The sequence below is a fragment of the Anoxybacillus sp. UARK-01 genome, from assembly GCF_002075365.1.
Classification (GTDB): Bacteria; Bacillota; Bacilli; order Bacillales; family Anoxybacillaceae; genus Anoxybacteroides; species Anoxybacteroides rupiense.
In genome coordinates this window covers 173015-230685 of the sequence record NZ_NASY01000042.1, presented here as the reverse complement: position 1 = coordinate 230685, position 57671 = coordinate 173015, and the positions used below count along the sequence as shown (strand labels likewise).

General features: G+C 43.0%; 53 protein-coding genes, 1 tRNA gene, 1 pseudogene, 1 riboswitch and 2 other annotated features (1 of these 58 cut by a window edge). Of the genes and pseudogenes, 3 read left to right on the top strand and 52 right to left on the bottom strand.

Annotated elements, in window-relative coordinates:
• Positions 1-472: 472 nt before the first annotated feature.
• The 11 genes from B6A27_RS10815 to B6A27_RS10765 all read right to left on the bottom strand — a co-directional run bounded on the left by B6A27_RS10815 (position 473) and on the right by B6A27_RS10765 (position 9128).
• Positions 473-546 (bottom strand) — tRNA-Arg (locus B6A27_RS10815).
• Between the two features lie 228 nt (positions 547-774).
• Positions 775-1284 (bottom strand): metallophosphoesterase family protein, encoded by a 510-nt coding sequence (locus tag B6A27_RS10810; RefSeq protein WP_044742959.1) that lies wholly within the window; start codon positions 1282-1284, stop codon positions 775-777.
• A gap of 4 nt (positions 1285-1288) precedes the next feature.
• Positions 1289-1891: an XTP/dITP diphosphatase gene (locus B6A27_RS10805; protein WP_080862154.1), complete on the bottom strand. Its 603-nt coding sequence runs from the start codon at positions 1889-1891 to the stop codon at positions 1289-1291.
• Positions 1891-2655 carry a ribonuclease PH gene (rph, locus tag B6A27_RS10800; RefSeq protein ID WP_080862107.1) on the bottom strand — a complete coding sequence of 255 codons (765 nt, stop codon included), beginning with the start codon at positions 2653-2655 and terminating at the stop codon, positions 1891-1893. Before rph ends, B6A27_RS10805 begins: the two co-directional genes overlap by 1 nt.
• Before the next feature lie 84 nt (positions 2656-2739).
• The gene (locus B6A27_RS10795) at positions 2740-3816 is read right to left on the bottom strand and encodes a GerMN domain-containing protein (protein WP_080862106.1); all 1077 of its coding nucleotides are present in this window, start codon (positions 3814-3816) and stop codon (positions 2740-2742) included.
• 99 nt (positions 3817-3915) lie between these two features.
• Positions 3916-4710, bottom strand: a complete 795-nt coding sequence (gene racE / locus B6A27_RS10790) for a glutamate racemase (protein ID WP_066146297.1) — start codon at positions 4708-4710, stop codon at positions 3916-3918.
• A 10-nt stretch (positions 4711-4720) separates the two neighbouring features.
• Positions 4721-5164: a MarR family winged helix-turn-helix transcriptional regulator gene (locus tag B6A27_RS10785; RefSeq protein ID WP_080862105.1), complete on the bottom strand. Its 444-nt coding sequence runs from the start codon at positions 5162-5164 to the stop codon at positions 4721-4723.
• Between the two features lie 168 nt (positions 5165-5332).
• Positions 5333-5557 carry a spore germination transcription factor GerE gene (gene gerE, locus B6A27_RS10780; protein ID WP_044742964.1) on the bottom strand — a complete coding sequence of 75 codons (225 nt, stop codon included), beginning with the start codon at positions 5555-5557 and terminating at the stop codon, positions 5333-5335.
• 408 nt (positions 5558-5965) lie between these two features.
• On the bottom strand, positions 5966-6727 hold the full coding sequence (gene sdhB / locus B6A27_RS10775; RefSeq protein WP_066146305.1) for a succinate dehydrogenase iron-sulfur subunit: 762 nt from the start codon (positions 6725-6727) through the stop codon (positions 5966-5968).
• Complete coding sequence (sdhA, locus tag B6A27_RS10770) at positions 6724-8484, bottom strand: succinate dehydrogenase flavoprotein subunit (RefSeq protein WP_044742966.1); 1761 nt, start codon at positions 8482-8484, stop codon at positions 6724-6726. The genes sdhB and sdhA overlap by 4 nt, the downstream gene beginning before the upstream one ends.
• Before the next feature lie 35 nt (positions 8485-8519).
• The gene (locus tag B6A27_RS10765; RefSeq protein ID WP_044742967.1) at positions 8520-9128 is read right to left on the bottom strand and encodes a succinate dehydrogenase cytochrome b558 subunit; all 609 of its coding nucleotides are present in this window, start codon (positions 9126-9128) and stop codon (positions 8520-8522) included.
• A gap of 274 nt (positions 9129-9402) precedes the next feature.
• Between B6A27_RS10765 and B6A27_RS10760 the strand changes: the two genes are divergently transcribed.
• Positions 9403-9858, top strand: a complete 456-nt coding sequence (locus B6A27_RS10760) for a YslB family protein (RefSeq protein ID WP_044742968.1) — start codon at positions 9403-9405, stop codon at positions 9856-9858.
• A gap of 401 nt (positions 9859-10259) precedes the next feature.
• Here B6A27_RS10760 and B6A27_RS10755 read toward each other — a convergent pair whose 3' ends face one another.
• The 24 genes from B6A27_RS10755 to zapA all read right to left on the bottom strand — a co-directional run bounded on the left by B6A27_RS10755 (position 10260) and on the right by zapA (position 37277).
• Positions 10260-11480 carry an aspartate kinase gene (locus tag B6A27_RS10755; protein WP_066146307.1) on the bottom strand — a complete coding sequence of 407 codons (1221 nt, stop codon included), beginning with the start codon at positions 11478-11480 and terminating at the stop codon, positions 10260-10262.
• 132 nt (positions 11481-11612) lie between these two features.
• Positions 11613-11791, bottom strand: a riboswitch (Lysine riboswitch).
• Between the two features lie 68 nt (positions 11792-11859).
• Entirely contained in the window at positions 11860-13632 is a 1773-nt protein-coding gene (gene uvrC, locus B6A27_RS10745; protein ID WP_080862104.1) for an excinuclease ABC subunit UvrC, read from the bottom strand.
• Positions 13633-13649: 17 nt separating this feature from the next.
• Positions 13650-15095, bottom strand: a complete 1446-nt coding sequence (locus B6A27_RS10740; RefSeq protein WP_080862103.1) for a nucleoporin-interacting protein — start codon at positions 15093-15095, stop codon at positions 13650-13652.
• 52 nt (positions 15096-15147) lie between these two features.
• The gene (locus B6A27_RS10735) at positions 15148-16071 is read right to left on the bottom strand and encodes an FTR1 family iron permease (protein WP_044742972.1); all 924 of its coding nucleotides are present in this window, start codon (positions 16069-16071) and stop codon (positions 15148-15150) included.
• A 23-nt stretch (positions 16072-16094) separates the two neighbouring features.
• Positions 16095-16856: a hypothetical protein gene (locus B6A27_RS10730; protein WP_080862102.1), complete on the bottom strand. Its 762-nt coding sequence runs from the start codon at positions 16854-16856 to the stop codon at positions 16095-16097.
• A gap of 438 nt (positions 16857-17294) precedes the next feature.
• A complete protein-coding gene (locus tag B6A27_RS10725) occupies positions 17295-18056 on the bottom strand; it encodes a glycosyltransferase family 2 protein (RefSeq protein WP_080862101.1) in 762 nt (253 codons plus the stop codon).
• On the bottom strand, positions 18016-19512 hold the full coding sequence (locus B6A27_RS10720) for an alkaline phosphatase family protein (protein ID WP_080862100.1): 1497 nt from the start codon (positions 19510-19512) through the stop codon (positions 18016-18018). The genes B6A27_RS10725 and B6A27_RS10720 overlap by 41 nt, the downstream gene beginning before the upstream one ends.
• Positions 19513-19650: 138 nt before the next feature.
• Entirely contained in the window at positions 19651-20595 is a 945-nt protein-coding gene (locus tag B6A27_RS10715; protein WP_080862099.1) for an NAD-dependent epimerase/dehydratase family protein, read from the bottom strand.
• A gap of 248 nt (positions 20596-20843) precedes the next feature.
• Positions 20844-21971 (bottom strand): FMNH2-dependent alkanesulfonate monooxygenase, encoded by a 1128-nt coding sequence (gene ssuD, locus B6A27_RS10710; protein ID WP_080862098.1) that lies wholly within the window; start codon positions 21969-21971, stop codon positions 20844-20846.
• 28 nt (positions 21972-21999) lie between these two features.
• Complete coding sequence (gene ssuE, locus B6A27_RS10705; protein ID WP_080862097.1) at positions 22000-22533, bottom strand: NADPH-dependent FMN reductase; 534 nt, start codon at positions 22531-22533, stop codon at positions 22000-22002.
• A 22-nt stretch (positions 22534-22555) separates the two neighbouring features.
• Complete coding sequence (locus B6A27_RS10700; RefSeq protein WP_066146330.1) at positions 22556-23395, bottom strand: ABC transporter permease; 840 nt, start codon at positions 23393-23395, stop codon at positions 22556-22558.
• On the bottom strand, positions 23388-24365 hold the full coding sequence (locus B6A27_RS10695; protein ID WP_369815482.1) for an aliphatic sulfonate ABC transporter substrate-binding protein: 978 nt from the start codon (positions 24363-24365) through the stop codon (positions 23388-23390). Before B6A27_RS10695 ends, B6A27_RS10700 begins: the two co-directional genes overlap by 8 nt.
• A 70-nt stretch (positions 24366-24435) precedes the next feature.
• Positions 24436-25179 carry an ABC transporter ATP-binding protein gene (locus B6A27_RS10690; protein WP_066146337.1) on the bottom strand — a complete coding sequence of 248 codons (744 nt, stop codon included), beginning with the start codon at positions 25177-25179 and terminating at the stop codon, positions 24436-24438.
• Between the two features lie 488 nt (positions 25180-25667).
• Entirely contained in the window at positions 25668-25982 is a 315-nt protein-coding gene (gene trxA, locus B6A27_RS10685) for a thioredoxin (RefSeq protein ID WP_044742977.1), read from the bottom strand.
• A gap of 221 nt (positions 25983-26203) precedes the next feature.
• Entirely contained in the window at positions 26204-27181 is a 978-nt protein-coding gene (locus B6A27_RS10680) for an electron transfer flavoprotein subunit alpha/FixB family protein (RefSeq protein ID WP_066146340.1), read from the bottom strand.
• Between the two features lie 302 nt (positions 27182-27483).
• Positions 27484-28257, bottom strand: a complete 774-nt coding sequence (locus B6A27_RS10675; RefSeq protein ID WP_080862096.1) for an electron transfer flavoprotein subunit beta/FixA family protein — start codon at positions 28255-28257, stop codon at positions 27484-27486.
• Positions 28258-28336: 79 nt separating this feature from the next.
• Positions 28337-29110: an enoyl-CoA hydratase gene (locus tag B6A27_RS10670; protein ID WP_080862095.1), complete on the bottom strand. Its 774-nt coding sequence runs from the start codon at positions 29108-29110 to the stop codon at positions 28337-28339.
• A gap of 24 nt (positions 29111-29134) precedes the next feature.
• Positions 29135-29719: a fatty acid metabolism transcriptional regulator FadR gene (locus tag B6A27_RS10665; RefSeq protein ID WP_080862094.1), complete on the bottom strand. Its 585-nt coding sequence runs from the start codon at positions 29717-29719 to the stop codon at positions 29135-29137.
• 87 nt (positions 29720-29806) lie between these two features.
• The gene (locus B6A27_RS10660; protein ID WP_080862093.1) at positions 29807-31495 is read right to left on the bottom strand and encodes an AMP-binding protein; all 1689 of its coding nucleotides are present in this window, start codon (positions 31493-31495) and stop codon (positions 29807-29809) included.
• A gap of 357 nt (positions 31496-31852) precedes the next feature.
• The gene (locus B6A27_RS10655; protein WP_044742983.1) at positions 31853-32260 is read right to left on the bottom strand and encodes a DUF350 domain-containing protein; all 408 of its coding nucleotides are present in this window, start codon (positions 32258-32260) and stop codon (positions 31853-31855) included.
• Positions 32261-32275: 15 nt separating this feature from the next.
• A complete protein-coding gene (locus B6A27_RS10650) occupies positions 32276-34630 on the bottom strand; it encodes an endonuclease MutS2 (RefSeq protein WP_139788112.1) in 2355 nt (784 codons plus the stop codon).
• 5 nt (positions 34631-34635) lie between these two features.
• Positions 34636-36372 carry a DNA polymerase/3'-5' exonuclease PolX gene (gene polX / locus B6A27_RS10645; RefSeq protein WP_080862092.1) on the bottom strand — a complete coding sequence of 579 codons (1737 nt, stop codon included), beginning with the start codon at positions 36370-36372 and terminating at the stop codon, positions 34636-34638.
• Between the two features lie 94 nt (positions 36373-36466).
• Positions 36467-37006, bottom strand: a complete 540-nt coding sequence (locus B6A27_RS10640) for a CvpA family protein (RefSeq protein WP_066146359.1) — start codon at positions 37004-37006, stop codon at positions 36467-36469.
• A gap of 4 nt (positions 37007-37010) precedes the next feature.
• Positions 37011-37277, bottom strand: a complete 267-nt coding sequence (gene zapA / locus B6A27_RS10635) for a cell division protein ZapA (protein ID WP_044742986.1) — start codon at positions 37275-37277, stop codon at positions 37011-37013.
• Between the two features lie 489 nt (positions 37278-37766).
• Between zapA and rnhC the strand changes: the two genes are divergently transcribed.
• Positions 37767-38690 carry a ribonuclease HIII gene (rnhC, locus tag B6A27_RS10630; RefSeq protein ID WP_080862091.1) on the top strand — a complete coding sequence of 308 codons (924 nt, stop codon included), beginning with the start codon at positions 37767-37769 and terminating at the stop codon, positions 38688-38690.
• 224 nt (positions 38691-38914) lie between these two features.
• On the opposite strand, the gene B6A27_RS10625 is transcribed toward rnhC, so the two are convergent.
• The 8 genes from B6A27_RS10625 to B6A27_RS10585 all read right to left on the bottom strand — a co-directional run bounded on the left by B6A27_RS10625 (position 38915) and on the right by B6A27_RS10585 (position 50387).
• Positions 38915-42040: an MMPL family transporter gene (locus B6A27_RS10625; RefSeq protein ID WP_080862090.1), complete on the bottom strand. Its 3126-nt coding sequence runs from the start codon at positions 42038-42040 to the stop codon at positions 38915-38917.
• Positions 42037-42489, bottom strand: coding sequence for a MarR family winged helix-turn-helix transcriptional regulator (locus B6A27_RS10620; protein ID WP_139788111.1), 453 nt, complete (start codon positions 42487-42489; stop codon positions 42037-42039). Before B6A27_RS10620 ends, B6A27_RS10625 begins: the two co-directional genes overlap by 4 nt.
• 532 nt (positions 42490-43021) lie before the next feature.
• Positions 43022-43969 (bottom strand): ABC transporter permease, encoded by a 948-nt coding sequence (locus B6A27_RS10615; RefSeq protein ID WP_080862089.1) that lies wholly within the window; start codon positions 43967-43969, stop codon positions 43022-43024.
• Positions 43962-44876 (bottom strand): ABC transporter ATP-binding protein, encoded by a 915-nt coding sequence (locus tag B6A27_RS10610; protein ID WP_080862088.1) that lies wholly within the window; start codon positions 44874-44876, stop codon positions 43962-43964. Before B6A27_RS10610 ends, B6A27_RS10615 begins: the two co-directional genes overlap by 8 nt.
• A gap of 561 nt (positions 44877-45437) precedes the next feature.
• Positions 45438-47852, bottom strand: coding sequence for a phenylalanine--tRNA ligase subunit beta (pheT, locus tag B6A27_RS10600; protein ID WP_080862087.1), 2415 nt, complete (start codon positions 47850-47852; stop codon positions 45438-45440).
• Between the two features lie 15 nt (positions 47853-47867).
• The gene (gene pheS / locus B6A27_RS10595) at positions 47868-48902 is read right to left on the bottom strand and encodes a phenylalanine--tRNA ligase subunit alpha (protein WP_044742992.1); all 1035 of its coding nucleotides are present in this window, start codon (positions 48900-48902) and stop codon (positions 47868-47870) included.
• A 43-nt stretch (positions 48903-48945) separates the two neighbouring features.
• Positions 48946-49180 (bottom strand) — a binding site (T-box leader).
• Between the two features lie 197 nt (positions 49181-49377).
• On the bottom strand, positions 49378-49584 hold the full coding sequence (locus B6A27_RS10590; protein ID WP_080862086.1) for a hypothetical protein: 207 nt from the start codon (positions 49582-49584) through the stop codon (positions 49378-49380).
• A 47-nt stretch (positions 49585-49631) separates the two neighbouring features.
• Positions 49632-50387, bottom strand: a complete 756-nt coding sequence (locus B6A27_RS10585; RefSeq protein ID WP_080862085.1) for a TrmH family RNA methyltransferase — start codon at positions 50385-50387, stop codon at positions 49632-49634.
• Positions 50388-50483: 96 nt separating this feature from the next.
• On the opposite strand from B6A27_RS10585, the gene sspI reads away from it, so the two are divergent.
• Positions 50484-50693 (top strand): small acid-soluble spore protein SspI, encoded by a 210-nt coding sequence (gene sspI, locus B6A27_RS10580; RefSeq protein WP_080862084.1) that lies wholly within the window; start codon positions 50484-50486, stop codon positions 50691-50693.
• Positions 50694-50932: 239 nt separating this feature from the next.
• On the opposite strand, the gene B6A27_RS10575 is transcribed toward sspI, so the two are convergent.
• From B6A27_RS10575 to thrS, 9 genes and pseudogenes are all read right to left on the bottom strand, one after another.
• Entirely contained in the window at positions 50933-51358 is a 426-nt protein-coding gene (locus B6A27_RS10575; RefSeq protein WP_080862083.1) for a hypothetical protein, read from the bottom strand.
• 21 nt (positions 51359-51379) lie between these two features.
• A pseudogene (locus B6A27_RS10570) lies at positions 51380-52166 on the bottom strand (class I SAM-dependent methyltransferase).
• Positions 52167-52297: 131 nt separating this feature from the next.
• Positions 52298-53383 (bottom strand): M42 family metallopeptidase, encoded by a 1086-nt coding sequence (locus B6A27_RS10565; protein ID WP_080862082.1) that lies wholly within the window; start codon positions 53381-53383, stop codon positions 52298-52300.
• Between the two features lie 68 nt (positions 53384-53451).
• On the bottom strand, positions 53452-53937 hold the full coding sequence (locus B6A27_RS10560; protein WP_044745970.1) for a dUTP diphosphatase: 486 nt from the start codon (positions 53935-53937) through the stop codon (positions 53452-53454).
• 14 nt (positions 53938-53951) lie between these two features.
• A complete protein-coding gene (locus B6A27_RS19385; RefSeq protein WP_369824166.1) occupies positions 53952-54452 on the bottom strand; it encodes a DUF1294 domain-containing protein in 501 nt (166 codons plus the stop codon).
• A 39-nt stretch (positions 54453-54491) separates the two neighbouring features.
• Positions 54492-54851 carry a 50S ribosomal protein L20 gene (gene rplT / locus B6A27_RS10550; protein WP_044745968.1) on the bottom strand — a complete coding sequence of 120 codons (360 nt, stop codon included), beginning with the start codon at positions 54849-54851 and terminating at the stop codon, positions 54492-54494.
• A gap of 38 nt (positions 54852-54889) precedes the next feature.
• On the bottom strand, positions 54890-55090 hold the full coding sequence (gene rpmI / locus B6A27_RS10545; RefSeq protein WP_044745967.1) for a 50S ribosomal protein L35: 201 nt from the start codon (positions 55088-55090) through the stop codon (positions 54890-54892).
• A gap of 22 nt (positions 55091-55112) precedes the next feature.
• On the bottom strand, positions 55113-55658 hold the full coding sequence (gene infC, locus B6A27_RS10540) for a translation initiation factor IF-3 (RefSeq protein WP_080862150.1): 546 nt from the start codon (positions 55656-55658) through the stop codon (positions 55113-55115).
• A 140-nt stretch (positions 55659-55798) separates the two neighbouring features.
• Positions 55799-55930: a sequence feature (ribosomal protein L20 leader region), on the bottom strand.
• Between the two features lie 123 nt (positions 55931-56053).
• Positions 56054-57671, bottom strand: the 3' portion of a protein-coding gene (thrS, locus tag B6A27_RS10535) for a threonine--tRNA ligase (RefSeq protein ID WP_080862081.1). The gene runs 314 nt beyond the window's last position; the window shows 1618 of its 1932 coding nt (coding positions 315-1932); the start codon falls outside the window, past its right edge — the gene reads right to left on this strand; it ends in the stop codon at positions 56054-56056.

Genomic DNA, 57671 nt, shown 5'->3' with positions numbered 1-57671 from the left:
ATTTATTTGAAAATTATAATAAGGGCAAAATAAGGAAGAGTCAATACTATTTTTTGAATATTTAGATTCGTTCGAATATTTGAATACGCTTACATTATGATTGTACCAAGCAATAGAAAGAAGGAAAATTTTTTTAAAATTCATGGCAAAAACGGGTTTTTAGTTCTTTTTTATGGAGTAAGAGGATAATATTCCAATTTTGTTATTGAAGTGCAGAAACAGTTTTCTGTCCATTCCTTAAGTCCTATTTTCACAGTCTTCGATCATGGGATACATACATGTGGATTTTCTAAAAAACAACGGTGGGAGAGGCTAGACACCTTCTACTTATGTTTCAGAGGCTTACTCATAAGCTATACTTACAGAGGAGGCTGAGCGTTTTATTATTTACAAGATTCCATAGCCACCATTCAAGCGTGATAGGCCGGCAAATTAAGAAAAAGCCCTTGCATATGCAAAGGCTTTTTCTTAGCGTCCCAGGAGAGACTCGAACTCCCGACCGACGGCTTAGAAGGCCGCTGCTCTATCCAACTGAGCTACTGGGACATCGTATATGAAATTAATAAGTCTACAATTTGCGTCTGCTTGGCTACCATAGCAGCGCCCACATGTTCTCTGTTCGCCTCGTCTTTTCTTTCACCTTATTCAGCCCTAGAAAGCCAATCCACACAACAAACAAGGTGCCGATTTGGCGACTCTTAAAGCCATTTTTTATTATACGAAAGGGAGTGGATAAAGTCAATAATATAAAAAAGAGCGGGAATGGTTTCCCGCTCAAAGGATGAATGATTGAGCCAAGGAAGGCACTTCTTGACCGTTCACGTCATAAAATTGAACGGTTGCTTGTCCATTCTTAATTTCAAGCAATGCATATGTTTTCTCCTTTCGCATCCTCGGCAAAAGAAGGCTTCCCGGATTAATAAACAAAAGATTGTTGACCATCTCCGCTCCAGCAATATGCGAATGGCCAAAGCAGACCACTTGAGCATTCGCTTCTTGAGCGCGGTAATAAAGATTCATCAGCGTCATTTTGACATTATATAGATGACCATGCGTAATAAAAAATCGCACGCCGTGAATTTCTTCGCTTCTTTCTTTTGGAAAGCCTTTGTCGAAATCACAATTGCCAGCAACCGAACGAAATTCTTGCAATTCGGCACAGTCGCTCGGCAATTCAGAATCCCCGCAATGAATGAACGCATCCACTTGGTTAGCGTGGCGCTGTTTGATCTCTGTTAGCTCTTTCGTCATTCCATGACTGTCACTGACAATGAGCACTCTCATTTTGTTACTCCCCGCTTATGATGGTATCCCATTTTTCATTTAATTTAGCCAGCGCATCAGCGCGGTGGCTTATTTTATTTTTTACTTCCTTTGGCAATTCGGCCATTGTTTTATTTTTTTCAGGAACATAAAAAATCGGATCATAGCCAAATCCGTTCTCACCTTTTGGCTCTTCTGCGATATAGCCTTCACATGTTCCTTCGACAATCGCCGTCGGCCTTCCAGGAATCGCAATCGCCAATGTGCAATGAAAACGCGCTGTTCTCTGTTCAAATGGAACTCCTTTTAATTCTTTTAATACTTTTGCTATATTCGCTTGATCATCTTTTTCTTCGCCGGCATAACGCGCCGAGTAAACACCAGGCCTGCCGTCGAGAGCATCAATGGACAGGCCCGAATCGTCAGCAATCACCATTTGCTGAAAGTACGCGGCCATTGCCTCAGCTTTTAATCGCGCGTTTTCTGCAAATGTATCTCCCGTTTCCTCGACATCTGGACAATTAGGAAAATCTAATAACGTTTTAACCTGCATTCCTTTTTCATTGAATAATGCTTCAAATTCTCTTGCTTTTCCAGCGTTTTTTGTTGCAATAATCACTTGTTTTATCATTTCTTCACACGTTCCTCTGCATCATATTGAATTTTTTCTGCTAGTGTTCCTAGCGCGTTCTTCTGAATCTCAATTAATTGGCGAATTCCTAATTCCGCTGCTTCTAGCATCTCTTGGAGCTCGGCTCGAGAAAATGTCGCTTCCTCTCCCGTTCCTTGAATTTCTACGAAACGCCCGGAACCGGTCATCACGACGTTCATATCAACATTGGCCTGCGAATCCTCCGCATAGTTCAAGTCAAGAATGATACCATGCTGCGGATCAATCCCCACAGATGTCGCCGCAAGAAAATCACGCACAGGAAATTCAGCCACTTTATTTTCTTCAAGTAATTTCGCAAAAGCGAGCACCATCGCAACAAAGGCGCCTGTTATTGCGGCTGTTCTTGTTCCTCCATCGGCCTGGATCACGTCACAGTCAATCCAAATCGTTTTTTCCCCCATTTTGTCTAAATCGACAACCGAACGAAGCGCTCTGCCAATCAGACGTTGAATTTCCATTGTTCTGCCCGATAATTTTCCCTTGCTGGATTCTCGGATATTGCGCTGTTCAGTTGCTCGCGGCAGCATCGCATATTCCGCTGTAATCCATCCTTTTCCGCCGCCTCTCATAAACGGCGGAACCTTATCATCGATGCTGGCCGTACAAATCACCTTTGTATCGCCGACAGCAATTAACACAGAGCCCTCCGCATGTTTAATAAAGTTTGTTTCAATATGTACTGGTCGAAGTTGCAAGCTTTCTCTTCCATCGCCTCTCATGAAAAAAGCCCCCTTAAAAGTACCAAAAATAAAATAGTAAAGAGGTAGTATATGACCTACCTCTTTTTATACCATATTATAACATTAAAAACTACCGGTGTTCACATTTTCTGGTCTTGTTACTGGTTCTGAAAGTGCTTTTCCATCTTCTTTAACAAGATCAGCTTTTCCATTCACTGTGATGGCCACACTTTCAATTCCTTTTTGTTCTGTTAATGATAGAACAAGAGAGTTCAGCACAGCTTCAGAAATCACATGTTTTTTATTGCTTCCATAAATCGCGTCGTTAAAGTTTAGCGTCACTTTGCCATCTTTATAAACTGGCTTGTCAATAAGCTGAACATCTGGCTGGAAGTCACTGACCAGTCCGCTGCCATATTTCGGACCTTTGATCAATTCATTAACGGCTGCGGCAATATCATCCTTTTGCTCGTTGGAGATGCGTCGTGTCACTGGCACGTAGTATGTCTGCTCCCCTTGCTGCTCTACAAAATAGACGACGATCGGGCGAGTGTTCGTAATATCGACAACATTGCTTGTATCGATATTGATGCCATCTTCGCGGCTGACCCCATCTTGAATCGGTGTTCCATCCACCGGCATAACTGTTTGATCGTGTCCATTAATACGTATTTTCACCTTTTTAACATTATCAAATTGCGTTAATGTCCATGTAATAGCTTGCAAAATTTTCTTTTCGTCTTCTGCCTTATAATGAGCAAATTCTGGCGAAAAATCAGCTACAATCGTTCCATCTTTTTGCAAATTAACGCTTAATACGCGGGTGTCAGCTGGCAATACTGCTCGAAACCCATTCGGCAGCATATCTTCTATAGGTCCTCCTTGTACTAAATACTCAAGGGCCTGTTTCGCAACGGCATCTGTTTTAGGCAATGAAAGGGTCTGAGGCACAACGAAACCATTTTTATCAATTAAATAAAGCTCGCGTTTGACTGTTTCTGTTGCCTGTGATTCTTTTGCCGTTCCGTTCGCCTTCTCTTTTGGCTGTTGCAACGATTCCCCGTTTTTCAAGTAGCTGACATCCTGCGGTGGATCAATTTCTTTTACTGCTTGATCCTTTCCAAATAATCCGCATCCGCTTAACAAAATCATGGAAGCTATAACCGGTGCAGCAAGTTTATACGTTCGCCGATTCAACATCACATAGTCCCTCCTAACAGTGGTTTGTACTATTATGTATACGAGCCGCTTAAAAAAATAGAATAAAAAAATCCTTCAGCTTACCGCTGAAGGATTTTTTTATAATTCAATCGTTTGGATATTATCAACAGGCTGTCCAAACAATCGTGATGCAATTTTTTGGAACATTTCCTTCGGACCAGTTGTCAAAAAGAGGTGATCGGCTATTTTTTCTCCTGTCTGCAACAGCTCGCTATGATGTAAAATCGTGCTCACTTCACGAGCCGTCTCATCGCCCGAACAAATCAGCTTCACTTTTTTCCCCATATATTCGTGAATAAGCGGACTTAACAACGGATAGTGCGTGCATCCTAAAATCAATACATCGATTCCGCTTGATTTCAAAGGCTTAAGCGATTCAGCCACAATCTGCTTCGCTTCTTCTCCTTCGAAAATCCCGCTTTCAACAAGTGGAACAAATTTTGGACAAGCCAAGCTTTCTACATGAACACGGTGATTAATGGACTTCAACGCCTTTTCATATGCGCGGCTTTTCACTGTTCCTATTGTGCCGATCACACCGATTTGCTCGTTCTTTGTCATTTTTAACGCTGCACGCGCCCCCGGATGCACTACTCCTAACACCGGGATATTCAATTCGTTGCGAATTTCTTCAAGCACAACGGCTGTCGCCGTGTTACATGCAATGACAAGCATTTTAATATCATATTGCAGCAAATAATTCGTCATTTCCCAAGTGAATCGACGAATTTCCTCTTCCGGTCGAGGACCGTATGGACACCTTGCTGTATCTCCTAGATAAATAATTCGTTCTTTTGGCAACTGCCGCATAATTTCCTTTGCGACCGTTAGTCCTCCAACTCCTGAATCGATAACTCCTATTGATCTTTCCAAGTGATTCGCCTCATTCTTTTTTCATTTCTTGATGCAATTTTTTTAAGCTTTCTTCTAAAAGAGCAACTTCCTCTGCTGAAAAGTTTTCCAGCACTAACGCCAAATCATGCTGACGTTTTTTGATGACTTCTCGAATAATGCGTTCGCCTTCATGAAGGAGATGAACGCGCACCACTCTGCGATCCTTTTGATCTTTCACTCTTGTTACTAGCTTGTTTTTTTCCATTCGATCAATTAAATCGGTTGTTGTGCTGCAGGCTAGCTCCATTTTATTCGATAGCTCGCCGATGGTCATATCTCCTTCTTCGAAAAGCAGCTGCAAGGCAATAAATTGCTGTCTTGTAATTGGATATCGAACTAAAACTTCTCTTCCTTTTCGTTTTAAAATCGCCGCAATATAACGGAGCGATTTTTCTAGCTCAGCAATAGCCTTTTCATCCATTTCAACTGGCATACAATCTCCCCTATAAGATTTATGCACATTTATATTGTTCATATTTCTTGATAAAATTGCAAGCAAAACAAGCCATATACATTTTACTACACTTTTCCGTATAATCAATAAAAAATTTGCCAACAATAATAAACCGGCTCCCTCGTTGCTAAGGGTAGCCGGTGTTACCTATAGTTCAAGTTCTCCCATTCTAAGCAACTCAATCACCGCTTGGGAGCGCCCCTTTACCCCAAGCTTTTGCATGGCGTTTGAGATATGGTTGCGAACCGTTTTTTCGCTAATAAACAGCTCACTAGCAATCTCTTTTGTTGTTTTATCTTGAACTAATAATTCAAATACTTCTCTTTCTCTTTTCGTAAGCAATGGCTTTGAGTGAAATGATTTGTCCTTCAATTAAGATAACCCTCCTTGCTTTAGACAGACCTGAACTACCGGATGGGTATTTATTCACCATATAGTATGTGGAATAACGGGTGACGGTGACAAAAATTCACATTACTTCTAGAAAAATAGGTATTTATAGAAAATGCGATGAAACAGCAGCCTGTATGGACATCATTTGATGCGTCAACATCCCTCTAAATGAGCGAGTGCTGAGCTGATTTCGATGATTGAGCAAGCGAACAATACCGCTTATTAACAAATAGATGTGTCCTATTATTCGGTACTTGGCCATATGTTGACGTAACCTAAGCAATTGACAAGTATCTTCAAACCGTTTATAGAATCTGCTTTTTCTTTCAATCTCTTTTTTCTCAAAAAAAATCCTCTTCATGGAAAACTCCATGAAGAGGATTTTTTTTACACTTCATCGCTTCCGAAAAAGCTGCGAAACGCTTGAACAGTTGTAGCGCGGTTTAACGCTGCAATGGAGGTGGTGAGCGGAATGCCTTTCGGGCAAGACTGCACGCAGTTTTGCGAGTTACCGCAGTTCGCTAGCCCTCCATCCCCCATAATGGCTTTAAGACGTTCCTCTTTATGCATGGCACCAGTTGGATGAGCGTTAAATAAACGCACTTGTGAAAGGGGTGCAGGACCGATAAAGTTTGATTTGCTGTTCACATTCGGGCAAGCTTCCAAGCACACGCCGCAAGTCATGCATTTAGAAAGCTCATATGCCCATTGACGTTTTCGTTCTGGCATGCGCGGACCAGCACCTAAATCATAGGTTCCATCAATCGGAATCCATGCTTTTACCTTTTTCAAGGAATCAAACATCCGGCTGCGATCGACTTGCAAGTCGCGCACAACCGGGAATGTACGCATCGGTTCTAAACGGATTGGCTGCTCCAGCTTATCGATAAGAGCTGTACAGGATTGGCGCGGCTTTCCGTTAATGACCATGGAGCAAGCTCCGCACACTTCTTCTAAACAGTTCATATCCCATGTGACTGGAGTTGTTTTTTCTCCCTTAGCATTTACCGGATTGCGGCGAATTTCCATGAGAGCGGAAATAACGTTCATATTGGGACGGTATGGAATCTCAAATTCCTCTTCGTATGGCGCAGAATCCGGACGATCTTGTCGCGTTACAATGAGACGAATCGTTTTTTTCTCGCTCATGATTTCACATCCTCTTTCTTTTTCGAATAGTCACGTTTACGAGGCTTAATTAGTGATGTATCCACATCTTCATAATGGAACGCTGGACCATCTGGAGTAAAGCGAGCCATTGTTGTTTTTAGCCACTCTTCATCATTGCGCTCTGGAAACTCCGGTTTGTAATGAGCGCCGCGGCTTTCGTTTCGATTGTATGCACCAAGTGTAATCACACGCGCTAATTGAAGCATGTTATGAAGCTGGCGAGTAAATGAAGCTGCCTGATTACTCCATTTAGCTGTATCGCTAATATTAATATTTTTATAACGCTCCATAAGCTCTTGAATTTTTTCATCCGTTCTTAAAAGTTTATCGTTATACCGAACAATCGTCACATTATCGGTCATCCATTCGCCAAGCTCTTTATGAAGCACATAAGCATTTTCTGTTCCATTCATCGATAAAATATTGTTCCAACGTTCTTCTTCTTGTTTTACATATCGCTCATATAAAGAAGAAGGAAGCGCATCAGATGACTTGTCCAATCCTTTAATATATTCAACGGCCTTCGGACCTGCAACCATTCCGCCATAAATCGCCGATAAGAGCGAGTTAGCTCCCAAGCGGTTGGCGCCATGCATAGAATAGTCGCACTCTCCAGCAGCAAACAATCCTTTAATATTCGTCATTTGATCATAGTCAACCCATAATCCCCCCATGGAGTAGTGCACAGCTGGGAAGATTTTCATCGGCACCTTACGCGGATCTTCTCCCATGAATTTCTCATAAATCTCAATAATGCCACCTAATTTAATATCGAGCTCCTTAGGATCTTTATGAGAAAGATCGAGGTACACCATATTTTCGCCGTTGATGCCAAGCTTCAAATCAACACAAACATGGAATATTTCACGAGTCGCAATATCACGTGGAACTAGATTTCCGTATGCTGGATATTTTTCCTCTAAGAAATACCATGGTTTACCATCTTTATATGTCCAGACTCGACCGCCTTCACCGCGCGCCGATTCACTCATAAGCCGTAATTTATCATCACCCGGGATCGCCGTTGGATGGATTTGAATAAATTCTCCATTCGCATAATAGGCACCTTGCTGGTAAACAATCGATGCAGCTGAACCTGTATTAATAATCGAGTTGGTGGATTTTCCGAAAATGATGCCTGGGCCACCCGTTGCCATAATCACAGCATCAGCAGCAAATGATTGGATTTCCATCGTCGTTAAGTTTTGCGCAACAATCCCACGGCAAATTTGCTCATCATCTAGTACCGCACCAAGGAACTCCCAGCCTTCATACTTCGTAACCAAGCCAGCGACTTCATGGCGGCGCACTTGCTCATCAAGCGCATAAAGCAGCTGCTGACCCGTTGTTGCCCCCGCAAATGCAGTACGGTGATGCTGCGTTCCACCAAAGCGCCGGAAATCTAGCAATCCCTCAGGTGTACGGTTAAACATAACACCCATACGATCTAATAAATAAATAATGCCTGGTGCTGCTTCACACATTGCTTTGACTGGTGGTTGGTTTGCCAAAAAGTCACCACCATATACCGTATCGTCGAAGTGTTCCCACGGGGAATCTCCTTCACCCTTTGTATTCACCGCACCGTTAATCCCACCTTGAGCACAAACAGAGTGAGACCGCTTTACTGGCACAAGCGAAAACAATTCCACTGGCACACCCGCTTCTGCGATTTTAATGGTGGCCATTAGTCCGGCTAAACCGCCGCCAACTACTATGATTTTTCCTTTTTTCATCGTTACTCACTCCCTAAAAAATTGCTAGTCGTGGATTAAGCGAATGCTAAAATGGCACGAATGCCAACGATTGAAAGCGCTACAAAGATGATCATCGTCACGTAAGTAAAAATTTGCTGTGAACGAGGAGTAACTGTTAATCCCCAGCTTACACAGAAAGACCATAGCCCATTCGAAAAATGGAACACCGTTGACAAAATACCGACAATATAAAAAGCAAGCATAAAAGGATTGTCAACAATGTTGGCCATCATGTCGTAGTTCACATCAGCTCCAAAAGCAGCTTGTACACGTGTTTGCCATACGTGCCACGTGACAAAAATGAGCGTAATGATTCCTGTCAGCCGTTGAAGCATGAACATCCAATTTCGGAAATATCCAAATCTGCCCACATTGTTTTGAGCGGTAAAAGCGATATAAAGTCCATAAATAGCATGAAACAGCAAAGGCAAAAAAATGATAAATATTTCTAAAAAATAGCGGAACGGTAAATGTTCCATAAATGATGCTGCCCGGTTAAATGATTCTGGACCTTTAGTCGCAAAGTGGTTCACTACTAAATGCTGGACTAGGAAAATTCCAACCGGAATAACCCCTAGTAATGAATGGAGTCGGCGGTAAAAAAATTCTCGATTTCCTGCCATATAGTATACCCCCTTTTTAAATAGTGATAATAAAAGATTTATGCACTCCCCATCCACACTAACTAAATGATTAATAGAACTGTAAATGCTTCCATTTCCATTAATCACGCGTCACATCCATTGTACTCCCACAATGTAGTAGCGTCAAGAAAACGAGTTCATAAAATGTTCAATCGTTTGAAAATTAAAACAATATTTGTGCAAAAATCGAAAGAAAAATACTGATTTCTTCTCATTGTTCGGCTATAATGTTTGATAGAAAGAGGGGAATTATGTGAAAACACATTCATTTCAGGAACACTATGAAGCATTACAGCACGTTGAAATTCCTTTATTTGGATATCATCTAATTCGAGAAGTCCTTCTTCCCGATTTGCTTGGCAAAGAAACCGACAGCATTTTATATTGGGCGGGAAAGCATTTAGCGCGCTGCTATCCCTTAGAAACATTCGATGACATCATTTTATTTTTTGAAAAAGCAGGATGGGGTACGCTCGCTGTCATCAAAGAACGCCAAGATGAATTAGAAATCGAGCTGACAGGGCCCGCGGTATCCGCTCGGATCGCCATGAATGCTCACTGTTCATTTCAGCTTGAGGCCGGCTTTCTCGCACAGCAGATTGAACAGCAAAAACGCTTTGTCTCGGAAGCATATGAGCAGCAAAAAAAGCGTGATCAAAAAGTGACTTTTACTGTGAAATGGGACCGTAAACACGAAATTGCTGAATAGACAGATTTTCTGCACCTTTTCAATTGTATTAGCCTATCGATGCACGACAGGAACAAAGGCAAGTATACGTATTTGCTTGCCTTAGACTGTTAACAAACGCTTCATCCTGCGTCACGGGCCTCATTCGTCGCTCATGAACGTTTGGGTTCGCTTCGCGTCTTCACTCGGCTGGCGTTTCTTGTCTGCTAAGCGCCTTCAAGCCAGTTTGATGTAGAACTACCACTATGATAGAAGAATTGTATAAAATGGTGGTAGACAAAGTCGATTTTGACTTTGTCTACCACTTGAGGCAGGCAAGCATTTGCTTGCTTTTTTAGTCAAAACAGTCGGCACAGCACGATTGAATGCGCCTTCGCTCTCAAAACGCTTGCCATGATTTCCAGCAGTACGGTCTTGTCTGGTTATGAACGCACGGCGGCTTTTTCATCCAATTGAAACGCCGTATGCAACGCTTCTACTGCTGCAACCATATTTTCTTGAGACACGACGGTTGAAATTTTGATTTCGGACGTGCTGACCATTTTTATTTCAATCCCTTTATCCGCTAACACTTGAAACATTTGTGCAGCTACACCTGGATTAGAGATCATTCCTGAGCCGACAATCGATACTTTGGCCAGTTGGCTTTCATATTCTATCTTTGCTCCCTTGAATGATTCCAACACTTGCAAAGTCTCAGGCAAATCCTCTGTGCGAATGGAAAACGACACAGCTGCTGCTCCGCTATTGGTTGTGTTTTGAATAATAATATCGACATTAATCCCGCGATTCGCTAACGCTGTAAAAACGGTTGGCAACATAGGCAACTCGTGCGGGAGCCCTTGGACCGTCACTTTTGTTACTTGATCTTCAAAAGCAATCCCTCTGACAATTAAATGCTGTTCCATTGAAACATCCTCCTTTACCGTTGTTCCGCTCTCTTCCTCCATACTCGAACGAACTTCCAGCAATACTTGATAATTTTTAGCAAACTCTACAGCCCGCGGATGAAGCACTCCTGCTCCAAGATTGGCCAGCTCTAGCATCTCATCATAGGAAATTTCCTCTAGCTTTTTCGCTGCTTTTACATAACGCGGATCGGTAGTAAACACTCCTGTCACATCTGTATAAATATCGCACTTATCCGCTTGTAGAGCGGCCGCTAAAGCTACAGCTGTCGTGTCAGAACCGCCGCGACCAAGAGTCGTGATATCTCCCTTTTCCGTCACTCCTTGAAAACCAGCCACAATGACGATTTGTCCTGCTTGCAAATATTGATGAATTCTCGTTGTGTCAATATCTATAATGCGAGCATTGCCATGAACAGTCTCTGTCTTGATTCCAGCTTGCCAGCCCGTTAAAGAAACAGCTGCATACCCCTTTTCTTGCAAAGCCATCGCTAATAGGGCAATACTCACTTGCTCCCCTGTCGAAAGAAGCATATCCAGCTCCCGCTTGCTAGGTTGGGACGTTAGCTGTTTGGCTAAATCCACAAGCTGATTCGTCGTCTTTCCCATCGCTGAAACGACAACGACCACTTGATGTCCTTTTTGCACCTCGCTCATTACTCGATCAGCGACATGCTGAATACGTTCAATAGATCCTACAGACGTTCCGCCAAATTTTTGCACAATCATTCCCATTTTTCTCATCCCTTGTTCTTAAAATGTTGATTTCAGCATCCATACCGGTATAGAAACAAATAAAAAACAGCAATGAGAGGCTTCTCATTGCTGTGCATAACGAAATAAGAAAAGAAACGAATTCGCTCCACACAGTGAGATAGCTCTCCAAGATGGGTCATCTTGACAGTCCTACATTTCTTAAACGCAGGACCAGCAGGAAAAGCAATGAGACTTCCCCCACTTCGGCGAGCCTCCCCTTTCGGCATTTTTCTTTGGAACCCATTTTCCTCCAAATGCCTACTCTTGAAGTTCGCGCCTCTATCTTCACTTCTGTGCTTAGAAGTGTATAAATATGCAATTAAGGTGATTGTATCAGCTTTTTCTCCAATTGACAATACTATTCTCGCAGCTTTTCATAAATTTTTTCAGCAACTGCGCGAGGAATCGCCGCTTTTTGCAGCTCCTCAATCGTCGCTTCTTTTATATTTTTTAAAGAGCCAAAATGCTTAAGAAGCGCTTTTTTTCGCTTTTCTCCAACTCCCGGAATGTGGTCAAGCGCGGACTGAAATAACGATTTTCCTCGCGTCTGGCGATGAAACGTAATAGCAAAACGATGGACTTCATCCTGAATGCGCTGCAGCAAATAAAATTCTTGGCTGTTTCGCGACAATGGCACGATTTGTGGTGGATCTCCCATGATTAATTCCGATGTGCGATGCTTGTCGTCTTTTACAAGACCGGCAAGCGGAATTTCCAAGCCCAACTCATTTTCTAACACATCGCGAACAGCCGCCAGATGTCCCTTTCCTCCATCAATTAAAATCAAATCCGGAAGAGGAAGGCGTTCCTTTAAAGCACGGCTATATCGCCGCCGTACAACCTCGCGCATTGATTCATAATCATCTGGCCCCTTCACAGTTTTAATTTTATATTTGCGATATTCTTTTTTCTCAGGCTTGCCGTCGATAAACACCACCATCGCCGAAACCGGATCAGCCCCATGGATATTAGAATTATCAAACGCTTCGATTCGATGCGGTGTTGGAATGTTCAACGCAACTCCTAAGTTTTCAACCGCTTTAACCGTTCGTTCTTCATCGCGTTCAATAAGATAAAACTTCTCTTTTAAAGCGATCGCTGCATTTTTACTCGCAAGATCGACCAGCTCTTTTTTCTTTCCTCTTTTCGGCTGAATAACAGGCACCTGGAGCAACTGCTCAGCCAAACTTCCGTCAACCTCAAGCGGCAGGATTACTTCTTTTGGCTTAAAATGATTCTCCTTGGAGTAAAATTGTCCTAAAAATGTGAGCAGCTCTTCATCGGGATCTTGATGCAGCGGAAAGATCGAAACATCCCGCTCGATTAGCTTTCCTTGACGAATAAAAAAGACTTGGACGCACATCCATCCTTTGTCATAGGAGTAGCCGAACACATCTCTGTTAACAAAATCCTTCATCGTCATTTTCTGTTTTTCCATCATCGCTTCAATATGCGCAATTTGATCACGGTATTCTTTAGCTCGTTCAAATTCAAGGGCTTCTGCTGCTTTGTTCATTTTTTCAACCAATTCTTTTTTTATGTCTTGGTGTCCCCCGTTTAAAAAACGGACAATCTGTTCCACTATTTCTTTATTTTGTTGTTCCGAAACCGAATAGATACACGGAGCGAGACATTGTCCCATATGATAATAAAGACAGGCGCGGTTCGGCAGGGACGCGCACTTGCGAAGCGGATACATGCGATCGAGCAATTTTTTAGTCTCATTTGCAGCCTGCACGTTCGGATACGGTCCAAAATATTTGCCGCGATCTTTTTTTACCTTTCTTGTAATAATGAGACGTGGATGCTCCTCAGCTGTAATTTTAATAAATGGATAGCTTTTATCATCTTTGAGCATGACATTATATTTTGGATCGTATTTTTTGATTAAATTCATTTCTAAAATAAGCGCTTCAATATTTGATGAGGTCACAATATATTCAAAATCCGCTATTTCATTCACAAGGCGCAGCGTCTTTCCATCATGCGTTCCAGTAAAATAAGAACGAACACGGTTTTTTAATACTTTCGCTTTTCCTACATAAATCACTGTGCCATTTTTATCTTTCATTAAATAGCAGCCGGGCTGCTCTGGCAAAAACGATAGCTTCTCTTTTAAGTGATCATGCATCATAATCACTCCAATGCTTAGTCTTTCCATTCATAAAGTGTAATTTTGCCGTATACCGGATCCGCCAGCTTACTTGAATCATACGTTTTGATTTTCCGCAAATGTCCGGTCAGCGATACACCTTGTGACTGGAATCCCTTCACTACATGATCCGTTATATAAATTTTAGCATGTGGATAGTTCGTTTGATGTTGTAAAAAAAATGAAAAATGTAAGGCTTGTTCATACGGAAAGGTGACACGAAGGTATTCGAGCACCCTCGCTTCTTCCCATGTGTACAAAACAAACCGTTCCTTCCTCTGTTGTAAATCATATGCTAATTGATAGGTGGCTGGCAAGTGTAAGGCTTGCTCACGCAAGTTCCATGTGCCAACAACAAGCTGGATCACAAGAACAGCGAGAGTAAACAGCTTCTTATACGCCGGCATCCCTCTGTCCAAAAAACGAAGCCATCCATAAAAAAGTAAAAAGTGAACAATGGGAAGAGCATGGCGCGGCTTCTCAATATTTTGAGCAAACAAAGCCCAAATCCCATACATAAAAATGCAAATAAGCAGCCAGCGCGGAAAAGAGAAGCGTCGGACAGAGTAAAACGCCCAAACGAATAACGCGATATATATTGTCAACAAGACGAAAGTACGACTAGAGAGACCAATCCAAACCATATTATGAAATAAAAAATAGCTTGTTCGCTCCCAAAGCGACTGCTGATCCGTTGCGGCCGTTCCTCCCCATTCCTGAAAATGCCCATTCGTAAACGAAAAAGCCAGTTTAATAAAGCTCATCAAGCCTCCTTCTGTCATAGCAACCCCTATGATCCAAATGGATTGAAACATGGCGGCCAAAAAAATAAAGAGCAACAAACGAGAGATTTTTCGATATTTTCGCCAATCTTCATACCATACAAAAGCGAAAGCAAGGGCAAAAGGAGCGTATGAAAGCCGGATGCCTAACAGCAAACTAAATACAAACAAAGACAATAGTTGAGCGTGCCAAGAAAGCCTAGTTTTGGCCCGCTCAATCGCCCATAGATACCACCATAAAACCGCTAATGCCGCTCCGTCCGACATCGGCTGAAGACAAATCAATACGACATAGCTAGCTGATTGCACTAGCACTGTAACAATCCATGCTTTTTCTTTTGAACTATATTGTGTTGCCAGCAAAAAAATAGGCACTGAAGCTGATGCGAGCATCATCACATTAAAAACGGATAAAGCTTTTGCCGGATTAGCGACAAACGAATGAACGAGCATTCCTCCCAAAACAAAATAAGGATAGCCAGGAAAATGAGGTTGCATCGCTAATAAATCATAGCGGTCTAAAGCAAAGGCAAAATCCACTTGGTCCCACGATGCAGCATATGGACTTGCATAGTAGATTTCAATTCCAAACAGCAAAACCAGTGCTAAAAAACCAAAATATGACATATATCGATGATTTCCCAGAAAATATTTTTTCATCTCATTCACCTTCACAAATGAAAAAGTACAAGACCTTTATGTCCTGTACTTTTTACATAATTTGCTTCGTTTTGGGTTCAAGCGTTTGCGAATCAGCGCTTGTTGGTTCCCCCTTTTTTGCGTGTCGACTATTAATGAGCAAAGAAATGACGACAAAATAACCAATATAAGCAACGATTTCTTCAAGAGAAGGCATCGCTGAATAGCCAAATAACGCTTTTAAAAAGACGCCGATGTTCCCTGAAAGCAGCGGATGCACCCCGTGATCGCGAATATAGTGCTCATAATCAATAGGATGTTCAGGCAGCAGCCATGTTAAATCATATACATGAGGCATCACGCTACCAATAATATTTAAATCTTGCAGCATTGAAATCGCTTGAACGAGCAGACCGGCTGCAATCAATAGAATAAAAGCTCCTGTGACTTTAAAAAAGGTTTTGAGCGGAATGCGCATCGTTCCTTTAAAGAAGAAATAGCTTACTAGCGCAGCAAGCAGCACACCAGTAATGGCTCCCCAGCCTTGCATAGCGGCACTGATATTTCCTCCTGTGATGGCTGCAAAGAAAAAGACCGTTTCAACCCCCTCACGGAGCACCACTAAAAACGAATGGATCACCATCCCAATGACATTTCCTGTAGTAATAAAGCGATCCATCTTTCCTTCCATATTTCTTTTCATGTCGCGGCTATGCTCAGCCATCCAAAACACCATTTGTGTCAATAAGATGGTCGAAACAAGCATAATCGAAACTTTTAAATACATTTCGCTGCCCATTGCCGCAAACCCGGTAAAAACGACCTGAAAAAGAAGAGCCACTCCAGCGCTTGCCAGCACCGCCAAGCCGGCCCCCAGCCATACATATTTCGTATATTTCGTATGATTCACTCTCTTTAAATAAGAGGTAATAATTCCGACGATAAGCAGGGCCTCTAATACTTCACGAAACGTAATTAACAGCGCTTGAACCTCCATCAGCAGCTCTCCTTTCTAAACGGTCAGTTTCGTTTCCGGCGCACGGCATAGATGACAACCGCAACAATAGCCGCCACTAATACAAGAAGCGGAAGCCAGTTTTTTACCTTCGATAAATCTGTCCATTCGTTTTGACTTGATGCCGTTTCCTTTTTTTCAGTGGCGTTCTCTGAAAAATGCCCAACTTTTAAGCTTTTCAATGCAAACTGCTTTTGCAGCGAGCTCAAAATCGTTTGTTCGCTTTTTTTAAATTGCTCAACATTCGATTGTTTTTGACCGACGCCAAACAATCCCGGATTTCCTAATGATTGCAGCGCTTTATTAAACTCGTCCCGCAACCGTTGATCAAGCTCAGCGTCTTGCGATTGAACAGCGGGAGAAAGGGCTTCATATGTAGCAAACGCTTTCGCTAATAATCGTTTACTTGTTTCGTACTGGTCAAAATTCTCCTCAATATTTTCAAGACGGCGGGCAATATTTAAAACAAGAACTTTCTTCATATCTTTTATAGTCGCTTCTTTATCTTTTTTCTTAATATCAGCCAGCACCGTTTCCACTGGCTCCTCCCCCATATGCATCTCAATTTCTTCCTTCACCGTTTCAAAAATCGTTTTGGCTTCAGAAAAGTTTGGCGGCTCCTGATTCAGCTTTTCAGCCATTTGTTTATAAGCCTCTGCTATTTTTTCTTGATTTGGATCACCGTATGAATAAGCCAAAACATGGTTCGGAACGTAATTGAGAATGAATATCAATAACAAACAAAAAAATAAGCGCATCGCCTTCATCCAATGATCTCCTCCCACATATTCAATGATAATGATTATCACGATTCCTGTCAATCATGCACTGTATGCATTCATGCAACTTGATATTGATAGGTTTACCTCGATATAAAGCTTAGAGCTTTTTCCACCGTCGGGCATCCGAACAACAATGCTTGGCCAACCCACGAATAGGTCTGAAAGCCGTGCTGTTCCAATCTTCATCACGCGAATGCGTGACAAAAAGGCAAGCCTGTGGACCTGCCTTCCTACCATGGAGCTCGTTCAATCTTTCAGCTGCATTTTAGATAGACGACAGAGCCCATCACCCGCTTTTCGGCAGCCGACCATGCCGCGTTTGTCATACGAAGCTGCGATTGAAAGAAATCTATCTTATTACTGAAAAGAGCGAAGCCTCCCTTTCTTAGAAAAGCGCGTTTATCCATTCCGCGCTCTGTCCCGCTAGGAGCATTGCTTTTTAACCATATCGGGCAATCGATGGGCTGTAAAGTCGATGTCGACTTTTTTTACAGGGCGCTTCATTTCTTTCCATATTGCCGGAAAAACCGCTGACATATAGGCCCAAAACTTAATAAACGAACGGCCCGTTGTCCTTGCTTTATAACGGATGGGCACTTCTTTCATCCGAAACCCTTTGCGAACTAAATGAAGGGTCAATACTTGGGCATAATTATAGTCATGAATAATATGCGCATGCTCCATTGCTTGACGCGAAAAAGCGCGCATACCCGACTGGCCGTCATAAATCCATGTTCGTAGGAGCAAAGATTGCAGACATGTGAAAAAATAATTGCCGATGCGGCGATGCCATTTCATTCCGCGAATTTCACCAAGAAAACGCGATCCCATCGTATAATCTGCCTCCCCTTTAAAAATAGGAGCCAGTAATTCCGGAATTTGCTCCGCTGGATACTCGTTATCCGCATCAATCATTACGCTAATATCAGCACCAAGGCGCAGGCATTCTTGCAATCCTTTTCTGACGGCCGCGCCAAGCCCGCAATTGCGCCCCATTTTGTATATATAGTCCGCTCCTGCTTCTTTAGCCACCGCTACTGTTTGATCGGTTGACCCATCATCAATCACTAATACGCTCACTTCTACAAGCGGATGGAAATGACGTGGTACTTTTTGTATCACCTCAGCAATAGCAGCTTCCTCATTATGCGCCGGTAGAAATACGATTACTTTCTGCTTTTTCATGATTTCCCTTCTTTCGTATCGCTTCAATCAGAACAGGTCCACGGCTATGGCTCGGATAGGGTGCTCCCAATAAATAAGCGATCGTTGGGGCAAGCGACACAAGACTATGCTTTTCTTCTACTTGTTTTCCGCTTTCTATAGTTGGTCCATACATAAAAAAAGGAACATATCGTTCACCTTCATCAAGATGACCATGTCCCCCAATTCCGTCTGATTGACCGTGGTCAGAGCAAATAATGAATGTGGCGTTTTGTAATTTTCCCTCTTTTTCGAGCCATTCGACATATTCTTGAATCAGAGCATCGGCCTCGGCGATTTTTTGAGCATATTCATCGTAAAATACACCGCGGCTGTGCCCTGTTTGATCTGTTGCAATCAACTGAATAATTAATAAATCAGGGTCTTGCTCCTTCATGATGAACTTGGCGCGTTCTATAATGTTTCGATCCGCAACATCATTCTTCATCACCGCGGTTACCGTTTCAACATCGGCGCCAAACGAATCAACAAGATGGGCAATTCCTAACAATCGGCCTTTTTTGCCAACTTTTCTAAGCGAATCAAAAATGCTTTCTACTTTTATGCCCAGCTTCCATACCATATTTGATTGAATGCCATGCTCAAATGGATATGTGCCCGTAAACATGGAAGTAAAACAAACGACCGTACGAGCTGGATAAACAGTCTCCATTTGCTTAAACTCCGTTCCGTTCTTGCGCAATGCTTTTAAAAATGGCGCTTCGGCTTGCTCAAAGCGGTCTTTCCGCATTCCGTCAATGACGATCACAATTACTTTTTCATTGAGTGCACGCTTCGGTTCTTCTACATTATTCGTGTAGGTAGGAATTACTTTCGGCTTCCAATCAAATAAATATTTATGGAGAATAAAAGAAAATAAAAAAACAAAAGCGTAATAAAGCCCGAGAGCTTCATATGAAATCATTTTCCAATCCATGCTGATCTGCTCATAGCTGTATTGCCAAAGGGACAATAGCAATAAAAATTTCGGAAGCTGTTCTTGGGCATTGCCGCTCGTCGAATCACTATTTTTTAATACAAGCTTCCAAAATCGAGTAAAATTCCACCAGGTTGTACCAATTCGCAAATGATAATAGAGCGTTCCCCAAAAAAAGACGGTAAAAAAGAAGTAGAGCCCGACAGCTAACAATAATAGCTTCACATCGGTAAATGGCCACACAAGCAAAAACACGATGTATGGAATCCATAAATAATTCCGCAAAAATAACGGATAATCATATCGGTAATACATCACAAAAAGCGGAAGCACAAGCAGCAAACCAAGCAAAAGCGGCTTTATATGCTCCCCTTGTCCGATATCCATACTATGATAAAGCAGCATTGTACCAATGACAAAAATAGGGGTAAATGGCTTTCCTTCATTTAATAAATTCCAACAACGGGCTGCAATTTTTTCAAACTTCGAGGCTTTTTTCATTTGAGTCCCCCTCCCCTTCCATCAACAAATGCATCTGGTTCATCGCCTTCGGAAATAGTAAACATATCATAGCGCCATTCTTATAATCACAAACATAAGTATAAATCCTATCGTTCGTATGACCCATATATCTTGTATTTACGCCTCATATTCTCTCGCCCACTCAATCGTTTTTTCCAATCCTTTTTCAAATGGAACCGTTGGTCGATAATCGAAAGCCTGCTGCGCTTTTGTAATATCGGCCCATGTTTCTTTCACATCCCCCTTTCGTTCTGATGCATAGTTTACTCTCATTTTTGGAAAATAAATCCGCAGCTTCTTTAACAATTGCTCCATTGTAATCGGCCGTCCCGAACCTAAATTAAACGCATCGTTTGGTCCGTTGCGCCGCAAAGCTAAAACCATCCCGTCGACAATGTCATCAATAAAAGTATAATCGCGCGCCGTCCTCGTTCCATACACCACAATTTCTTCCCCGCGAGAAAGCAGATGAATAAATCGGCTGATCGCCATATCCGGTCGTCCCCAAGGACCATAGACTGTAAAATAACGAAAAATGGTAAGCCGATAGCCAAATAAATGAGCATAAGCATGACAAAATGATTCTGCGCCATATTTTGCAGCAGCATAGGGAGAAATAACGTTTCCTGTCGCCATCTCTTCCTTGAGTGGTACTCTCTCTTGATTACCGTATACTGAGGAAGAAGAAGCGAACAAAACATGCTTGGCCCCTGAGCGTCCCGAAGCAGTCAAAACATTAATCGTCGCTTTAATATCATAATCAACATAATCAAGCGGCTGTAGCAAAGACTTTGGAACGCCAGGCAAAGCCGCTAAATGATAAACACAATCGGGTTGATATTGCTTAAAAATGGATTCAGTCCGTTTCTCGTCAAGCAAATCTACGTCATATAGATGCACATCGTATCCGCTTGTCAAAACCTGAAATTGCCTCCGCTTTCGTTCTGGAGAATAATAAGGATGGAAATTATCAATCACCGCAACACGATGTCCGAGAGAAAGGAGTTTTTTTACGAGGTGACTGCCAATAAAGCCAGCTCCTCCTGTTACTAAAACATTCAATGACTTCACCCCACTACACTTTTCCCCATTCATCGTACCACAACAAGAAAGCAAAGACACGATATTCCGTTTCTAACAGCAAAAGCGTCCTTATCTCCAAACAGATTGTGATTCAAAAATGAAGCTTCATTGCAAATCGATTATAGAGAGAATAATAATCAATGTCAATAATCACCATCACATCTCTTAGATTGATTTTATCCAAACAGAAAAGAGCCTGTTGATAAAAAGCAGGCTCCTTTTCCTATTTAAACTTTAATAAAGGATGGGAAAAATTCGTTTCCAATCACTTCTCCTTGAACGACTGCTTGTTTTTGTTTACTGTGATGGAGTGGTAAAAGAGGAAATAGTAATTCAGCTACGCGATAGGCCTCCTCAAGATGAGGATAACCTGATAGAATGAAATGTTTAATCCCTAATTGATGGTATTCTAATAAACGATTGGCTACCGTTTGCGGATCCCCTACTAAAGCTGTTCCCGCCCCGCCTCTTACAAGACCAATTCCTGCCCATAAATTCGGGCTAATTTCCAACGACTCTCTCCGGCCGTTATGCAGTTGCTTCATTCTTTGCTGACCGATCGAATCGTAGCGAGAAAATACCCGCTGTGCTTCTTGAATGGTTTTTTCATCTACATATTGAATCAAGCGATCCGCTGCTTCCCACGCCTCTTTTTCCGTTTCACGCACAATGACATGAAGGCGAATGCCAAATTCGATATTTCTTCCGTGCTGTTCCGCTAATTTTTTCACACTCGCAATTTTCTGTTCCACTTGTTTCGGCGGTTCCCCCCATGTCAAATAGACATCACTATGTTTGGCAGCTACACGCTGGCCGGCTGATGACGAACCTCCGAAATAAATCGGCGGATGAGGTTTATTTACAGGCGGAAACAGCAGTTTTGCTCCCTCTACCTTCAAATGATTTCCTGAAAATGTTACCTCTTCTCCGCTTAACAGCTGGCGCCAAATCGTTAAAAATTCATCTGTCGCCTCATATCGCTCATCATGGCTTAAAAATACTCCATCCCCTGCAAGCTCTACCGGATCTCCTCCAGCTACCACATTAATCAGCAAGCGCCCTTCAGACAAACGATCAAGCGTGGAGGCCATTCTTGCAGCAAGAGTAGGTGTCATTAAGCCTGGCCGAACGGCTACAAGAAATCGAAGCTGCCGAGTTTCCGCTGCCAATGCTGCAGCAAGTAGCCATGGATCTTCGCATGACTTTCCCGTCGGAATCAATACCCCCTTATAACCAAGGCGATCCGCTGCTTGAGCAATTTGCCGAAAGTACGTATATTCTGCTTCACGCCCACCTTTAGTCGTTCCAAGATAGCGACCATCCCCATGAGAAGGAATAAACCATAATAGTTCCATTCTTTTTCCCCCTTTTCCCATTTAAAAGTTAAACCGATGCTTTTTCTATGGAGATTGAGCGAATCAGATCCTCTAGCCGCTGCTTTGCGTCTCCTTGAAAGGTGATTTCTCCTCTTTCATCCTTCTCAATCGCCTGATCTAATATAAAGACTCCATGCAAAATCTCCCGCGCCCCTAAAATAGAGAAAATCGGCTTTAAGGAATATTCAATCGATAACAAATGAGCGATTGTTCCTCCCGTAACCACCGGGGCAATGATTTTGTTTGCAAAAGCCTTCTCTGGTAATAAGTCGAGAAACGCTTTTAAAATTCCTGTATAGCTCCCTTTGTAGACAGGGCTTAAGACAATGATGGCGTCAGCTCTTTCAATTAGTTCATGTGTATGTCTTATCGCTTCACTAGTAAATTTAGCGTGTAATAAATCCTCTGCCGGCAAATCGCGAACGTGAATGCATTGAGCATCGTGATTGCGTTCTTGGAGTTGTTTTTGCAAATAATTCGCCACTTTGGCCGTTTTTGATTGCTTGGATGGACTTCCTGAAATTAAAATAATGTTTGCCATTTGATCTTCCTCCTTGTTCGTTTTACATCGTTCCTTTATACGTATCCTGCCAACGAAGCAGCCATTTTTCCAACAGTCGTACAAACGAATCGGTTACTTTTCCAGCGAGTGCGAATAAGATAATCCCTACAAATACAATATCTGTATTGCTAAATTGTCTTGCATCCATCATCATATAGCCAATTCCTTCCGTTGACCCCATCAGCTCTGCAACCACAAGGCTAAGCCATGCTGCCCCTAAAGATAAGCGAATGCCTAGCAAAACATTAGGAAGAGCAGAAGGAAAAATAAGCAGCTTAATTTTTTGCCACGTATTAAAGTGAAAAATACGCGCCACATCAAACAATTTGGCATCGACTCCCCTTATGCCGAGAAAAGTATTTACATAAATAGGGAAAAATGCTCCTTTAGCAATAAGCAGGACCTTGGAGGCTTCACCAAACCCCAACCATAAAATAAACAAGGGAGCTACCGCCAAATGCGGAATCGTACGCAGCATTTGCAGCGTTGGATCAAGCACCTCTTCTGTTCTTGTTGAAAAGCCAACAGCAATTCCCGCGATTAGGCCTGCAGCTGCTCCAATTAAAAACCCGGATAGTGCGCGAATGGTGCTAATTTTCAAGTGCATGACTAGCTCCCCAGAGAGGATGAGCTTGTAGGTTGCTGTTGCGATATCGAACGGGGTTGGCAAGACCGTTTTAGAAACCTCTCCAAATTGTCCGAACAGCTGCCAAATAATGAGAATGGCTAGCGGGATGAGGAGCGGTGATATCCATTTTCGCGCTTCTACCTTTTGAAACGGGATTTTGCTCCAAGCTCTCCTCTTCAACGGAGGATTGGCCACAATCGTCGTTTTATTCATTCTGTTTCTCACCTTCTTTCTTTAATTCTTGTAATGCCTTGTTAATATAGCGATTATCAACAACCTTGCTTACATCAATTTTTGTTTTGATAACCTTTTGTTCATATTGAAAATCTGCAGTTTGTTGCTGTGCCTGAATAATATCCTCCGTAATCGGTTCGTTGAGTGGCGGATTGTTCTGCAATGCTCGTATTACGACTTGTTTATCCAATTTCTTAGCTTTGGCATAAAGATCAACAGCTTCCTCAAAATGTTCGTTTTGCCAGCGGCGGACTTGCTCATATACTTTTAAAAATTTGACTGTTAAATCCGGATTTTTTTCAATAAACTTCGTACGCGCTATAACAAAACCCGGAGAGTATGCATGCAAATCTTCGCCATCTGCAATCACTCTTGCTTGTTTTTTAATCACTTCATATGAAATAAATGGTTCCCAAATAGCCCAAGCATCTACCTTTTTTGTTTCAAAGGCGGCCTGTGCTTCATCTGGCTGCAGCTGAATCATTTCAATGTCAGATGCCTTTAAGCCTGCATATTCAAGCGCTTTATATAAAAAATTGAAACCGCTACTTCCTTTAGCCACTGCGATCTTTTTCCCTTTTAAATCTTTTAAATCATGAATGCTGCTGTCCTTGGGAACAAGGATCGCATCTCCCTTTTCTCCATTTGATCCTTTACTAATTTCCTTAAAATCAATTCCAGCTGCTTGAGCAGAAATAACTGGAGAATTTCCAACAGCTCCAAAGTCGAGATTATTGGATGCCATCGCTTCAAAATGAGGGGGGCCGCTTTGGAATTCAATCCACTGTACCTTCACACCGTCTTTGGCAAATTCTTTTTCAAACCATCCCTTTTCCTTTGCTAGCAATAGCGGTCCTAAACTTTGCTGAATGCCGATGCGAATCGTTTTCGTTTTAGATTCCCCAGCGCTCTTAACCTCTTGCTTTGAGCATCCTGTACTTGCAATCATGAATGCTAATAGTACTAGAAAAAGATGGATTTTTTTCATATCGCATCAGCTCCTTCTCCCGTTAACATCTCTAGCTTTTTATAAAAAGAGAGGCTTCGTTTTTTTCGAATTCTTCTAAAACCTTTTGTCTCATCTCCTGAAAAGAAGCATGCGCTCGCTGGCGCGGAAATGGCAAATGGACAGGAATCGTTTTACTGATCCTCCCTGGCTTTGCATTCATAATAACTAATTTCGTCCCAAGGTAAACGGCTTCATCTAAGTCATGAGTGACTAAAATCATCGTAATTTGCTTGCTTTTCCATATTTCAAAGAGGACATCCTGCAAATGCTTCCGCGTAAACGCATCAAGAGCGCTAAAAGGTTCATCCAGCAATAAAACTTTAGGCTCGCGCAACAGCGCTCTGGCAATGGCAACTCTTTGTGCCATTCCCCCAGACAATTCCTTTGGATAAGCTTTTTCGAATCCTTTTAATCTTACAATGTCCACTAATTCATCTATCTTTTGGCGAATCTGACGATCTTTTAATGGTAAATTCAGTGCTATATTTTCCTCTACTGTAAACCAAGGGAATAGGCGATGTTCTTGAAAGATAAATCCTCTCTCCGTCTCTTGATCATTGAACTTAACTGTTCCTTTGTAATCTTCATCAAGACCCGCTATGATCTTTAAGAGCGTGCTTTTCCCGCAACCGCTTGGACCAATGATCGTAACAAATTCTCCTTCTTCAATATCTAACTGAATATTTTGCAGCACAGGTACTGTGGCTACTCCATTTTGAAAGGATTTATCTGTTATCCAGACTTGAATGCTCACCAGCCTCACTTCCTTCTTTTATGTAATGATATAATAAAAAGTCAGGCATGCAGTCTTGAATATACATCGCACCTCCTTTTAATTCATATTATCCCGATGAATTAACTATGATTTTTTTTACTAAAAAAGCTTTTGATGATCTACATCAAAAGCCTTCGGTCTATCCGATCAGCCACCCTCTATTCCAAGTTAACACATCGGATTTATTGGTTAAGATTATAAGTGATAACATATTCTCTCGTCAATCCTTTTTTTACATTTTTATGTAGATACTTGTGATGTGAAATTTCATTGATTCACTTACGGTCCCTGTGCTGTATACATATGATGAATGGAACGGTATATGTCAACCTTCACAGCCGGAAGCTCTTACAGCAAATGTTTTTTTCGCCACGTATGACACAAACATTAACCTGTCACATGTCATCTATATAGTCAAAAAAAAGAGACTCAGCCAAGCTGAGTCTCTTTGTAAAGCATGTTTGCTATTACAGATGCTTTTCTAATAGTTGGGCAAGCGCTTCCTTCGGTTGGAAACCAACTGTTTTATCGACAACATCGCCATCCTTGAATACCAACAAAGTCGGGATGCTCATTACACCATATTTAGATGCAGTTTCTTGATTTTCATCAACATTTACTTTAACAATTTTTACTTTATCGCCCAAGTCTTCAGCTAATTCTTCTAATACTGGCGCAATCATGCGGCAAGGTCCGCACCATGGAGCCCAGAAGTCCACTAATGTAACCCCTGTGCTTGTTTCAGTTGTAAATGTTTGATCAGTCGCATTGACAATCGCCATTATTTCATTCCTCCTACTTTCATAATAAATGTGAATGTTGCGCGACGAAACTCGGCGTTTTTTCTCATCCAATCGCTTTTCAGCTACACATCTGTAAGAAGTATATCACTTTATAACAGAAGGTGCTAACTTTTTGCTTCAGTTCTAATATTTGCTTTCAGCCAATAATTATAACAAAAAAACGAGCAAAGCCGATAGAACTTTGCCCGTTTTCTTAAAACTTAGGAGTGAACTTTTAGCTTTTTGAATTCCTCTGTCAGCAACGGCACCACTTCAAATAAATCCCCTACGATTCCATAATCGGCTACCTTAAAGATATTGGCTTCTGGATCTTTGTTAATCGCAACAATCACTTTTGAATTGGACATGCCAGCTAAGTGCTGAATCGCCCCTGAAATTCCGCAAGCAATATATAAATCTGGAGTGACTACTTTACCGGTCTGCCCGATTTGTAAGGAATAATCGCAATATCCGGCATCGCATGCTCCCCGCGAGGCTCCCACAGCTCCTCCAAGAACATCAGCTAATTCTTGAAGCGGCTTAAATCCTTCCGCACTTTTCACTCCGCGTCCGCCAGCCACAATGACCTTCGCTTCTGATAAGTCAACGCCTTTCGCTGTTTTGCGCACAACCTCTTTCACAATGGTTCGCAAGTCTTTAATATCAACAGACAGGCTCTCTACATTGCCAGAGCGAGCATCGTCGCGAGAAAGGGCTGAAATATTGTTTGGACGAATCGTCACAAAGATGTGGCCATCTGTCACTGTCTTCTTTTCAAAGGCTTTTCCGGAGTAGATAGGACGCGTAAATAGGAGTTCTCCATCTTTTTCTTCAATAGCAACAACATCTGAAATTAATCCAGCATTCAGCTTAGTTGCTAATTTTGGCGATAAGTCCTTTCCAAGAGCAGTGTGCCCAAATACAATTCCTTCTGGCTTTTCGGCATCAATCGCTGCCATTAGTGCTTGACCATATCCATCTGGTGTGTACGTTTTTAATTGATCGCTTTCCACGACAACCACACGATCGGCGCCGTAAGCAATCAGTTCATTGGCATAAGCTTGGACGCTTTCTCCTGCTAATACAGCGACAACCTCTCCGCCTTGGGCAATCGTTTTAGCTGCCGCAATGGCCTCAAATGATACATTTCTTAATGATCCGTCACGAATTTCCGCTAATGCTAATACTTTTCGAGTCATATTGGATCCCCCCGTATGTGAAAAATAGGCTGTTTTGCTATGCCATTCGGTTTTGTTCAAAGTGATCTCCCCACCACCTACGCTTCGCTTAGAGGAGGGGGCTTCAAGCGACTTGTGCGTGTTCGCTGAACGGTAAGCCACACACAAGAACCCTTTCGCTTCCCTTCGTTCCGAAGGAGTCCGTTCGAACGATAGAGCATCCTATCCGTTGGCGATTGCCAATCGAAATTCATCTCCCCACCTACTCGCTGGCCTGTCGCCCTTCACGTTCCTTGAAGATGGAGACTTCTTTTGGAAAGCGGTTAAATTACTTTCGCTTCTGTGCGCAAAAGCGTTACAAGCTCCTTCACTTGCTCCTCTAATTCTCCTTGAAGAATTTTCCCCGCTTCTTTTTTCGGCGGCAAGAAAATTTCCACTGTTTTTGTTTTTGGCTCTACATCCTCTTCTTCGAGATCAAGATCATCTAATTCTAATTCATCAAGCGGTTTCTTTTTCGCTTTCATGATTCCCGGCAACGAAGGATAGCGAGGCTCGTTAAGCCCTTGTTGTGCTGTCACTAATAACGGAAGCGAGGCTTCGATGACTTCCTCATCGCCTTCTACATCGCGGACAACCGTCGCTTTTCCACCGTCGATCTCAAGCTTTGTAATGGTGGTTACATAAGGAATGTCAAGCATTTCTGCTACGCGTGGACCTACTTGCCCTGATCCTCCGTCAATGGCAACATTGCCCGCGAGAATCAAATCCGGCTGCTTATCTTTTAAAAATTCCGCAATAATTTTCGCGGTTGTATATTGATCGCTTTCTTCAACATCGTCTTCTGTATTGATCAAGACCGCTTTATCGCATCCCATAGCAAGAGCGGTTCGCAATTCTTTTTCAGCTTCTTCATTGCCGACCGCCACGACAGTAATCTCTCCTCCGAACTTATCGCGCACTTGGATCGCTTCCTCAATCGCATACTCATCATATGGATTGATGATGAATTCTGCTCCATCTTCATTGACTTGGCCATTTTGAATGACAATTTTTTCTTCTGTATCAAATGTGCGTTTCATTAAAACAAAAATATTCATGGAAAGCCCTCCCTGTGTGTTTATCAAACATTTGTTCACTTTTAAATATTCTGTAAATTAAAGACAATAAAGAGCGTTTTCACTTTCCTTGGAATTGCGGCGGGCGCTTTTCAATGAACGCTTGCACACCTTCTTTTCCATCTTCGGATACAAATACCTTGCCGAACAACTCCGCTTCAAGCTGTACTGCTTCATGAAAAGGCTGCGATTTTGCCGCATTAAGCAGTTCAAGCGTCGCGCTTATCGATACAGGGCTCTTTTGTGCGATTTTATTGGCTAATGCCAACGCTTCCTGCAACAGCTGTTCTTCTGGTACAGCTTTATTCGCTAATCCCCACTGAACAGCTTCCACTCCCGTGATCGGTTCAGCCGTCCACATCATTTCAGCCGCCTTTCCAATCCCTACATAGCGTGTTAAGCGCTGTGTTCCTGCAAATCCCGGAATAAGACCAAGCTGGAGCTCTGGCAATCCAAGCTTTGCATTTTCAGCCACAATGCGAATATGGCAACCCATCGCCAGTTCCAATCCGCCACCAAGAGCGGCACCATGAATAGCGGCAATAACTGGCTTTGGAAACTGTTCAAGCTTCTCCATTACCTGCTGTCCGGCACGCGCCAACTCCGTTGCCTGCTCCCTTGCACCAATGGTTGTAAATTCTTTAATATCAGCACCAGCTGAAAAAAATCTACCTTCTCCGTGAAGTAAAATGACACGAACGCGTTCATCGTCCTTCAACTGATCCAGCAGTTTTGAAAGCTCTTTCAAAACGGCGGACGACAATGCGTTCGCAGGAGGACGAGAAAAAGTGACAGTTGCAACTAATTCCTCCGTATTGACCTTCAAAAACTCCATATTTTCCTCTCCCCTTTACAAAAATCAAGAGGCTGAACAGCCTCTTATTAGCAGCTCATGAACCGGTTTGGCCAAAGCGGCCAAGTCATACTTCTGTTCATTCATCACCCACGTTGTCACCGTTTCGTCAATTGTTCCAAAAATCATCTGCCTTGCTAAGCGGACATCCAAGTCACTGCGAAACTCGCCAGACTCTACTCCTTCATTAATGATTTGTTCCACTACCCGCAAATAACCTTTCAGCACTTCATTAATACGAGTGCGCAATTCTTTGCTTGATTGACGCAATTCAAGCTGGGTTACAATCGCCAAGTGATGATCAGCTGACAGAAGCTCAAAATGTTTTTTAACTAACATATATAACTTCTCTGAAGCACTCGAAATTCCTTCAATTTCTTTTTGAATTTTTTCAATAAACGAACCCATTTTTTCTTGAAAAAGTGACACAAGAATATCTTCTTTATTTTTAAAGTAGAGATAGATGGTTCCATCGGCTACACCTGCTTGCTTAGCGATTTTCGAGACTTGTGCATGGTGATAGCCGTTTTCGGCAATTACAATGACTGCCGCTTCAATAATTTGCATAAATTTTGGACTGTTACGTTTCAATCGTCATTCCCCTTCTTCAAACATGAATGAATAATCATTCATGTTTTAATTTTAAAAATTATCTCATCTATTTGTCAAGAAAAAAAATTATCCAAGCTTTGCCTCTCCTTTTTTTGTTTCTTCTTCAATTAATGCGCGGCGTAAAATCTTTCCGACCGCCGTCTTTGGCAGTTCTTTGCGAAATTCATAAATGCGCGGTACTTTATAGGATGCTAGCTTGCTTCTCATAAATTCATTCAATTCTTCCTCCGTGCAATTCATCCCTTCTTTCAAAACGACAAACGCTTTAACGGTTTCTCCGCGATATTCATGCGGAACTCCGACCACAACCGCTTCGCGAACCTTCGGATGCTCATACAAAACTTCTTCTACTTCTCGCGGATAAATATTATATCCACTCGCAATAATCATATCTTTCTTGCGATCCACAATGAAGAAATATCCTTTTTCATTCATGTAGCCAATGTCACCTGTATAAAGCCACCCATCGCGCAGTGCGCTCTCTGTTTCAAACGGCTGGTTCCAATAGCCTTTCATCACTTGTGGCCCGCGGACCACAAGCTCGCCAATCTCGTTCATATCCGCTTCCTCGCCCGTTTCTAAAGAAATGATTTTTGCTTCTGTATCAGGCCACGGGACACCGATGCTTCCTTTCACTCGCTCCCCATCCCATAAAAAGTTGGCATGAGTAACTGGCGAAGCTTCCGTTAAGCCATATCCTTCAATCACTTTCCCACCTGTAAGCGCTTCAAACTTTTCTTGCACTTCCACTGGAAGAGAAGCCGATCCGCTAATGCACGCTTTAATGGATGATAAATCATATTTTGATAAATCGGGGTCATTTAATAAGGCAATATACATCGTTGGGGCCCCTGGGAACAACGTCGGTCTTTTCTTTTCAATCGTTTTTAATGTCGTCTTAATATCGAATTTCGGCAGCAAAATCATCTTATAAGCTTGCATAATCGATAAATTCATAATGGTTGTCATTCCATACACGTGAAAAAACGGCAACACTCCTAAAATGGTTTCTTCTCCTTTCGGACAGCGATACATCCAGTGAACGCACATAATTGTGTTAGCGATTAAGTTGTGATGGGTCAGCATCGCTGCTTTAGGAAACCCTGTGGTGCCGCCTGTATATTGTAGCAAGGCTACATCCTCCATCGGATCAATCTCCACATGAATTTCTTCCTTTTGGAACGTCGCCATGATCGTTTCCCATCGATGTTGGTGGTCTCGCTCTTCAATGCGGACAAGGGGCTGCTTTTGCTTTTTTTGAACGAATGGATAGAGGATTTTTTTGACAAGCGGCAAATATTCCTGAAGCCTTGTGACAATCACATGCTTTAATGGCGTCGCTCCCTTCACCTTCATTACTTTCGGATATAAAATGTCCAATGTGATGATGATGCTTGCTTCACTATCTTTAAGCTGATATTCCAGTTCTCTTTCCATATAAAGAGGATTCGTTTGAACGACAATTCCGCCAGCCAATAAAACTCCATAATAACTAATTACGGCCTGCGGACAATTAGGCAACATGATCGCCACCCTGTCTCCTTTTGCCAAGCCAATCTCAAGGAGGTAGCGCGCCAGCTTCAGTGACTGCTCATAAATATCGTGAAACGTTAATCGTTTTCCTAAAAAATCAATTGCCTCTTTTTGTCCAAACTGAGCTGCTGTTTCTCGCAAATAATCAGTCAACGTTTTCTGCGGATAATCCAGATGATGCGGGATTTGCGGGGGATAGTGGGCAAGCCAAGGTTTTTCCATCGTATCTCCTCCATTTTTGATAATTCTGACGATTTATTTTCATTTTATTACATTTTTTAAAAAATTACATTAAAAAAATAGCCTGTGTTACAGAATCGTCTTCATCTCAACATAATGGAGGACCCCCGCAGTGCTAGCTGATCATGTGCTGCGTCAGCCTTTATCGCTGTATAAGCAGGCGACAAGCCAATTTCGTATCTGACATCACAAGTCGTTCATTAGAAAAAATAAAGCGCCTACTTGATGTAGACGCTTCTCATATAAAAAAGAGCCAATATATAACACCGATCACAAGAAATACGCCACATAATACAAACAATACCTTTGCCAATGTTTCCATCTGATTAACTCTCCGTTCTAGCGAATGCTTTCCCCAATCACAAATGATAAGCCAATGGAAATGATCATCGAAATCAGTCCAACTGCCCGATTATCTTTAGAAATTTCTTCATCAATGTTAAATTTCGGCGTTAAAAATTCATAAATAAAGTAAGCCACTAGCAGCAAAATAAATCCGTAAACACCCCAGCCAATCACCGATAAAAGGGATTCATGATGATTGATGGCATATCGGAAAATGTTAGCGATGCCAAAAATTTTTCCGCCTGTCGCCATAGCCACGGCCACATTCCCATTTTTTATTTCGTCCCAATTTTTATATTTTGTCACTAATTCAAATATGGCTAAAAAAACTACCATACATAAAACAGCCACACTAAAATTTGCAGCAATCTTCACGATTTCATTTTCCCAAAAGGAGTTCATGGCCTTCTCCCCTCACTATTTCAATTCGACAATGGTGACGCCTGTACCGCCCTCCGTAGCTTCTCCGAAGCGAATGCTTTTCACAGAACGATGCTTTTTCAAAAACTCTTGTACTCCTTTGCGCAGCGCACCTGTTCCTTTTCCGTGAATAATCGATACACGTGGGTATCCAGCCAGCAGAGCATCATCAATGTATTTTTCAACGCGAACAATCGCATCCTCATATCGTTCGCCACGCAGATCAAGCTCTAAACCAACATGGTACTCCTTCCCTTTTACTGTTGCTATCGGCTTTGTTTCAGCTTGTTTGGCATTCCCGATATATTCGAGATCTTTTTCCTTCAGCTTCATTTTTAAAATACCAAGCTGCACTTGCCATTCATCGTCAGAAACTTTTTCGAGCAAATATCCTTTTTGATTTAAATGGATCGCTTTGACCTCATCTCCTGGCTGGAATTGGCGAGTTGTCCGTTTAATCGCTGTCTTTTTGCGTCCATCCATTGCCGGCATCGCCTCTTCTAATCGTTTTTTTGCTGCAATTAATTCATGATCCTTAATTTGTGCCAGCTTTTCCTTTTGCATATGCCGCAATTCCCGAATCACTTCATCCGCTTCCCGCTGTGAAGCTCTAATAATTTCTGCTGCTTTTCGTTTCGCTTCATCCATCCATTCATCGCGTTTTTCGTTTAAGTCTTCCCATTTTTTCTCCCATTCGCTGCGAAGCTGTTCAGCTTCCCTACGCACGGCTTCCGCTTTTTGTAATTCTTCCTCTGCCTGCTTTTTGCTTTGCTCAAGCGAGGCAATCATATTCTCAATTTTATTGCTTTCCACGCTGATCTGTGACTTAGCGCGATCAATAATCGCTTCCGCTAATCCAAGCCGCTTCGATATTTCAAATGCGTTGCTTCGTCCCGGCACACCGATTAACAGCTTGTACGTTGGACTTAGCGTATCAATGTCGAATTCCACGCTCGCATTCATGACACCGCTGCGATTATAGCCGTAAGCTTTTAATTCCGGGTAATGAGTGGTCGCTACCACTCGTGCTCCACGCTCATACACCTCATCCAAAATAGCAATCGCCAATGCCGCTCCTTCTTGAGGATCTGTTCCCGCTCCAAGCTCATCAAATAAAACAAGGCTCTCGTGGTCCACCTCCCGCAAAATCTCTACAATGTTGACCATATGCGAGGAAAAAGTACTTAAGCTCTGCTCAATGGATTGCTCATCACCAATATCAGCGTAAACAGAGCGAAATACAGCCAGCTCGGAGCCATCAAGAGCAGGGACAAAAAGACCGGCCTGCGCCATCAAAGTTAATAAACCGATCGTTTTTAATGTGACCGTCTTTCCTCCTGTATTTGGTCCTGTAATGACAATTGTTGCATACTCCTTGCCAAGCTCGATATCGTTTGGGACAACGATATTCGGGTCAATGAGCGGATGGCGCGCTTTTAATAAACGAATATACCCTTCATGGTTCATTTTCGGTTTTGCTGCGCTTATTTTTTTTGCATACTTTGCTTTAGCAAAAATGAAATCAAGCTCCGCTAGGCAATCGACATTGGCCAAAAGCACATCGGCATGCTCTGCCACTTTTGTTGTCAGCTCTATTAAAATTCGCTCAATTTCCTGTTTCTCCTTCACCCGCGCTTCCTGAAGCTGATTGTTCAAATCAACCACCACTTGCGGTTCAATAAATAAGGTCGCTCCCGAAGATGATTGGTCATGGACAATGCCGCCGTATGCATGGCGATATTCTTGCTTAACTGGAATCACATAGCGGTCGTTGCGAATGGTAATAATCGCATCTGACAACATTTTTTGCGCTGAAGATGACCGAATCATGCTTTCGAGCCTTTCCCTTACTCTTGCTTCTGTCGTGCGGAGCTGTTGACGAATCGAGCGCAACCTGTCGCTAGCATGATCTAGTACCTCTCCATGATCATCAATACAGCGCTTAATCGCCTGCTCCACCTCTGGGAGGGCCACCATTTGCTGGGCATATTGCAGCAAATGCAAAATCCCTTCCTTTTCGTCGTTTAGCGCGTCAATAAATTGTTTCATTTGTCTGCTCGCATAAATAGTGCTAGCAATGTCCAACAGTTCATGGGCGCTTAATGTTCCGCCAATTTTCGCTCGCTTTAAGCTTGAACGAATATCAAAAATTCCGCCAAGCGGAGCATGTCCGCGCAGCCGCAATGCCAAAACCGCTTCGTCCGTCTCTTCCTGCCACTGAACGACTTGAGCAAAATCGGATGAAGGAACAAGCCTTTCCACTTTTTCTCTTCCTAATGAGGAAGAAACATGCTCCAACAGCTGTGCTTTTACTTTATCGAATTCTAGTGCTTTCAACATTCGTGCCTGCACTGGTGTCACCTCTTCCGTTCGTGATTGTACTCATGGCGGCGTAAAAATTCCTGCAGCTTTTCAAGCGGCCATGTATTCATCACCGTTTCTTTGCGAATCCAACCTTTGCGCGCAGCCGCAACCCCCACCTTCATATCATCAAGCATCTGCAGGTGATGGGCATCTGTATTAATAGCCACTTTTACTCCTGCTTCCTGCGCTTTTTTTAAGTAGGCATAGGTTAAATCGAGACGATGGGGATTGGCGTTCAGCTCAAGGGCTGTATTCGTTTCCTTGGCTAACTCAATCAGCCTGTCGATATCAACCGCATAACCGCTGCGCCGCCCAATCAGCCGTCCCGTTGGATGAGCAATTAAATCGACATGAATATTTTCGAAAGCCGTCTTTAGCCGCTTCATGATCGTCTCTTGATCTTGAGAGAATCCCGTATGAATGGCAGCAATCACAAAATCTAAATCTTTCAATACATCGTCATCGTAGTCAAGCGTTCCATCTGGCAAAATATCCATTTCAATGCCTGCTAAAATAGTAAAATCGCGATATTTTGCATTTAAACGTTCAATTTCTTCCCTTTGTCTCTTCAGACGTTCCACCGTTAAACCGTTGGCTACCCTCAAAAATTGGGAGTGATCGGTAATGGCCATATAATGGTAGCCTTTTTTTCGGCACGCTTCTGCCATTTCTTCAATGGAGCAAGCGCCATCGCTCCAAGTTGAGTGCATATGCAAATCGCCGCGAATATCAGATAGCTCAATGAGTGGATAATCTTTCTGATATTTTTCAACCTCGCTTCCATCTTCCCTCAGCTCAGGAGGAATAAACGGCAGCTGAAAATGAGCAAAAAGCTCTTGCTCGCTTGCAAATGTCATGACTCTCCCTGTTTCTACTTGTTCAACCCCGTATTCACTGATTTTTTCGCCTCGTTCTTTCGCCAGTTGCCTCATGCGAACATTGTGTTCTTTAGAGCCTGTAAAATGATGCAGAGTTGTCGCAAACTGTTCTTCGGTCACTAAGCGAAAATCAACAGCAATTTCATATTCATAACGAAGCTGCAACGAAACTTTCGTATCTCCTTTGGCAATAATTTGCGAAATATGGGCAAGTTGCAGCAGTTGTTCACGCACCTTCTCCGGACGTTTCGTCGCAATTATAAAATCTAAGTCCTTTACTGTTTCTTTCATGCGCCGCAGGCTGCCAGCACGGGAAAAACGAATGATTTCTTTCATTTCTCTAAGCTGTGCCTCAATCTCTTCCGCAATAGGCAAGACAGCGGCAACAGGCAAGCGCTCGGGACGCGACCCCACCTCTTCAATGGCGGCAAGAATTTTATCCTCTGTTTTTTTTCCGAATCCAGGAAGCTTTTGAACACGCTGTGCCAGACAAGCAGCTTTGAGAGTAGCCATATCCGTTACACCCAGCTCTTGGTACAACTTTGCAATTTTTTTCCCTCCAAGTCCTGGGATCTTTAAAAGAGAAAGAAGACTATCGGGAATTTCCTTCTGCAATTCTTCAAGCGTTTTAGAGGTTCCCGTCTCGAGAAATTCAGTAATCACAGCCGCTGTTCCCTTTCCGATGCCAGCCAATTTCGTAAAGTCATCCATTTCCGTTAGGCTGCGCTCATCCGTCTCTAAAGCGTTAGCGGCTTTGCGAAAGGCAGAAACTTTAAATGGGTTTTCTCCTTTGATTTCCATATATAAAGCAATCGTTTCTAGTAAATGAATAACATCTTTTTTATTTTTCATTTGAAACACCACCTGTCCGTACCATTCACTACAAAAATGATACAGGTTTTCTTGGAAAAACACAAAAAACTTCTCTACTCTCATAGAGAAGTTACTACGATATGTAGTGAATCCACATATGCTTCAGCATATCCGATAAAAAAGGAGTATGCTTGACAATCGCACCTGCCATCAAAGAATTCTGCAATTGAGCCTGCCAGCTTTCAATCGGAATAAGAGCTCCGATATACAGCAATAAAAAGACAAGCAAATACACCTCGACAAATCCAAGAGCTCCGCCCGCCCAGCGGTTGATGCTTCTTAAAAGAGGCAGTTGTGCAACAAAATCAAGCATCGAGCCGATGATTTGCATCACAATTTTTGTCGCAAAAAATAAAAGGGCAAACGCCATTGCTCGATAATATGCCTCATCAAGGTGAGCGCTTTCAAATAGCATCTTTACCGTCTCTGGATCTCCAAAGGAAGGATATGGAATCCACAATCGCAGCGTCGGCACCAATTTTTCATAATTCATATAGGCAATAATAAAAGCAATCAGAAAACCTGCCATATGGATAAACTGCAAAATAAATCCTCGCTTTAATCCGATCATAAACCCTGTTAAAAGGATGAAAAGCAATACGACATCCACCATGGAATCACTCATCCTTTTCTCGTTTCTTCATTTGTTGTAAAAGTCGGTCATATTCCTCTTTCAATTTAATATATTCATGAACAGCGTTAACTGCTGTTAACACGGCTAGCTTTGTGACATCAAGTGTCGGATTTTTTGAGCTTATTTCCCGCATTTTATCATCTACAATCGATGCTACTAACCGAATATGGCTAGAGCTTTCCGTACCAACAATGGAGTATTGTTGTCCGTATATATCGACTGTAATTCGCGTTTTGTGTTGCTCCGCCAAATGATTTCCCCCATTCTGCAAAATCCTATTGTTTATCATATCATGAATGCTGTTATAGTTAAAGTAAACATGTTTTTCTTACTTATCTATCCAAGTATCAAGTCTCTCCATTTAGAAAGAATTCATTCTTGGTTTATAACATCGCTTCAACGAACATTCGTTCGAATGTTTGCCACGCTATACGTGACGAAGGCATTCTTTAGCTGTTTAACATCATCCACCGAGAAGTCACCCACCTCTAAACAAAGTGGAGGCGGGGGACGTTCATAGATGAGCAGTTCTTTCTTCAAGATGCAGCTATATACATAGTGAAACCATAAAAGACAGCATTCCATTCTTTATGATAGTATCATAAAATGAAATCGATTTTTCTTCATGATCGGTCAAAATAGTAAGAAACATGGAGTGATTACAGCCGAAACGCGAAGAATCGAATGAAAAAACAAGGATGATTCAACATCCCAATCCATTGATAAGAAGGTGAATATAGTGGCTAATTATGTTATACAAGCGACAGAAAGTACGATAAAGCGCATGGAACAGTATTATAATTCGTATATAACAGGGCATCTTCCTGCCGGCGCTTTATTTGTTGCAAAAAAAAATGGCTGCACGATTACTGCCTACCGATCAGGAAAGGTGCTATTCCAAGGGAAAGAAGCAGAGAAAGAAGCACAAATATGGAGCATTCCTGCTTCACAGCAGCCGACATTGAAAGAGCAAAACACACGTTCTTCGCGATTGTCCATTGTGTCTGCCGTCGGTTCAGATGAAGTAGGGACAGGCGATTATTTCGGCCCGATCGTCGTTGTGGCCGCTTATGTCGCTAAAGAGCAAATCTCTTCACTTGCAAAAATGGGCGTCAAAGACTCGAAGCAATTGACAGATGAGGCGATTTGCCGTCTTGCTCCTTTATTGATGGAAAAAATCGAGTATGAGCAAGCTGTGCTTTCAAACCACACTTATAACCAGTGGCAACAAAACGGAATGCCGCAAACAAAAATAAAGGCGCTGCTTCATAATGAAGCGATCAAAAAGCTTGTACAAAAGCTGGCTCCCGCATCACCTGAAGCCATTATCATTGATCAGTTTATTGAACGTGATCGATATTTTCTCTATCTAGAAGGGGAACGCCATGTCATCCGCGATCACGTCTATTGCATTCCAAAAGCAGAAACGGTCCATATCGCGGTAGCGGCCGCTTCGATCATTGCCCGTTATCTATTTTTGCACGAAATGGACAAATTAAGCGAGCAAATGGGAATGAATCTCCCTAAAGGCGCAGGAGAGCATGTTGACAGAGCGGCCGCCAGCCTCATTCAAACCCACAGCGAGGCCTCTCTCGAAGCATGTGCCAAACTCCATTTCGCCAATACGGAAAAAGCGAAGCAAATCGCTATGAAGTTTAAGTAACCATCCAGGAAAACAGGGCGATAGGTAAAGAAGCGAAGCCGTTTTTCAATCTCATCCTCCAATTATATCGAAGCGGGAACGCATAGCTTTTTTGCGACCATCTGGGCATTGCTTACTTCTTATATAGCTTTTGTCCGTCTCCTCTAGATCTTCAACTGTTCAAAAACAAAAACCGGAGCACAACATCTCTCTTGCTCCGGTTTTTAAGCTAACGAAAAACCTATTTATTGTCTGATGTACGGCCACCAGTTCGCCTTTCCGAACATTTTGACCATCACAGGGATAAATAGCGGCAGGACGACAAAAGCATATAGAATTAATCCTGTTAAAACAATGGTCGCAATTTGCAGCAATGAAAGCACGCCGGATGGGTACATAGCTGCAAATGTTCCGCCTAAAATGACAACGGCAGAAATAATGACCGTTCCCATATTTTTCATTGCCTCAATCAGCGCTTCCTGTATTGGCTTATCCTTATACTCGTTGAAACGATCCATTAAGAAAATGCTGTAATCAATGCCAAGCGCCATTAAGATCACAAAAGCGAAAAACGGCACTGCCCAGTTAATTCCGGCATAACCTAGCAGATTGACGAAAATCAATTCTGTGACAGCCATCGACGTGTAGTATGTCAATACAAGCGATAAAATCAAATACATCGGCATGATAAACGAGCGCAATAAAGCGATCAAAATCAGCGCAATTCCGATAAACATAAACATGACCGTGCGCGAATAATCTTTTTGCGAAACTTGGTCTAAATCCGAATAAACGCTTGTAACTCCGCCGATTCCTACTTTGGCGTTTTCTAATTTTGTATCTTTAACCGCTCGCTTAATGGCCTGCTTCAGTTCTTTCACTTGATTGATTGTTTCTGTCGAATAAGGATTTTTCTTAAATACAACATCTACTGTGACAACTTTTCCATCCTTCGACATATAAGCTTCTTTAGCCTGAGCAAATTCTTGGCTTTCAAGCACTTGTTTTGGCATATACCATCCCGCTAATTCTTCATCCGGCGAAGATGATAACTCAGAGAGGTAGCTTTGTGCAGAGCCAAGGCCATTTTCGACCTGTTTGAGCCCGTTCACGCTTTGGTCTAATCCCCCGATAAGCTCATTCATTTGCCCATCAAGCTGTGAAAAACCTGTCAATAGCTGCTCCTGTCCATTATTCACTTGATTTAATCCATTAGCGAGTTGCGGCAATTGTTGAACAATTTGCTGCTGGCCGTCCGCAGCTTTATCCATTCCTTGCTGCAACTGTTCCAATCCAGCGATTAATTTGGTCATTCCATCAATCAGCGCTTTTTGTCCAGCAATCAGATCATGAAACGAACGATTGGCTTGGCGCACACCGGCGGTTGTCTTTTGCAATGCGCCATTCAGTTGGGCCAATCCTCCAGCCATTTGCTTGGACTGCTCGGCAAGCTGAGCCACTCCTGCTTTTGTTTGTTGATACTCAGCATCTTGCTGTAACTCCGGATGTGTTTGCTCAATATGATTCAACGAACCATTTACCGCTGACAATTGCTGTGATAACACGCTCATGCCGGACTGTATTTGTTCATATTGCCCAAGCAATGACGATAATCCAGAACCGGCGCTTTCATAGCCTTGCAGAAGCTGTTCTGCTCCTGCCAGCAATTTTTCAGCATTTGCTTGCACAGATGCAAGGCCGTTTTTAATTTCTCCAGCCCCTACTGAGCCATCGCGAACGCCTTTCTCAATTTGCTGTAATCCTTTCTGCAAATCGCTGACTCCTGTTTTCAATTGATTCGTGCCTGATACAAGCCCTTGAATCCCATCTGTCGCCTGTTTCAATTGCGGCGCAGAAGCAGACAACTGTTGGCTTGCTTGACTTAATCCGGAGCGAATTTGTTCGATGCCGTCTGCTCCTTGGCCAATTCCATCTTTCAGCTGCTTTGCTTGTTCTGTCACAAATAGCTGCTCAATCGGCTCTCCTGTTGGTCGAGTGACAGAGCGAACGTGGTCGACGCCATCGACCCTCTCAATTTCTCTGCTCACTTTTTCAATTAAATAAAAATATTCATCAGAATTCATATTTTCATCATTTTTCATGACAATTTGCGTCGGCATCGCTTCTCCTGGACCAAAGCTATCGGCAATAATATTAAATGCTTTAACCGATGAATAATGGTCACCAATCTCCTCCATAGAGTTGAACGACAATTTCCCATCATATGTTAATAAGACAGGAAGCGTAATCACCGCTACAATCGCGAGCGATACAAGCGGTTTGGCAAAGGAAAAGCGTCCTGCTACTTCCCATAGCTTGCTTTGTTTATGCTCAAGCGAGCCTTTTAATGGCCAAAATAGCTTTGGACCAAGCACCGCCATAAAAAATGGAACAAGTGTCATCAGCGCTATGAGAAGCACAGCAATCCCAACGGCAACAGCTGCGGCGGATTGATATAACTTAAATGTTGACAACCCGATCGCCGCAAAACCAATCATAACGGCAAAACCGCTAAATAACACGGTCTTTCCAGCGGTGCGATACGTGGCCACAATGGCCTCTGCTTTGGTTTCACGCCGCGACAATTCCTCTTTAAAACGGCTTAAAAGCAAAATGCAGTAGTCTGTTCCAATTCCGAACAATACCGCCACTAAAAAGGTTTGAGTAAACGTCGAAAGCGGAAAATTCACTTGATCAACTAAAAAGGCCACAATGGATTGCGATACGACATATGTGATTCCGACTGCGAGCAGCGGAATAAACGGCGCCACTGGTGAACGGAATACAATTAATAAAACCGCTAAAATGAAAATGACTGTAATCCCTTCTGTTTTCTTTACTCCTTCTTGCGAGCTGACTACCACATCTTCATCGATCATCCAGCCGCTTGTATAATAGTGCTCTAACGAAATATTATCAATCGCCTTGTACAACGCATCACTCATCTGTTTGGCGCTGCGATCGTTCCGCTCTATTTTAAGCGATGTGAGGATGGTGGTTCCATCTTTGGACACAAGCTGATCTTTTAGCTCTTTTTCTTGAAAAGGCGATACAATTTGCGTAATCCCAAGCTTATCTTTATTCTTTTCTAACTGTTCAATCGCCTGTTCCGCTTCTTTCCAATCCCGATCGGTCAACTTCCCATCGCGGTGAAATACAAGCGCTACGCTCAATTCATCGCCCGTTTTCTGCTTTTTCTGGACTTCCTCCAAGATCTCGGAAGCCAATGTCGAGGAATATCCTTTCGGAACCGTAATTTGTCCTTTTTCGCGAATAAGGTCGGCCATATTCGGGGCTGTCATGACTAACAGCACAGCTGCAAGCACCCATATGCCTAATACCAACCATTTCCCTTTAATAATCGCCCTCACGCTTCTACCTCCATTTCATGCAAAGCAGCTGCCAGTTTTTCATACAGTTGAAGAAACATTTCAATTTCTTGCTCTGAAAATTTAATTATGAATGATCCGACAAGTTTATGAATTTTTTCTTCTGTCTCTTGAAACCATCGCATCCCTTTTTCGGTTAATGTTAAGTAAATAACGCGGCGATCTTTTTCATCACGTATCCTGCGAACCATTTCTTTTTCGACAAGACGATTGGTCATCGCAGTAATCGCACTTTTATTGACAATAAATGCGGAAGCAAGCTCTGTCGAGGTGCAAATGCCTCGCTTATACATATAGCGCAGCAAATAATATTGATCGTTTGTTATGTCTTCGTCAAGCTCACACTTGACAAGCATGGCCCCCCTTTTCATCACATCAAACGAAACGGAAAGATACCGTTCAACCAGCTCTTTTACTTTTTTCGACTGCAAAAAATCACCACCCAATAGTTAAACTATTTAACTATTAAACAATATAACTATTACACTCGAAAAAGTCAATGAGAAAATATTGAACATGCCATAATAAAAAGCGAAAGAATGAGATGAAATCGGAGACGCCAAAAAACCGCACATATATTTTATGTCGCAATAGCATTCTTATGCGAGGCTTATAGCATGTAGCCTTCCAAAATATAGAGATAGCCATTCTTCATCATATGGTCTTACTTTCAAATTTTGACGACAGCGATGCTCTCATGTCCAAAACATAGGGGAGTTCGTCAAGCAGGTGCTTCGGAACCCCCGATAAATGTATGTCTCCCACCGACACTTGGTTAAAGAAGTGGAAGACTTTTCAGTGGATGATGTTGCTATCCAAATGATTTTTTCGAAAAGAAAAGCCGTTTGCAAAGATCCAATCACCGAATGAGCTTTAAAGCCAATCGCTGCTTTTCCAGCATAAAAGGATGCCTTTAAAATTCGGCATCCTTTCTCAAACTTGTATCGTTCGTGTCCTCCTCTTTTAAGCAGCGATGTCACGCTTTTGAAAAATCAACCATGCAAGTGCATTAAACACGAGAAAATAAAGAAGCAGCATCATAATCGAAAACGACATCGTCATTCCTTCGACCATCGGCATTCCATCAAGATATTGGGACAAATTGGTATTGGCAAACAACAAATATTTAGCCCAGTCAAATTTCATCGCTAAGAAATATGTGATCTGCGGACCAATAAATAAGGAAAAAGTGGCTAAGCCAATCGCAAGCGATTGATTGCGAAAAACGGTCGAAATCATAAAAGCGAAAGTGGTCATCATCACTAAGTCAGCGCAATTGAGCGCATACATTTGCAATACATACCATATCATGCTCTTTTCTACGACCTCGCCGTTTTGATACGCTAAATACGGCTCTTTGATCGTCTCGATCCCAAAAAGGGCAGCGCCGCTTATCGCGGAAACCGCAAACAAAAGAACGAGCAATCCAATCGCAAACAACAAAGCAGCCATGTATTTCGAAAGCAAAATTTTAGCGCGGTTTGTCGGCCGGATCAGCAGCAGTTTAATCGTTCCCCATGAAAACTCGCTAGCCACACTTCCTGCGGCGACAATGATTGTAAACAACGTAACAAGAGAAATCATGCCAGCCGAGCTTTCAAGATATCCCCAAAATGTATTGGACGCGATCGGTTTAATATCATGTTTTAGACGATATTCGTTAATTTTCAGCTGCTGTGTTAAATAATCTTTATATGTTTTTGACATATTCCCTTCTTCTAAACTTGCTTTAAAACTAGCAGTCTCTGCTGTTACCTCCTTTCTCCAGTCCGCCGGTTCGCGATAGCTTGTTTTGACGATAATCGCACCGGCAACGGCAACTAGCACGAGCAACCCAATCATAAACCATGTGCCAAACCGATAATAAATTTTCATGTTTTCATTGCGAATAAGTGAAAAAAAGTTAGACAATTTCGTTTCCTCCCGTCATTTCAAGAAATCTTTCTTCCAGCGATTTTGCCAGCACCTGAATTCCGTATACTTGGACATGTTCGGCTACTAAAGCGGCATTGAGCTTTGGAATGTCGTGATAATCGATGTCCACTTCTATCCCTTGCCCATTTTGCTGAATATGATAGTGAGGAAAGCGTTCTTGAACCACCTGTGCCGCTTTTTCAATCGGGTCTACGATCCATAATACCTTTTGCGCTTGTTTTGACAGCTCCTGTACCGCTTCAATCGTCACTAGCTTTCCATGCTGGATGATCGCAAAACGGTCGCACATCATCTCCATTTCAGATAAAAGGTGGCTGGATACAACAATTCCCAATCCTTCTTCTCTGGCCAGCTTCCGTAAATAATCGCGAATTTCACGAATACCCGCAGGATCAAGTCCATTTGTCGGTTCGTCTAAAATAAGCAGAGAGGGACGATGAAGCAGTGCTTGGGCGAGTCCTAAACGCTGCCGCATACCGAGTGAATATGTTTTGACCTTGTCGTGAATGCGATGCTCTAATCCTACTAGCTTGATCACTTCATCAATTCTGTCTTTCGTCACTCCATTTGTCATCCGGGCATAATGCAGCAAGTTTTGGTACCCAGTCAAAAATTTATACATTTCTGGATTTTCAACGATAGCGCCAACATACCGAATCGCTTTTTCAAAATTTTTAGCGACATCGATGCCATTGATCAGCACTTCGCCGCTCGTAATATCCATTAATCCCACAATCATCCGGATGGTTGTCGTTTTTCCGGCTCCATTCGGCCCAAGAAAGCCAAATACTTCACCGGCAAATACCTCGAGTGACAAATCATGAATAATCGTTTTACTTCCAATATCTTTTCGGACATTCTTTAACTGCAAAAGCGGGTTCATAAGCTTTTTCTCTCCTTTGCCTCGTTTTCTGATCCCTTCTTTCTTGCTGTCCTGCATGAAGCCATCCTCCAAGCGCCAAGAAAAAGCAAAAAATCGCTACACGGTTCCCTATGAATGGACCTATCAACGAATTCTCTTTTTTCAAATCATAGAACAGCCATGCTTCGATCAAGACAGCCTCATAAGATATGAGATCATGTTCATCCATTCCCCTCCCTCCATAATAACGAACATAGGCTACAATAGGTTTCAAAATTATTCCATAAAATAAAGAGAGGGGGACCTATAAGTTTAATTTCTCTGAACTGGTATTATATCAAAAAAATGACACATGGAATCAAAAAAATATAAAGATCGATTGACTCAGATTGAAAAATCGGTATAAGCTTTCGGTATTGGATCTATTGGCGAGCGATATAAATCGAATAATCAAGCTGGGACATATATTCAAAAACAGATTCTATTTTTCAACAGTGGGAGGTAAGTTATTTTTAGTACGGAAAAGTTCATGATGATAAAAACCCCCATCCTACGCCTTGGCATAAGATGGGGATTTCCTTTTTATCCACGCAACGTAGCGCCGAATTGTTGTTCCACTGCTTTAATGACTTGTTCGTGAACAACTGTAACTTCTTCATCAGTAAGCGTGCGCTCTGGATCGTAGTAACGGAGCGCGAAGGCGATTGATTTTTTCCCGTCTGGGAGGCGGTCGCCTTTATACACGTCGAAAATCGCGACGTCTTTCAACAGCGCACCGCCCGCTGCGACAATCGCTTTTTGCACATCGCCAGCGACGACATGTTCGTCGACGACAAGGGCAATGTCGCGCGCGATCGATGGGAAGCGCGGAATCGCCGCATAGCGGATTTCTTCGACATCGGCGTTTAATACGTCCGCTAACGCAAGTTCAAACACATACGTTTCTTTTAAGTCATACTCTTTTTGCACGACCGGATGAAGCTGGCCGACAAAGCCGATCGTTTGGCTGTCTAACAAAATATCGGCTGTTCTTCCCGGATGAAGATGTTCGCGTTTCGCTTGCTTGTATTCGATGCGTTTCTCTAATCCTAACAGCGCAAACAATCCATCTAAAATTCCCTTGATTACATAGAAATCAACCGCTTTTTTCTCTCCTTGCCATAAATGCACATGCCACGCCCCTGTCATCACTCCAGCAAGACGTTCTTTTTCGTTTGGCAGCTCGCTCTCGCTGTTTGTCAAATAGACAGATCCGATCTCGTATAACGATACGTTTTCGACTTGGCGAGCGCGGTTATAGCTGGCTGCTTCTAACAGATGAGGCACCAGGCTCTGCCGCAGAACACTTCGCTCTTCGCTCATCGGTAGGGCCAAACGAATCGGCGCGGCAGCCTCAAGCGCAAACATCGTCGCCTTCGCCTCATTGGTGAGCGAGTACGTAATCGCTTGGAATAAGCCAGCATCTTCTAAATAACGGCGCACTTTGCGACGTTTCGCCTGATATGCGGTCAGCTTGCCCGGAGTGGCTTCAGCAACTGGGAGAGTGGCCGGCAAGTTGTCATAGCCGTACAGACGTGCCACTTCTTCAATGATATCTTCTTCAATGGCGATATCGCGGCGCCGTGATGGCACAGTTACCGTAAACGTTTGGTTATCTTCCGTGAAAGCAAATTGCAAGTTCGTCAAAATATGGGCCACTTCTTCTTTCGTAATCGCTGTGCCGAGCACTTGATTGATGCGGTCAAGCGTAATTGTGACCGTCACTTCTTTCGGCTGCCATGTATTTGCTTCCACTACGCCACCGACCACTTCACCGCCTGCGTACTCCGCCATTAACGCTGCCGCACGGTCCAGCGCTTCCTTCGTACGCGCTGGATCGATCCCTTTCTCAAAGCGCGTGCTCGCTTCGCTGCGCAAGCCATGGTCTTTTACCGCTTGGCGGATAACCGGGCTTGTAAAATAGGCCGATTCAATAAACACCGTCGTCGTATCATTTTGCACTTCAGAATTCGCGCCGCCCATCACTCCGGCTAACGCAACCGGCTCGCTTCCGTTCGTAATAACAAGATGATCGTTGGTTAATGTTCGTTTGACATCATCTAGCGTTACCATTGTTTCACCCGCTTTCGCGCGGCGGACGACAATTTCTTTGGAGCCAAGGCGATCATAATCAAAAGCATGAAGCGGTTGGCCGTACTCAAGCAAAATGTAGTTTGTAATATCAACAACGTTATTGTGTGGACGAATGCCGGCCGCCATCAAGCGCGCTTGCATCCAAAGCGGTGATGGGCCAATTTTGACGTTTTTCACAATTCGTCCGGCATAAAGAGGAGTATCCTCTTGTGCATCGACGCGCACAGAAATGTACTGGTGAACATCTTCATGATTTTCATGAACCCCCCTCTCAGGCAGCTTCACGCTTCGGCCTAAAATCGCGGCCACTTCATAAGCGACACCGATCATGCTTAAACAATCCGCGCGGTTCGGCGTCAAACCAAGCTCCAACACTTCATCATCCAAATGGAGCAGTTCAAGCGCATCGGCTCCCACCGGAGCATCACTAGGAAAAACAAAAATACCGTCAGCGTACTCTTTTGGCACAAGCTTCGACTCGATGCCAAGCTCCTGCAATGAGCAAATCATTCCGTTTGATTCTTCACCGCGCAATTTCGCACGTTTAATTTTGAAATTGCCTGGCAATACCGCGCCGACCTTTGCGACTGCTACCTTTTGTCCTTTAGCGACATTCGGAGCGCCGCAAATGATTTGCACTGGTTCTCCCTCACCAACATCGACGAGGCATTTGCTTAATTTATCGGCGTTTGGATGCTGGTCACGCTCCACGACATGGCCGATCACGACGCCTTTCGCCCCTTTGTTTAACACTTCAACACTTTCCACTTCGATGCCGCTTTTCGTGATGCGGTCTGCTAATTCTTTTGCTGTCACCCCTGTTAAATCAACATATTCCTGCAGCCATTTATATGAAACAAACATCCATCAAACCTCCCTTTACACCCGGTTGAATTGTTGCAAGAAACGAACATCGTTTTGATAGAAATGGCGGATGTCGTCAATGCCGTATTTCAGCATCGCGATGCGTTCAGGCCCCATCCCGAACGCAAAGCCGGTATATTTTTTTGAATCAAAACCGGCCATTTCTAATACATTTGGATGTACCATTCCAGCCCCTAAAATTTCAATCCAGCCTGTACCTTTACATACGTTACAGCCATGGCCGCCACAATTAAAGCAAGAGACATCCACTTCCACAGACGGCTCCGTAAACGGGAAAAAGCTTGGACGAAAACGAATGTCGCGATCTTCGCCAAACATCTTGCGGGCAAACTCGCGCAGCGTTCCTTTTAAATCGCTCATGCGGATGTTCTCATCGACAACAAGCCCTTCAATTTGAGTAAACTGATGTGAATGCGTCGCATCGTCGTTGTCCCGTCGGTATACTTTTCCCGGGCAAATGATTTTCACAGGACCGCGTCCTTGATGCTTCTCCATCGTGCGCGCCTGTACCGGAGATGTATGCGTGCGCAGCAAAATTTCCTCTGTAATATAGAACGAATCTTGCATATCGCGCGCCGGATGACCTTTCGGAAGATTGAGAGCCTCGAAGTTGTAGTAGTCTTTTTCGACTTCTGGCCCTTCGGCAATCGTATACCCCATGCCGATAAACAAATCTTCAATTTCTTCAATTACGCGCGTCAAAGGATGATGATTTCCTCGGCGCACTGGGCGCCCTGGAAGCGTTACATCAATCGCTTCAGCTGCTAATTTTTTCTCGACCTCCTGTTGCTCAAGCTCTGCTTGTTTTTCTTCGATTGCTGTTTGGATCGCTTCACGCACCTCATTGACAAGCGCCCCCATCACTGGGCGTTCCTCAGGAGACAATGCTCCCATTCCGCGCAGCACTTCGGTAATCGGTCCTTTTTTGCCGAGATACGCTACGCGCACCTCATTGAGCGCTTTTAAGTCATTCGCCTGCGTAATTTTTTCAAGCGCCTCTTGCTGAAGCTGCTGTAAACGTTCTTTCATGAAAAAACCTCCTCTATGCAAAAATAAAAAACTCGCCCCCTGCATAAGGGACGAGTGAAATCGCGGTACCACCCTTGTTAACAGCGAAAAAGCGCTGTTCACTTCATTGCGATAACGGCCATGGCCGGAACGCCTTTACATTTTGCAATAGCAAAATGGTCCAAGCGTCAACTCCAGAGGTGAATTCACTTGCTTCTACCATAAAAACGCTCCCAGTCTCCGGCGTTTTCTCCCTGGATGGCGAGGGACAAGCTACTCTTCTCTTTCATCGTTATTTTTCTTATTTCATTATTTTTATATTATAGGCAATCCATCCATCTGTTGCAACCACTATCTGCTGAGCGAACAAACGTATACGATTACTATCTCACGCTTCCCCATTCCACTCTATCAGCTTCTTGCTCCATTGTGTGAGCCGAAAGCCGCTCTACTTGCCGTGCTTGTTCCTCTGATGAACCTCCCCATCTCCCCCTCGTTAAGAAATGGAAGACTTCTCGGTGGATGATGTTAAACTGGAACTCTCTCTTTTTAACATAGCCACATCTTCTTTTTGTGCAGAGGCGTCTTCTTTGAACCGCTTCACCTCTCCTTGCAAATGAGCAATGCCCCTCTTCATTTGTTCCATTTCGGGCATTTTGTACATCGAGCCGTTCAATAACCGCATGGAACAATGCTTTTCCATATTGAATCGTTTCTTTTAGGATTCATTCAGTAGTGTATCTTTTACGTTTATCCCCGCAAATGGTAAAGCAAAATCCCGGTGGCCACTGCCACGTTCAGTGATTCAGCTTGTCCATGAATAGGAATGTACAAATTTTTCGTCGTCTGCTCAAGCCATTCCTTGCTGACGCCGCTTCCTTCATTGCCGACAAGAAGAGCAAACGCACCGCTAGCGTGTACTTTTCGATAATCATCGCCATTTTCTAAAGATGTCCCGTAAATTGGAATTTTTTTTTCCTTTAACGTTTGCATCCATTTGCTAAGGGAACCGCGGATGATCGGCAAATGAAAAAGCGAACCTTGTGTAGCGCGAATGACTTTCGGATTGTACACATCTACACATCCCTCTCCAAGAATCACAGCATCCACGCCGGCCGCATCAGCTGTGCGAATCATCGTCCCCACATTCCCCGGATCTTGCACCGCATCCACAAGAAGCAGCTTAGCTTTGCTCCAATCAAGCGATTCATCGCTTAATTGCCTGCATACGGCCGCAATTCCTTGCGGGGTTTCCGTATCGCTGATCTCCCGCATTACTCCTTCTGTAACAACTGTAATCGGAATATGGCCCACATTCCATTCTGAAGGAATGGCCTTGCTTTCCTCAATGATCAATTGAACAAGCGAAACACCGCTTGCTAAAGCTTCCTCCACTAAATGGAACCCTTCAATCAGAAAAAGTCTTGTCTTGTCTCGTTCTTTTCTTGTCAGCAGCTTCTTCCATTGCTTTACTTGCGGATTTTTTGTCGATTCAATCCGTTTCAATCTCCATTCTCCTTTTCTTTTTTGCCTGTCACTATACATAATAAACGAAAACGACGACAAAAATAAATGTGTAATACATAAAGCGAGGTGAGGAATTTGGATCTAAATTTACGGCATGCAGTCATGCACAATGTAGCCAACAATACAAAAGAACAGCTTGAAGATACGATTATGGATGCGATCCAACGCGGCGAGGAAAAATATTTGCCAGGTCTTGGCGTTTTGTTTGAAGCGATTTGGAATCACTCATCCCTGGAACAAAAAAATGATATGCTAGTGACGCTTGAGCAGGCAGTAAAACAATAAAACAGACTCTCGAAAATGTCCGTCCCGCCGCTTTCCATCAAATGATGCAGCGGGACGGCGTTTTCTTTATGACTGATTTTTAAGTCGATGTCTTTGTTTATGTCGGTTGTTGCATCTGTGAACGAAAAGATGGGAACGCATGAACGATTCCAAAACAACATTCCCATTTTTGTAATAGTCAAAGACGAGCGGGTTCATCCTCTGCCTATTTTGGGACAAATGCTGATAATCCAGTTTATCTATTTCAGATCAATGGTTAATGCCGCATTTTTTGCATGAGGCGTAAATGTTGTTTTCCCCGTTGGTAACCGTTCTTTCTTGCTATCCTTTACGCCCTCTTTTTTATTTTTTAAATACTCGTCAATCGTGCGATAGTGAGTAGGAGAAACCTCAAACGTATAAGTAACGCCGGAATATAAATGCAACTTAAGGGATTTACTATTTACAATCATCAATTGAACTTGAGGAATATAAGCAATGTCTTTGTTTTGATATCCTTCTGAAACGATATGGACCAAGAATTTAGAATATTGGCCGTCTTGATCTACGATTTTGATAGTGACAGGTATTTTATCAGGAAGTTGACTCTTCGTATCTTTTGGATGAGAACAAGCAACAATGAATATAACAAAGGCCGTGATGAATAAACCACGCTTTTTTATCATCAACACCTCCCTTAAAAATTATTAAAAAGGCCATAAGGCTTTCTGTTCTTTCACCGCGACAATGCGTATGCGCTTGTAATCCGCCACCCATTCTCCTCTCTTCCATAGATAAGGCTTTAGTGATTCTTTTATTTTTTCATAGAGAAATAGCTTTTCTTCTACATCGATTCCTAGAAAAAAATCGCCGCCAAAACTATCAAGCCAGTGGATAAGGCCTTGTTCGCCATCAGCCAGTGGAGTTGGACGGTCAAAATGGATTGCGTGCAACACGCGAAATCCATACCTTTCAAGCAACGCACTATACTCTCCAATGCTCGGAAAATACCACGGGTTCCTCTTCTCATAAATTCCGGCGTACTGCGCTAGCACCATTTGAATCGCTTGAACAATCGCTGATATATTTCCTTTTCCACCAAATTCAGCCACAAACCTTCCGTTAGGCTTTAATGACAGGAAAATGGATTCAACCACCTTCTCCACATTTTTCATCCAATGTAATGCTGCATTGGAAAACACTTCATCATACAGCTCACTTGTTCGAAATGACTCCCCGTTGTCTATAATGAAGCAAATATCTTCATACTTTTCACGAGCTTTCGCAATCATTTCAGAAGATGCGTCCATTCCGACAACAATGGCTCCTGATTTAGAAATTTCATAGCTCAAATCGCCCGTGCCACAACCTAAATCAAGGATTCTCTCCCCCTGCTTGTGGATTCAGCCATTCAATGACTCCTTTTCCGAGATCAGAAACAAAACGAAACTTTTTATCATATAAACTTGGATCCCATGCATTCAAAGACGCCATTGACTTTCCCCCTCACAGCCCATATTGGATTGAGTTCGTCTTTCCATTATTTCCAAGCATTTTTAACAAAAAATGCTCCATCGTATGAAATGGAGCATTCTTCTTACATCGTATGACAGTCCGTTTATTCCTCAATCAAACGTAATCTCTTTCACTTTTGCTTCATCAAGGCGCTTAATCACTTCGACAAGCAGTTTCACCGTGTTTTCATAATCGTCGCGGTGAAGCATCGCAGCATGCGAGTGGATGTAACGCGTCGGGATGGCAATCGTCAGCGCCGGAACACCGCTTGCCGTCAGGTGGATAGCGCCCGCATCCGTTCCTCCGCCCGGCATCGCGTCAAAATGGTATGGGATCTTTAATTCTTCTGCTACATCAATGACAAACTCGCGCAACCCTCTATGCGACACGAGCGTCGCATCATATAGCACGATATGCGGGCCAGCACCGAGTTTGCCCATCGCTTCTTTCTCCGAAACACCTGGTGTATCTCCAGCAATGCCGACATCGACAGCAAACGCAATATCCGGTTGAATGAAATTTGCCGACGTTTTCGCGCCGCGCAATCCGACTTCTTCTTGAACAGTACCAACACCATAAACGATGTTCGGATGCTCGACATCTTTCAGCTGCTTTAATACATCAATGGCAATGGCACAGCCAATACGGTTGTCCCACGCTTTCGCAAGCAACATTTTTTCATTATTCATGACCGTAAATTCAAAATACGGAACGATCGAATCACCCGGGCGCACCCCCCATTCCATCGCTTCATCGCGGCTAGATGCGCCGATATCGATAAACATATCTTTAATTTCGACCGGTTTTTTGCGCGCCTCCGGCGGTAAAATATGCGGTGGCTTTGAACCGATCACACCGGTGATTTCTCCTTTTTTCGTGATGATGGTGACACGCTGGGCGAGCATCACTTGTCCCCACCAGCCTCCAAGCGTCTGAAAGCGGATAAATCCTTTTTCATCAATTTGCGTCACCATAAAACCGACTTCATCAAGGTGACCAGCCACCATAATCTTCGGACCGTTTTCTTTTCCTGTTTTTTTCGCGACAAGACTGCCGAGCCCGTCTGTTGTGACCTCATCAGCATAAGGAGCTATGTATTTTTTCATGACTTCCCGCACTTCTCGTTCATTGCCGGGCACACCTTTGGCATCCGTTAATTCCTTTAGCATGGTTAACGTCGGATCTAGCTTTGCCATATTCAAACTCCTTTCATATGTACTCCATCCCCATTATAACGAAAAGAAGTACCAATGTACAAAATTTGTTAATAATTCTGATTTTGCCGTTCGTGATTAATTTCATTTTTTTTCCTATAGGCTTGTTCCATTTGCTCAAGGGAAAAACCTAGTTGGTTGCCTAAACGCAAATATTCAGCAAATAAATGCTGGTAGCTTGCCAAAGATTTGGCTTCATAAAACTGGTGGGCAGCTTGAAAAACGAATAAAAACTGTTCAACTAACGAACGAGTCTCTGATACTCGATCATCAGCTGTAAAATCAAATCCGCATTCCAAACCAAGCGATAGAATAAAGTGCAAGCCATCCACATATTCTTCTAATATTTTGTCTTGCGGCGCTGGCGGCTTCACACTCCAAAACTTAAAACAGCGTGTTTCATTGGCGAGCTCTCCAAGCTCAACAAGCAAAGCTAGCACTTTCCGGTCGACAAGATTTTCATGTTGCAGCCCATGCTGTGTCTCAATTCGTTCATCAAGCTGGCGCTGCAATGAATAAAGCATTTGTACGTTCATTTTCTTCTCCCCCGCTATTGATAAAGAATAACATAAATAAGCATATCGAAAATAGCCAAAAGCGGCAATCCATAACGAAAGAGGTGGTGTCGCGTTTTATGGTGAAAGCCATACATGCCAATGGCTGCTCCGATTGCGCCTCCGGCAAGAGCAAACAACCAGATCGTCCGCTCAGCAATCCGCCATTTCCCTTTTCTTGCCTTCTGTTTATCAAGCCCCATTATTAAAAAGCTAACGGCATTCACAATCGCCATATACCATTCCATGCTCCTCTCCACCTCTCTTGAGTCATGACCGGATGACCATGCTGATGAAAAAATGACCATTCTCGTTTGGAGAATGGTCATCACAGACTGTTGTTCAACGCTTGCATCTTGGCCAATGACCGCGTTCGCCCGCTCATGAGCTTCTTTTGTTCGCTTCGCGTCTTCATCCGGCTTCGTTCCATGTTTGGTTAAGCGTTTTACATCCGGCCTGATGTGGAAATACATGATGCTTAAAATGGTTGTAGACAAAGTCAACACCGACTTTGTCTACAACTTCCATCTGTCTCTTTATTTATTTAAGTTAGCTTTTGCAATATCAGCCAGTTGCGCGAATGCTGCTGCATCGTTTACAGCCAACTCAGCAAGCATTTTGCGGTTTACTTCTACACCAGCAAGCTTTAAGCCATGCATTAAGCGGCTGTAAGAAAGTCCGTTCATGCGAGCTGCCGCGTTGATACGCGTAATCCAAAGCTTGCGAAAATCGCGTTTCCGTTGACGACGGTCGCGATATGCATACATTAATGATTTCATTACTTGTTGGTTTGCGACTTTATATAAACGATGCTTAGAACCGAAATAGCCTTTTGCAAGTTTAAGAACTTTTTTGCGACGTCTGCGCGTTACTGTTCCGCCTTTAACACGTGGCATCTGTTATTCCCTCCTACGATTATGTTTCATTCCAAAAATTATTTTAAGTTGTCTAGCATTTGACGAATACGTTTAAAATCTCCAGAAGATACAAGCGTTCCTTTGCGAAGCTTGCGTTTTTGCTTTTGAGTTTTATTAGCAAACAAGTGGCTAGTAAACGCATGAGAACGCTTCAATTTACCAGTACCCGTCTTTTTAAAACGCTTTGCAGAGCCTCTGTGAGTTTTCATTTTTGGCATAGGGTGTATCCTCCTCGTTCGGTTATTTGTCGTTTTTCGGTGCGAGCACTAAAAACATGCTGCGTCCGTCCATTTTCGGAGCAGATTCAACAACGCTAATATCAGCGCAGGCCTCAGAAAAACGGTCCAACACGCGCTGGCCAATTTCTTTATGGGTAATAGCCCGCCCTTTAAAGCGAATGGTTGCCTTTACTTTATCGCCTTTTTCAAGGAATTTGCGCGCATTGCGAAGCTTCGTATTAAAATCATGCTCTTCAATTGTCGGGCTCAAACGAACCTCTTTCACATTAATGACTTTTTGCTTTTTACGCGCTTCCTTTTCTTTCTTTTGTTGCTCAAAACGGAATTTGCCGTAATCCATAATTCGGCATACCGGTGGTTTAGCGTTTGGCGCGACCATAACCAAATCAAGGTTCAATCTGGCTGCAATTTCCAACGCCTCTTGTTTTGATTTAATGCCTAATTGCTCTCCGTTTGGATCAATTAAACGAACTTCGCGCGCACGAATGCTTTCGTTAACGATAAAATCTTTGCTAATAACTAGCCACCTCCAAGGTTTTTTACGAATGACTTGTTTGCATAATGCACCCTTTGCTAGGAAACCGAAGCGAAACACTCGTTTCTGCGTTTCATTTTTGCTTGGCCGTTGTCTTTCCTCTCCACCATATACTCATGAAGAATACGGGGCTTTGGAAGACTCGCAGCCTTGCATACAAAAAAGCATGAGTGCATACGACACCCATGCTTTTACGATCGGACTTTTCATAGACGAACCGTAACAACCCGCTAACAGCGATCCGCGTCAGACAGGTGAGAAGCCGGGTGCTTCTGCTTTTGTCACAAACAAGTATTCAATTTGACTTATATAGATTACCATATTGGAAGCAGCATGTCAATATAAGCATTTTTCAACACAACGCATATTATTATATCTAACTCTTTCTATTTTAGCAACACTTTTTTTCAACGGCGCACTTCTGCCTTTAATGCATCGATAAAAGCGGCAAGAGACATCGTTTCGCTTTTTTGTTCGCCATATTTGCGGACATTGACAGCCTGCTCTTTTACCTCGTTGTCTCCAACAACAAGCATGTACGGAATTTTTTGCATTTGTGCTTCGCGAATTTTATAGCCAATTTTTTCATCGCGTTCGTCAACTTCCACGCGAAATCCTTGCGATTGTAGCGCTTCTCTCACTTGATGCGCGTAGTCGGCATGAACGGCTGGCGATACTGGAATGACTTCCACTTGCACTGGAGCAAGCCATGCAGGGAACGCTCCTTTATATTCTTCAATTAAGAAAGCGACAAAGCGTTCCATGGTGGACACGACGCCACGATGGATGACAACTGGTCGGTGCGGTTTTCCATCCTCGCCGATATATGTTAAATCAAAACGCTCTGGCAGCAAGAAATCAAGCTGAACGGTCGACAGCGTTTCATCCTTTCCAAGCGCCGTGCGCACTTGCACATCTAGCTTTGGACCATAAAACGCCGCTTCTCCCTCCGCTTCATAATATTCAAGCCCAAGCTCGTCCATCGCTTCACGCAGCATGCTTTGCGCTTTTTCCCACATCGCATCATCATCGTAATATTTTTCTTTATCATGCGGGTCGCGGTAAGACAAGCGGAATGAGTATTCGTTTAAGCCAAAATCTTTATATACTTCAAGAATTAAGTTGACGACTCGTTTAAATTCGTCTTTGATTTGATCTGGACGAACAAAAATATGGGCATCGTTCAATGTCATGCCGCGCACGCGCTGCAGCCCTGTCAAAGCCCCTGACATTTCGTAGCGATGCATCGTTCCAAGCTCAGCAATGCGAATCGGCAGCTCGCGATAACTATGGATTTTGTTTTTGTATACCATCATATGATGCGGACAGTTCATCGGACGAAGAACGAGCTGTTCGTTATCCATCTCCATTGGCGGGAACATGCCATCTTGATAATGATCCCAGTGTCCAGATGTTTTATATAGCTCAACGCTTCCAAGCACTGGTGTATACACATGCTGATAGCCAAGTTCTATCTCTTTATCCACAATATATCGTTCAATCGTGCGGCGGATGGTCGCACCTTTCGGCAGCCAAAGCGGCAGGCCTTGTCCCACTTTTTGCGACGTTGTAAAGAGCTCAAGCTCCTTCCCAAGTTTGCGGTGATCACGCTCCTTCGCTTCTTGCAACAAACGAAGATGTGCTTCCAAATCCTCTTTTTTAAAGAAAGCCGTGCCGTAAATGCGCTGGAGCATTTTATTTTTGCTGTCCCCGCGCCAATACGCCCCCGCAATGCTTAAGAGCTTAAATTCCTTAATTTTTCCTGTCGATGGCACGTGGATGCCGCGACAAAGATCGAAAAATTCGCCTTGTTCATAAATGGAAACAACTTCTCCTTCAGGAATGTCGTTGATTAGCTCAAGTTTTAAATTGTCGCCAATTTCTTCATAACGGCGAATCGCTTCCTCGCGATCCACCTCTTTGCGGACAATCTCCAAGTTTTCTTTCACGATTTTTTGCATTTCTTTTTCAATTTTTGGAAGATCCTCTGGTGTCAATGATTCTTCCATATCAATATCGTAATAG

Excerpts from the sequence above, each read along its gene's own strand:
- rph (WP_080862107.1), bottom strand. The coding sequence starts at position 2,655 with ATGAGAGGCGATGGAAGAGAAAGCTTGCAACTTCGACCAGTACATATT.
- B6A27_RS10735 (WP_044742972.1), bottom strand. The coding sequence starts at position 16,071 with ATGGAGGTTCAAGCGCTGTTAATTACGTTTCGTGAAGTATTAGAGGCC.
- B6A27_RS10720 (WP_080862100.1), bottom strand. The coding sequence starts at position 19,512 with ATGAAAAAAGCCTCGAAGTTTGAAAAAATTGCAGCCCGTTGTTGGAAT.
- B6A27_RS10725 (WP_080862101.1), bottom strand. The coding sequence starts at position 18,056 with ATGAAAAAGCAGAAAGTAATCGTATTTCTACCGGCGCATAATGAGGAA.
- B6A27_RS10695 (WP_369815482.1), bottom strand. The coding sequence starts at position 24,365 with ATGATTGCAAGTACAGGATGCTCAAAGCAAGAGGTTAAGAGCGCTGGG.
- B6A27_RS10765 (WP_044742967.1), bottom strand. The coding sequence starts at position 9,128 with ATGGCAGGAAATCGAGAATTTTTTTACCGCCGACTCCATTCATTACTA.
- rplT (WP_044745968.1), bottom strand. The coding sequence starts at position 54,851 with ATGCCACGTGTTAAAGGCGGAACAGTAACGCGCAGACGTCGCAAAAAA.
- B6A27_RS10590 (WP_080862086.1), bottom strand. The coding sequence starts at position 49,584 with ATGGAAAAGCATTGTTCCATGCGGTTATTGAACGGCTCGATGTACAAA.
- ssuE (WP_080862097.1), bottom strand. The coding sequence starts at position 22,533 with ATGGCAAACATTATTTTAATTTCAGGAAGTCCATCCAAGCAATCAAAA.
- B6A27_RS10675 (WP_080862096.1), bottom strand. The coding sequence starts at position 28,257 with ATGAATATTTTTGTTTTAATGAAACGCACATTTGATACAGAAGAAAAA.
- B6A27_RS10730 (WP_080862102.1), bottom strand. The coding sequence starts at position 16,856 with ATGAAGGCGATGCGCTTATTTTTTTGTTTGTTATTGATATTCATTCTC.
- B6A27_RS10700 (WP_066146330.1), bottom strand. The coding sequence starts at position 23,395 with ATGAATAAAACGACGATTGTGGCCAATCCTCCGTTGAAGAGGAGAGCT.
- B6A27_RS10560 (WP_044745970.1), bottom strand. The coding sequence starts at position 53,937 with ATGAACGTACAAATGCTTTATTCATTGCAGCGCCAGCTTGATGAACGA.
- rpmI (WP_044745967.1), bottom strand. The coding sequence starts at position 55,090 with ATGCCAAAAATGAAAACTCACAGAGGCTCTGCAAAGCGTTTTAAAAAG.
- sdhA (WP_044742966.1), bottom strand. The coding sequence starts at position 8,484 with ATGAAAAAAGGAAAAATCATAGTAGTTGGCGGCGGTTTAGCCGGACTA.
- B6A27_RS10610 (WP_080862088.1), bottom strand. The coding sequence starts at position 44,876 with ATGAACCCGCTTTTGCAGTTAAAGAATGTCCGAAAAGATATTGGAAGT.
- trxA (WP_044742977.1), bottom strand. The coding sequence starts at position 25,982 with ATGGCGATTGTCAATGCGACTGATCAAACATTTACAACTGAAACAAGC.
- B6A27_RS10740 (WP_080862103.1), bottom strand. The coding sequence starts at position 15,095 with ATGAAAAAATATTTTCTGGGAAATCATCGATATATGTCATATTTTGGT.
- ssuD (WP_080862098.1), bottom strand. The coding sequence starts at position 21,971 with ATGGAACTATTATGGTTTATTCCTTCTCATGGGGATGGTCGCTATCTT.
- B6A27_RS10565 (WP_080862082.1), bottom strand. The coding sequence starts at position 53,383 with ATGGCAAAGCTAGATCCGACGTTAACCATGCTAAAGGAATTAACGGAT.
- pheS (WP_044742992.1), bottom strand. The coding sequence starts at position 48,902 with ATGAAAGAACGTTTACAGCAGCTTCAGCAAGAGGCGCTTGAAAAAATT.
- B6A27_RS10680 (WP_066146340.1), bottom strand. The coding sequence starts at position 27,181 with ATGACTCGAAAAGTATTAGCATTAGCGGAAATTCGTGACGGATCATTA.
- B6A27_RS10810 (WP_044742959.1), bottom strand. The coding sequence starts at position 1,284 with ATGAGAGTGCTCATTGTCAGTGACAGTCATGGAATGACGAAAGAGCTA.
- B6A27_RS10660 (WP_080862093.1), bottom strand. The coding sequence starts at position 31,495 with ATGGAAAAACCTTGGCTTGCCCACTATCCCCCGCAAATCCCGCATCAT.
- B6A27_RS10640 (WP_066146359.1), bottom strand. The coding sequence starts at position 37,006 with ATGGTGGATGTCGTATTGCTTTTCATCCTTTTAACAGGGTTTATGATC.
- B6A27_RS10755 (WP_066146307.1), bottom strand. The coding sequence starts at position 11,480 with ATGGGAATGATTGTGCAAAAATTTGGCGGAACGTCTGTAGGATCTATT.
- B6A27_RS10670 (WP_080862095.1), bottom strand. The coding sequence starts at position 29,110 with ATGGAGTTTTTGAAGGTCAATACGGAGGAATTAGTTGCAACTGTCACT.
- pheT (WP_080862087.1), bottom strand. The coding sequence starts at position 47,852 with ATGTTTGTTTCATATAAATGGCTGCAGGAATATGTTGATTTAACAGGG.
- sdhB (WP_066146305.1), bottom strand. The coding sequence starts at position 6,727 with ATGAGCGAGAAAAAAACGATTCGTCTCATTGTAACGCGACAAGATCGT.
- uvrC (WP_080862104.1), bottom strand. The coding sequence starts at position 13,632 with ATGCATGATCACTTAAAAGAGAAGCTATCGTTTTTGCCAGAGCAGCCC.
- B6A27_RS10785 (WP_080862105.1), bottom strand. The coding sequence starts at position 5,164 with ATGCCAGTTGAAATGGATGAAAAGGCTATTGCTGAGCTAGAAAAATCG.
- B6A27_RS10575 (WP_080862083.1), bottom strand. The coding sequence starts at position 51,358 with ATGATAAAAAAGCGTGGTTTATTCATCACGGCCTTTGTTATATTCATT.
- B6A27_RS10795 (WP_080862106.1), bottom strand. The coding sequence starts at position 3,816 with ATGTTGAATCGGCGAACGTATAAACTTGCTGCACCGGTTATAGCTTCC.
- polX (WP_080862092.1), bottom strand. The coding sequence starts at position 36,372 with ATGAAAAATAAAAAAGATGTTATTCATTTACTAGAAACGATTGCTTTA.
- B6A27_RS10655 (WP_044742983.1), bottom strand. The coding sequence starts at position 32,260 with ATGAACTCCTTTTGGGAAAATGAAATCGTGAAGATTGCTGCAAATTTT.